This is a genomic window from Sphingobium indicum B90A (assembly GCF_000264945.2).
GTDB classification, from domain to species: Bacteria; Pseudomonadota; Alphaproteobacteria; order Sphingomonadales; family Sphingomonadaceae; genus Sphingobium; species Sphingobium indicum.
In genome coordinates this window covers 111,970-167,060 of the sequence record NZ_CP013070.1, presented here as the reverse complement: position 1 = coordinate 167,060, position 55,091 = coordinate 111,970, and the positions used below count along the sequence as shown (strand labels likewise).

57 protein-coding genes and 1 riboswitch (2 of these 58 only partly in view) are annotated in these 55,091 nt (G+C 67.0%); of the genes, 13 read left to right on the top strand and 44 right to left on the bottom strand.

The annotated features are described in order from the left end of the window. The 7 genes from SIDU_RS00880 to SIDU_RS00850 form a co-directional block, all read right to left on the bottom strand. Positions 1-1,544: the 5' portion of a peptidoglycan D,D-transpeptidase FtsI family protein gene (locus SIDU_RS00880; protein WP_007685581.1), read on the bottom strand. It extends 157 nt beyond the left edge of the window; 1,544 of the gene's 1,701 nt are visible here — the first part of the coding sequence; the start codon lies at positions 1,542-1,544; its stop codon lies off the left edge, out of view. Beyond that, on the bottom strand, positions 1,545-2,198 hold the full coding sequence (locus SIDU_RS00875; RefSeq protein WP_007685579.1) for a hypothetical protein: 654 nt from the start codon (positions 2,196-2,198) through the stop codon (positions 1,545-1,547). After that, complete coding sequence (gene rsmH / locus SIDU_RS00870) at positions 2,195-3,175, bottom strand: 16S rRNA (cytosine(1402)-N(4))-methyltransferase RsmH (RefSeq protein WP_007685577.1); 981 nt, start codon at positions 3,173-3,175, stop codon at positions 2,195-2,197. The genes SIDU_RS00875 and rsmH overlap by 4 nt, the downstream gene beginning before the upstream one ends. Continuing rightward, entirely contained in the window at positions 3,172-3,669 is a 498-nt protein-coding gene (locus SIDU_RS00865; RefSeq protein WP_007685575.1) for a division/cell wall cluster transcriptional repressor MraZ, read from the bottom strand. The genes rsmH and SIDU_RS00865 overlap by 4 nt, the downstream gene beginning before the upstream one ends. Positions 3,670-3,854: 185 nt before the next feature. Then, the gene (locus tag SIDU_RS00860; RefSeq protein ID WP_233431857.1) at positions 3,855-5,114 is read right to left on the bottom strand and encodes a Gldg family protein; all 1,260 of its coding nucleotides are present in this window, start codon (positions 5,112-5,114) and stop codon (positions 3,855-3,857) included. Positions 5,115-5,156: 42 nt separating this feature from the next. After that, positions 5,157-5,462, bottom strand: a complete 306-nt coding sequence (locus tag SIDU_RS00855) for a hypothetical protein (protein WP_020821203.1) — start codon at positions 5,460-5,462, stop codon at positions 5,157-5,159. Between the two features lie 42 nt (positions 5,463-5,504). Then, positions 5,505-6,500, bottom strand: a complete 996-nt coding sequence (locus SIDU_RS00850; protein ID WP_025160742.1) for a cysteine synthase A — start codon at positions 6,498-6,500, stop codon at positions 5,505-5,507. A gap of 174 nt (positions 6,501-6,674) precedes the next feature. On the opposite strand from SIDU_RS00850, the gene SIDU_RS00845 reads away from it, so the two are divergent. Both SIDU_RS00845 and SIDU_RS00840 read left to right on the top strand, forming a co-directional pair. Further along, positions 6,675-7,643 carry a cell wall hydrolase gene (locus SIDU_RS00845; RefSeq protein ID WP_007685568.1) on the top strand — a complete coding sequence of 323 codons (969 nt, stop codon included), beginning with the start codon at positions 6,675-6,677 and terminating at the stop codon, positions 7,641-7,643. A gap of 391 nt (positions 7,644-8,034) precedes the next feature. Then, positions 8,035-8,163: an entericidin A/B family lipoprotein gene (locus SIDU_RS00840; protein WP_025160740.1), complete on the top strand. Its 129-nt coding sequence runs from the start codon at positions 8,035-8,037 to the stop codon at positions 8,161-8,163. Between the two features lie 40 nt (positions 8,164-8,203). On the opposite strand, the gene tatC is transcribed toward SIDU_RS00840, so the two are convergent. The 9 genes from tatC to SIDU_RS00795 form a co-directional block, all read right to left on the bottom strand. Further along, positions 8,204-8,989, bottom strand: coding sequence for a twin-arginine translocase subunit TatC (gene tatC / locus SIDU_RS00835; RefSeq protein ID WP_007685566.1), 786 nt, complete (start codon positions 8,987-8,989; stop codon positions 8,204-8,206). Continuing rightward, entirely contained in the window at positions 8,986-9,420 is a 435-nt protein-coding gene (gene tatB / locus SIDU_RS00830; RefSeq protein WP_007685565.1) for a Sec-independent protein translocase protein TatB, read from the bottom strand. Before tatB ends, tatC begins: the two co-directional genes overlap by 4 nt. Positions 9,421-9,449: 29 nt before the next feature. Further along, entirely contained in the window at positions 9,450-9,680 is a 231-nt protein-coding gene (locus SIDU_RS00825; RefSeq protein WP_007685564.1) for a twin-arginine translocase TatA/TatE family subunit, read from the bottom strand. Positions 9,681-9,709: 29 nt separating this feature from the next. Then, positions 9,710-10,303, bottom strand: a complete 594-nt coding sequence (scpB, locus tag SIDU_RS00820; protein ID WP_013040963.1) for an SMC-Scp complex subunit ScpB — start codon at positions 10,301-10,303, stop codon at positions 9,710-9,712. Beyond that, entirely contained in the window at positions 10,300-11,082 is a 783-nt protein-coding gene (locus SIDU_RS00815; RefSeq protein ID WP_007685561.1) for a segregation and condensation protein A, read from the bottom strand. The genes scpB and SIDU_RS00815 overlap by 4 nt, the downstream gene beginning before the upstream one ends. Before the next feature lie 37 nt (positions 11,083-11,119). Continuing rightward, complete coding sequence (nagZ, locus tag SIDU_RS00810; RefSeq protein WP_007685559.1) at positions 11,120-12,133, bottom strand: beta-N-acetylhexosaminidase; 1,014 nt, start codon at positions 12,131-12,133, stop codon at positions 11,120-11,122. Between the two features lie 257 nt (positions 12,134-12,390). Continuing rightward, a complete protein-coding gene (locus SIDU_RS00805; protein WP_013040965.1) occupies positions 12,391-13,107 on the bottom strand; it encodes an SPOR domain-containing protein in 717 nt (238 codons plus the stop codon). Between the two features lie 19 nt (positions 13,108-13,126). Beyond that, positions 13,127-14,854: an arginine--tRNA ligase gene (gene argS / locus SIDU_RS00800; RefSeq protein WP_007685555.1), complete on the bottom strand. Its 1,728-nt coding sequence runs from the start codon at positions 14,852-14,854 to the stop codon at positions 13,127-13,129. A gap of 115 nt (positions 14,855-14,969) precedes the next feature. Further along, the gene (locus SIDU_RS00795; protein WP_025161076.1) at positions 14,970-15,578 is read right to left on the bottom strand and encodes a hypothetical protein; all 609 of its coding nucleotides are present in this window, start codon (positions 15,576-15,578) and stop codon (positions 14,970-14,972) included. 154 nt (positions 15,579-15,732) lie between these two features. On the opposite strand from SIDU_RS00795, the gene ispH reads away from it, so the two are divergent. From ispH to rnhA, 3 genes are read left to right on the top strand one after another with little or no spacing between them, the layout of a single operon-like run. After that, positions 15,733-16,680 (top strand): 4-hydroxy-3-methylbut-2-enyl diphosphate reductase, encoded by a 948-nt coding sequence (ispH, locus tag SIDU_RS00790; RefSeq protein WP_007685548.1) that lies wholly within the window; start codon positions 15,733-15,735, stop codon positions 16,678-16,680. Positions 16,681-16,684: 4 nt separating this feature from the next. Further along, positions 16,685-17,677 carry a homoserine kinase gene (gene thrB, locus SIDU_RS00785; RefSeq protein WP_007685547.1) on the top strand — a complete coding sequence of 331 codons (993 nt, stop codon included), beginning with the start codon at positions 16,685-16,687 and terminating at the stop codon, positions 17,675-17,677. Further along, positions 17,674-18,120, top strand: a complete 447-nt coding sequence (rnhA, locus tag SIDU_RS00780; protein WP_007685546.1) for a ribonuclease HI — start codon at positions 17,674-17,676, stop codon at positions 18,118-18,120. The genes thrB and rnhA overlap by 4 nt, the downstream gene beginning before the upstream one ends. Positions 18,121-18,132: 12 nt before the next feature. Here rnhA and SIDU_RS00775 read toward each other — a convergent pair whose 3' ends face one another. Continuing rightward, on the bottom strand, positions 18,133-18,768 hold the full coding sequence (locus SIDU_RS00775) for a CAP domain-containing protein (RefSeq protein ID WP_013040969.1): 636 nt from the start codon (positions 18,766-18,768) through the stop codon (positions 18,133-18,135). Here SIDU_RS00775 and hemW point away from each other — a divergent pair. Beyond that, positions 18,767-19,942, top strand: a complete 1,176-nt coding sequence (gene hemW / locus SIDU_RS00770; RefSeq protein WP_007685544.1) for a radical SAM family heme chaperone HemW — start codon at positions 18,767-18,769, stop codon at positions 19,940-19,942. The two genes, SIDU_RS00775 and hemW, sit on opposite strands and share 2 nt — an antisense overlap. Positions 19,943-20,010: 68 nt before the next feature. On the opposite strand, the gene SIDU_RS00765 is transcribed toward hemW, so the two are convergent. The 9 genes from SIDU_RS00765 to SIDU_RS00725 all read right to left on the bottom strand — a co-directional run bounded on the left by SIDU_RS00765 (position 20,011) and on the right by SIDU_RS00725 (position 28,043). Further along, the gene (locus SIDU_RS00765; protein WP_007685541.1) at positions 20,011-21,516 is read right to left on the bottom strand and encodes a M56 family metallopeptidase; all 1,506 of its coding nucleotides are present in this window, start codon (positions 21,514-21,516) and stop codon (positions 20,011-20,013) included. Beyond that, positions 21,513-21,890, bottom strand: coding sequence for a BlaI/MecI/CopY family transcriptional regulator (locus SIDU_RS00760; protein WP_007685539.1), 378 nt, complete (start codon positions 21,888-21,890; stop codon positions 21,513-21,515). The genes SIDU_RS00765 and SIDU_RS00760 overlap by 4 nt, the downstream gene beginning before the upstream one ends. 368 nt (positions 21,891-22,258) lie before the next feature. After that, complete coding sequence (gene grxD / locus SIDU_RS00755; RefSeq protein ID WP_007685536.1) at positions 22,259-22,591, bottom strand: Grx4 family monothiol glutaredoxin; 333 nt, start codon at positions 22,589-22,591, stop codon at positions 22,259-22,261. 55 nt (positions 22,592-22,646) lie between these two features. Then, positions 22,647-22,880, bottom strand: a complete 234-nt coding sequence (locus SIDU_RS00750; RefSeq protein ID WP_007685534.1) for a BolA/IbaG family iron-sulfur metabolism protein — start codon at positions 22,878-22,880, stop codon at positions 22,647-22,649. A 19-nt stretch (positions 22,881-22,899) separates the two neighbouring features. After that, positions 22,900-23,223: a DUF1476 domain-containing protein gene (locus SIDU_RS00745; protein WP_007685532.1), complete on the bottom strand. Its 324-nt coding sequence runs from the start codon at positions 23,221-23,223 to the stop codon at positions 22,900-22,902. 60 nt (positions 23,224-23,283) lie between these two features. Next, positions 23,284-23,877, bottom strand: a complete 594-nt coding sequence (gene leuD / locus SIDU_RS00740; protein ID WP_007685530.1) for a 3-isopropylmalate dehydratase small subunit — start codon at positions 23,875-23,877, stop codon at positions 23,284-23,286. A 109-nt stretch (positions 23,878-23,986) separates the two neighbouring features. Further along, on the bottom strand, positions 23,987-25,441 hold the full coding sequence (gene leuC, locus SIDU_RS00735; protein WP_007685526.1) for a 3-isopropylmalate dehydratase large subunit: 1,455 nt from the start codon (positions 25,439-25,441) through the stop codon (positions 23,987-23,989). A 102-nt stretch (positions 25,442-25,543) separates the two neighbouring features. Further along, positions 25,544-26,230 (bottom strand): glutathione S-transferase family protein, encoded by a 687-nt coding sequence (locus tag SIDU_RS00730; RefSeq protein WP_007685524.1) that lies wholly within the window; start codon positions 26,228-26,230, stop codon positions 25,544-25,546. 220 nt (positions 26,231-26,450) lie between these two features. After that, positions 26,451-28,043, bottom strand: coding sequence for an isocitrate lyase (locus SIDU_RS00725; RefSeq protein ID WP_007685522.1), 1,593 nt, complete (start codon positions 28,041-28,043; stop codon positions 26,451-26,453). Positions 28,044-28,193: 150 nt separating this feature from the next. On the opposite strand from SIDU_RS00725, the gene SIDU_RS00720 reads away from it, so the two are divergent. Then, on the top strand, positions 28,194-29,591 hold the full coding sequence (locus SIDU_RS00720) for a helix-turn-helix domain-containing protein (protein ID WP_007685520.1): 1,398 nt from the start codon (positions 28,194-28,196) through the stop codon (positions 29,589-29,591). 247 nt (positions 29,592-29,838) lie between these two features. On the opposite strand, the gene SIDU_RS00715 is transcribed toward SIDU_RS00720, so the two are convergent. Together SIDU_RS00715 and SIDU_RS00710 are read right to left on the bottom strand one after the other, a co-directional pair. Continuing rightward, the gene (locus SIDU_RS00715) at positions 29,839-30,042 is read right to left on the bottom strand and encodes a hypothetical protein (protein ID WP_013040978.1); all 204 of its coding nucleotides are present in this window, start codon (positions 30,040-30,042) and stop codon (positions 29,839-29,841) included. A gap of 99 nt (positions 30,043-30,141) precedes the next feature. Next, complete coding sequence (locus SIDU_RS00710; RefSeq protein ID WP_007685516.1) at positions 30,142-31,080, bottom strand: right-handed parallel beta-helix repeat-containing protein; 939 nt, start codon at positions 31,078-31,080, stop codon at positions 30,142-30,144. A gap of 201 nt (positions 31,081-31,281) precedes the next feature. Here SIDU_RS00710 and SIDU_RS00705 point away from each other — a divergent pair, with 201 nt between their 5' ends. Further along, complete coding sequence (locus tag SIDU_RS00705) at positions 31,282-32,796, top strand: ABC transporter substrate-binding protein (protein ID WP_020821201.1); 1,515 nt, start codon at positions 31,282-31,284, stop codon at positions 32,794-32,796. A 32-nt stretch (positions 32,797-32,828) separates the two neighbouring features. Further along, positions 32,829-33,251: a DUF4112 domain-containing protein gene (locus tag SIDU_RS00700; RefSeq protein ID WP_007685512.1), complete on the top strand. Its 423-nt coding sequence runs from the start codon at positions 32,829-32,831 to the stop codon at positions 33,249-33,251. 75 nt (positions 33,252-33,326) lie between these two features. Here SIDU_RS00700 and nadC read toward each other — a convergent pair whose 3' ends face one another. The 4 genes from nadC to SIDU_RS00680 form a co-directional block, all read right to left on the bottom strand. After that, positions 33,327-34,175, bottom strand: coding sequence for a carboxylating nicotinate-nucleotide diphosphorylase (nadC, locus tag SIDU_RS00695; RefSeq protein ID WP_007685510.1), 849 nt, complete (start codon positions 34,173-34,175; stop codon positions 33,327-33,329). Next, complete coding sequence (locus SIDU_RS00690; protein WP_020821199.1) at positions 34,172-34,357, bottom strand: hypothetical protein; 186 nt, start codon at positions 34,355-34,357, stop codon at positions 34,172-34,174. The genes nadC and SIDU_RS00690 overlap by 4 nt, the downstream gene beginning before the upstream one ends. Further along, the gene (gene nadA, locus SIDU_RS00685) at positions 34,357-35,343 is read right to left on the bottom strand and encodes a quinolinate synthase NadA (RefSeq protein ID WP_007685507.1); all 987 of its coding nucleotides are present in this window, start codon (positions 35,341-35,343) and stop codon (positions 34,357-34,359) included. Before nadA ends, SIDU_RS00690 begins: the two co-directional genes overlap by 1 nt. Positions 35,344-35,461: 118 nt before the next feature. Beyond that, positions 35,462-36,340 carry an MBL fold metallo-hydrolase gene (locus tag SIDU_RS00680; RefSeq protein ID WP_037445172.1) on the bottom strand — a complete coding sequence of 293 codons (879 nt, stop codon included), beginning with the start codon at positions 36,338-36,340 and terminating at the stop codon, positions 35,462-35,464. Between the two features lie 65 nt (positions 36,341-36,405). Between SIDU_RS00680 and SIDU_RS00675 the strand changes: the two genes are divergently transcribed. Beyond that, the gene (locus SIDU_RS00675) at positions 36,406-37,299 is read left to right on the top strand and encodes a tyrosine recombinase XerC (RefSeq protein WP_007685505.1); all 894 of its coding nucleotides are present in this window, start codon (positions 36,406-36,408) and stop codon (positions 37,297-37,299) included. A gap of 60 nt (positions 37,300-37,359) precedes the next feature. Here the strand turns inward: SIDU_RS00675 and SIDU_RS00670 are convergent, their stop codons facing one another. From SIDU_RS00670 to rsmI, 4 genes are all read right to left on the bottom strand, one after another. Then, the gene (locus SIDU_RS00670) at positions 37,360-37,959 is read right to left on the bottom strand and encodes a DedA family protein (protein ID WP_007685504.1); all 600 of its coding nucleotides are present in this window, start codon (positions 37,957-37,959) and stop codon (positions 37,360-37,362) included. Positions 37,960-37,972: 13 nt separating this feature from the next. Beyond that, complete coding sequence (gene gshB, locus SIDU_RS00665; protein WP_007685503.1) at positions 37,973-38,956, bottom strand: glutathione synthase; 984 nt, start codon at positions 38,954-38,956, stop codon at positions 37,973-37,975. 132 nt (positions 38,957-39,088) lie between these two features. Next, a complete protein-coding gene (locus SIDU_RS00660; RefSeq protein ID WP_007685502.1) occupies positions 39,089-39,442 on the bottom strand; it encodes a YraN family protein in 354 nt (117 codons plus the stop codon). After that, a complete protein-coding gene (gene rsmI, locus SIDU_RS00655) occupies positions 39,439-40,296 on the bottom strand; it encodes a 16S rRNA (cytidine(1402)-2'-O)-methyltransferase (protein ID WP_007685501.1) in 858 nt (285 codons plus the stop codon). The genes SIDU_RS00660 and rsmI overlap by 4 nt, the downstream gene beginning before the upstream one ends. 11 nt (positions 40,297-40,307) lie before the next feature. Here rsmI and SIDU_RS00650 point away from each other — a divergent pair, with 11 nt between their 5' ends. Then, on the top strand, positions 40,308-41,507 hold the full coding sequence (locus SIDU_RS00650; RefSeq protein ID WP_007685500.1) for a penicillin-binding protein activator: 1,200 nt from the start codon (positions 40,308-40,310) through the stop codon (positions 41,505-41,507). Between the two features lie 37 nt (positions 41,508-41,544). On the opposite strand, the gene SIDU_RS00645 is transcribed toward SIDU_RS00650, so the two are convergent. After that, complete coding sequence (locus SIDU_RS00645) at positions 41,545-42,324, bottom strand: ABC transporter ATP-binding protein (protein WP_020821198.1); 780 nt, start codon at positions 42,322-42,324, stop codon at positions 41,545-41,547. After that, on the bottom strand, positions 42,318-43,313 hold the full coding sequence (locus SIDU_RS00640; protein ID WP_007685495.1) for a FecCD family ABC transporter permease: 996 nt from the start codon (positions 43,311-43,313) through the stop codon (positions 42,318-42,320). The genes SIDU_RS00645 and SIDU_RS00640 overlap by 7 nt, the downstream gene beginning before the upstream one ends. 95 nt (positions 43,314-43,408) lie before the next feature. On the opposite strand from SIDU_RS00640, the gene SIDU_RS00635 reads away from it, so the two are divergent. Further along, positions 43,409-44,284, top strand: a complete 876-nt coding sequence (locus tag SIDU_RS00635; protein ID WP_007685493.1) for an ABC transporter substrate-binding protein — start codon at positions 43,409-43,411, stop codon at positions 44,282-44,284. A 7-nt stretch (positions 44,285-44,291) separates the two neighbouring features. Here the strand turns inward: SIDU_RS00635 and SIDU_RS00630 are convergent, their stop codons facing one another. Continuing rightward, positions 44,292-46,112: a TonB-dependent receptor plug domain-containing protein gene (locus SIDU_RS00630; protein ID WP_007685491.1), complete on the bottom strand. Its 1,821-nt coding sequence runs from the start codon at positions 46,110-46,112 to the stop codon at positions 44,292-44,294. A 172-nt stretch (positions 46,113-46,284) separates the two neighbouring features. After that, a riboswitch (cobalamin riboswitch) is annotated at positions 46,285-46,498 on the bottom strand. A gap of 79 nt (positions 46,499-46,577) precedes the next feature. Between SIDU_RS00630 and mobA the strand changes: the two genes are divergently transcribed. After that, on the top strand, positions 46,578-47,117 hold the full coding sequence (gene mobA, locus SIDU_RS00625) for a molybdenum cofactor guanylyltransferase (protein ID WP_007685488.1): 540 nt from the start codon (positions 46,578-46,580) through the stop codon (positions 47,115-47,117). 78 nt (positions 47,118-47,195) lie between these two features. On the opposite strand, the gene cobA is transcribed toward mobA, so the two are convergent. From cobA to SIDU_RS00600, 5 genes are all read right to left on the bottom strand, one after another. Then, the gene (gene cobA, locus SIDU_RS00620; RefSeq protein WP_007687604.1) at positions 47,196-47,978 is read right to left on the bottom strand and encodes a uroporphyrinogen-III C-methyltransferase; all 783 of its coding nucleotides are present in this window, start codon (positions 47,976-47,978) and stop codon (positions 47,196-47,198) included. Continuing rightward, a complete protein-coding gene (locus tag SIDU_RS00615) occupies positions 47,965-50,571 on the bottom strand; it encodes a nitrate reductase (RefSeq protein ID WP_007687602.1) in 2,607 nt (868 codons plus the stop codon). The genes cobA and SIDU_RS00615 overlap by 14 nt, the downstream gene beginning before the upstream one ends. 130 nt (positions 50,572-50,701) lie before the next feature. After that, entirely contained in the window at positions 50,702-51,037 is a 336-nt protein-coding gene (gene nirD, locus SIDU_RS00610; RefSeq protein WP_007687600.1) for a nitrite reductase small subunit NirD, read from the bottom strand. A 5-nt stretch (positions 51,038-51,042) separates the two neighbouring features. After that, entirely contained in the window at positions 51,043-53,574 is a 2,532-nt protein-coding gene (gene nirB / locus SIDU_RS00605) for a nitrite reductase large subunit NirB (RefSeq protein WP_007687598.1), read from the bottom strand. A gap of 292 nt (positions 53,575-53,866) precedes the next feature. After that, positions 53,867-55,091, bottom strand: the 3' portion of a protein-coding gene (locus SIDU_RS00600; protein WP_007687596.1) for a nitrate/nitrite transporter. Its footprint extends 32 nt past the window's final position; only the last 1,225 of its 1,257 coding nucleotides appear in the window; its start codon lies beyond the right edge, outside the window — the gene reads right to left on this strand; its stop codon occupies positions 53,867-53,869.

Here is a 55,091-nt window from a genome sequence, read left to right as displayed (position 1 = left end):
TGGCCCGTCGCCTCGTCCATGGTGACGAGGACCACATAGCGCGGATTGTCCATCGGGAAGGCAGAAGCGAAAGTCGTCACCAGCGAAGTCTTGTTGTACCGGCCCTCTTGGGGCTTTTCGGCGGAACCCGTCTTGCCGCCCACCCGGTATCCCTTGGCGTCGGCGCTGCGACCTGTACCCGCCGCCACGATCATGCGCAACAGTTGGCGCATGCGCGCGCTGGTCGCGGCGGAAAAGACGCGGCGGCCCTCCGGCACCTCTTCCGCCTTCAATTTGCGCAGCGTGGCAGGCCGCCACAGCCCGCCGTTCACCAGCGCCGCATAAGCCGAAGCGAGATGCAAAGGCGTCACGGCGATGCCATGGCCGTAGGAAACAGTGAGCGTCGTGATGCGCCCCCAATTGGCCGGCCACAGCGTGCCCGCCCGTTCGTTGAGTTCGATCGGCGCGCGCTGGTCGAAGTGCAACTCCCGGAAAAGATGCTGCAACGGCTCCGCGCCCATCTGGTCGGCGATCCGCGCCGTGCCGATGTTGGAACTGTGCACCAGTATCTCCGGCACGTTGATCCAGCGGCCGAGCGGATGGTCGTCCTTGATCCGGAAACCCGCAATGCCCAGCGGCGCCGTCGCGTCATAGGTTTTCGACATGGAGGTGACGACGCCGCGATCCATCGCCGCGGCAATCGACAGCGGCTTGAACGCCGATCCCAGTTCATAGCGCGCCTGCACCATATGGTTGCAGAGCGGCGATTCGCTGCACGACTTGCCCGCATAATTTTGCAGCTTGTTGGGATCGAAGACGGGAATCGACGCCATGGCGATCACTTCGCCGCTATTGGCGTCCAATATCACGCCGCCCGCGCCCTTGGCGCGGGTCTGGACGAGCTGCGCGTATAATTCGCTCTCCAGCGCGCCCTGCACCCGGCTGTCGATGGACATGGCGAAGGGCTGACCGCGCATCGCCGCGTCGGTCAGCCGGTCGTTGAACGCCGCTTCCACGCCCATGCCGCCCTTGCCGTCCGCATTGGGCGCAAAGCCCATGACATGGGCCGCCAGGGTGCGCTGCGGGTAGAGCCGTTCCTTCTCCCGCGGGAATTCGATGCCGATCTCGCCCAGGGCGTTCACGGCCGCCACCTCTTCCGGCAGCGCGCGACGGCGCAGATAGGCCCAGCCGCGCCCGGTCAGCTTCTTGTAGAAGGTTGCCGCCGGTTCGTCGGGGAATATCTCGTGCAGCTTGCGCGCCAGCTCGGACGGATCACCGATCAGCTTGGACGGCCGCACCGCAATCGAATAGGCGTCCATGGTGCGCGCCAGCGGCACGCCGTTGCGGTCGACGATGTCCGCCCGCGCTGGAAGGCCGCCCATCGCGTCGCCGCCGCGCCCGTTGCCGGCGAAGACCCCTACCCAGGTCAGGCGCAGGATCAACACCGCCGTGATCGCCATGAACAGGATCAGCAGCAGCATCAGGCGGTTATGCGCGATCGCCGTCAGGTCGACGCGCTGCTTGCCCGCCCTCGCGCCGCCCGGCTGAACGATGATCGTCGCCATCTAGCGCTCCCCCCTGGCGCGCTCGCGCTTCGCCTTGGCGCTGATGTCGCCCAGCGTGCTGTCGTCCAGCAGCTTCGCGTCCAGCATCGCCATCCGCTCCGCGCGGCGGGCGACGGGGTTGGGCTTCGTCGTGTCGGCGTCGTCCTTCGCCTTTTCCTTGGCCGTCTTGACCGGCGCGGCCTTGGTGATCTTGTCGACATTGTCCGCCGCATGCGCTTCCCTGATGACGGCGATGTCGCTGCGAATCTGCGTCGGCGCCGGGCTGGCGGGGGCGGCCTGCGGCGCGGACGGCAGGTCGGCGGGGGTCTGCACCATCGCCACCATCACCGGCGGCGCGACATAGTCCGGCCCGTTGGGCTGCACCCCGTCCAGATGCGCGAGCGCCCGCTCGCCCGCCAGATATTGCTGGGCGGTGGGCGTCGCATACAGGAAATCGTCCTGGTTCCAGCGCTCAAGCTGCCGCATGTTCGCCCTGGCGCCGAACTCCGTCTCCAGATAGCGGATGTCGGCCTTCGCCCGCGCGATCTGCGCCCGCACCTTCATCAATTCGTTGCGCTCGGTCGCGACCTTCAGCGACACCATATAGGCGCCGAGCGCGCCCAGCGCGACGAGCAGGATCCAGATCAGGCTCTGCAATCTCTTGACCGCGATCATGAGCGGAGATTCCTGGTTGAGATCGGGAGGGACGAAACAGGGGCGGACGTGCGAACGGCGCTGCGCAGCGTGGCGGATCGGGAGCGGGGGTTGCGCGCCAGTTCCACCATGCCGGGCCGCACCGCCTTGGCGGGCCTTTCGAAGGTCGGCGCGGGACCGGACTGGCGCTGGGGCAGGTGACGCGAACCGCTCGCCTCGCTGCCGCTGCGGTTGCGCAGGAACTGCTTGACGATGCGGTCCTCCAGGCTGTGGAAGGTGACGACCGCCAACCGGCCTCCCTCCTCCAGAATCGCCTCGGCCGCCTCCAGCCCGCGCTCCAGTTCCTCCAGTTCGCGATTCACATGGATGCGGATCGCCTGGAAGGTGCGGGTGGCCGGATCCTTCTTGTCATGCGGCTTGTGGCCCAGCGCCTTGCGCACGACGTTCGCCAACTGTCCGGTACGTTCCAGCGGGCGCGCTTCGACAATCGCCTTCGCCACGCGGCGCGAGCGCGGTTCCTCGCCATAGCGATAGAGGATGTCGGCAATCTCCTGCTCAGGGGCATTGTTCAGGAAATCGGCGGCGCTCATCCCGCTCCGGCTCATCGTCATGTCGAGCGGCCCGTCGCCCTGGAAGGAAAAGCCCCGCTCCGGCCGGTCGAGCTGCATGGACGACACGCCGATGTCCAGCGTGACGCCGGAAACCGATGTCACGCCCCGTTCCGCCAGCAATTGCTCCATCCGCGAAAATTCGCCAGCGATCAGCGTGACGCCCTTTTCCTCGGCCAGCGCCTGTCCTTCGCGAATCGCATCGGGATCGCGGTCGAAGGCGAAGACCCTCGCCCCCCTGTCCGCCATCGCGCCCGAATAGCCGCCCGCGCCGAACGTGCCGTCGACATGGACCTCGCCGGGGTTGATGGCGAGGGCGTCGAGCACTTCGTCGATGAGCACCGGAATGTGGCGCTCAGGGCTTTGGGCATGGTCGGGGGAAGCGCTCATTTGCCCTCTCCCGCCGCCCGCTGGTCCAGCCAGCGGCGGACCTTGTTGCGGATCAGTTCCGGCCGGTCCTTGCTGTCGACCAGCGTTTCGGGCTTCCAGATCTGGATGTAGCGACCCACGCCATAGAAGAAGACGGCGTCGGCGATGCCATACTCATCCTTGATGTCGGGGTGCATGGCGAAACGGCCGCCTTCGTCGAAATTCACTTCCTCGATAGTGCCGAGCCGCCGTTCCAGTTCCAGATCGGCATCGTAATCGCGGCCAGCGGCGCGCGCTTCGCGGGCCAGTTCCTCGACCTCGGTGAACAGGTGGCGGCGGTGCGATTCGCCAAAGGCCGTGGCGCAGGGGTTGCCGCCATGGACCGAAAGGAAAAGCCGCGTTTCATTGCCGCTGGACAGCTTGACCTGCCGGCGCATCTCCAGGGGCAGCACGAAACGGCCCTTGCCGTCCGCGACGCTGAACGCGTTGCCCGTGTAGAGAATGACGTCCGACACTTTTCGACTGCTGCCCCTCTGTTCCCAGGGCGCAGGCCGTCGCCAGCCGGATTCGCGCAGAGGCGAACCGGCTCACAGGACTAGCAAAGCCTGACAAACCCCTATGGCTTTCAAATACCAAGCCGCGGGGTTCAAGAAAAGGGATATTTTGGGAAAAGCCGGGAAATCCTGTTTTGTTCTGGTAATTAACCTTCTTTAACAGGCTCTGGCCGGTCGGGCCGTGGCGGAGAAAGGCCGGAAGGAGCCGCCGCGCGCCGCCGGAAAAGCACCGTTCCCAAGGCTGCCCAGAAAATCCCGACGACCACCGCCCAGCGGAGGGCGTTGACCAGCGCCTCGCCCGACCGCACCCAGCGCCGTCCTGCCGGAAGCAGCGCGCCCAGCGCTTCCGCCACGAATTGCGGCGTATCGGCGGTCCATTGCGCCGGCTCCAGCGGCGCGGCGGGATCCGCCAGCCAGAGCCGGTCATCGATCAGGTCGGCATCCGCGACGATGGTCACGCTGCCCTTCCCCACCATGCACCGCGCCGCCAGCCCGCGCCCGACGATGCGGCAATCCGGCCCCGCATTCTCGAAAACGGCGGCGGAATAAATGGTCAGCACCCGCCCATCGCCCAGGAAATGGCGCTGTTCGCCGGAAGAAGGCGGCGTCATCCGCACGCCCCAATATTCGATCATCGCGGCGAGCAGGGTCACCGCCGGCGGCCTGCGCCGGTCCCCCAACGGCCAGTCCATCGGCCAACGCAATTGCGGGTCGGCCAGGATCAGCGCCTTGCCGCCCTTGCCGATCCAGGCGTCGAGAGCAACCTGCTCGTCCAGGGAAAAAGCGCGTGGCTGGGCAAGCAGCAGCATTCCGGCGCCGCCCTTTTCGAGAGCCAGCGGACTGTCGACAGGCCGCACATCGAAGCGCTGGCGCAGGACCGTGATGATCGGCGCGTCAGCTTTTACGCCATTTTCCCGCCAGAATAACGGCAGGCCGCTGATGACCTCCAGCTCTGCTCGCTTCCCCGGCGAGGGTTCAATGCGATGCTCTCGCGCAAACCAGCTAATCGCCAAGGCGAGAAGCGCGAACCCCAGTCCCGCCATCTGCCGTGTTCCTGCGAAGGCAGGAACCCAGTCCGACCATTTGAACTGGGTTCCTGCCTTCGCAGGAACACGGAACATCAATCCCGCAACTGTCGCCGCCAGAACCCCAGCGAGCAGCCAAGCCACCGATACCAATCCCGGCACTCGCCACGTTGCCAGAAATGCACAGGACAGCACTGTCCCGACCGTTCCCACCCCTACCCACCAGGCCGCCCCCTCACCCCGCCGCGCCCGCAGCAGAGCCGTCGCCGGCACCAGCAGCAACGCCGGAACCATCCACCCACGCGGATCCACCTGTCCCGTGCGCAACAGCGCGGGCAACCCGCCGAACAGCACCAGCAGGATCGGCGCCAACAGAAGCAAAAATGTCCGAAACGCAGCCCTCAAGGCCAAAGCCGCCGCCAATCAGCGCGAAGCCGGCGGAATCTCGCGGTCCATGGGTTTCTTGAGATTAGGGTCCGGTTGCAGGTCCGGCACGATCGGCGCCTGTTCCGGCGCGGGCTGCACGCCCAGTTCCGCCAGCGGCTCCTTGGGCGACACGGCATTGACGTCCAGCGTCGGCACTGTCGGCGGCGGGACCGCCGGATCGTCGATCCGCGCCTTGTCGATCACGATATTCGCCAGACCCACGAGCAGCACCACGCCCGCCAGCCCGGTGAGGCCGATCTGGACACGCTGCAACCCTTCCTGTTGGCGGGGTGTTTCAGCCATGAAGCGCTCTTTTTCTTTTACCGCCGAGACCCGTATCGGCAGTCAACGAGTGTGCGCGAGCCAGGGGAAGACAGTCAAGCCCTTCGATTCCAGCCATTCGCGATTGTAGAGCGTTGAAAGATAACGGAATCCGGTATCGCACAAGATCGTGGCGATCCGCTTGCCCGGCCCAAGCTGCTTCGCCAGCGCCACCGCGCCCGCGACATTGATGCCCGACGACAGGCCCAGGCACAGCCCTTCCTCCGCCAGCAGACGCCGCACCCAGAGCAGCCCCTCCTCATCGGAAATGCGGAACTGGGTATCGATCGGCGCGCCCTCCAGATTGGCGGTGACGCGCCCCTGCCCGATGCCCTCGGCCACCGAAGACCCTTCCGCCTTCAACTCGCCATGGGCATAATAATTATAGAGCGCCGCGCCATGCGGATCGCTCAAGGCGATGGTGATATTCTCATCATGCGCCTTCAGCCCCAGGCCGACGCCCGCAATCGTCCCGCCGGTCCCCGCCGCGCAGGTGAAGCCGTCGATCTGCCCGTCCATCTGGGTCCAGATCTCTTCGGCCGTGCCGATGATATGCGCCTTGCGGTTGGCGATATTGTCGAACTGGTTGGCCCAGATCGCGCCCTCCGTCTCCTCGGCCAGGCGGCGGGACGTGTGCACGAAATGGCCGGGGTTGGAATAGGGCGCCGCCGGCACCGTCACCAGTTCCGCCCCCAGGGCGCGCAGCGTGTCCATCTTCTCCCGGCTCTGCGTCTCGGGCATGACGATGATCGTCCGGTACCCCTTGGCATTGGCCACCAGCGCCAAGCCGATGCCGGTATTGCCCGCCGTCCCCTCGACAATGGTGCCGCCGGGCTTCAACAGCCCCTTTTCCTCGGCATCGTTGACGATGAACAGCGCCGCGCGATCCTTCACCGAAGCGCCGGGATTGGCGAATTCGCACTTGGCGTAAATGTCGCAACCCGATTCCGCCGAAGGGCCGGCAAGGCGCACCAACGGCGTGTTGCCAATCAGGGCGAGGCTATCTTTCTGAACCAGCATGGCCACCGCATAGCGGACCAGATACGCGCTTGCCAAGCAACGGATTGATGGGCGCGCGAAAGCCGGGATTGTCGTCAGGCTCGTTAAGCATTGCCTTGCCCACCGTCTCAAAGCGGGACAGGCCGGATTCCGCAGGGGAACCGGCAAGGCTTTTCCCCTATGAGGAGCGGCAACATGCGGATTTTCGGCGCAAATGGGGCTTTTAAGGGCCAGCGGGCGGGAGCGAGGCACGGCGCCGTCGCGGCGTTGGCGCTGATCGCGCTCGCCGCGCCGCGCCTGATCACGGCGGCGCCGCTCGACATGCTGGCCGCCGCCCAGGCGCAGGATGACCCCGCCGAGAAGCCGGGCGAGAATTTCCCCGGATCGGCCTTTTTCTTCGCGCAGGGCGCCTTCGATCCAGCGCCCGGCGCCGCGACGCTGCAAAGCAAGCATGTGCTGGGACTCGACGCCGTGGAGGCCGCCCCCGCCATGGCCTTCCGCGGCCTGACCGCGCTGGACAGCTATCGGGCGCTCAACTGCCTGACGTCCGCCATCTATTATGAGGCGGGGAACGAGCCGGAGGACGGCCAGCGCGCCGTCGCGCAGGTGGTGCTGAACCGCGTCCGCAACCCCGCCTGGCCCAGGAGCGTCTGCGGCGTCATCTATCAGGGGTCTGAACGCACCGACTATCGCTGCCAGTTCACCTTCAGTTGCGACGGCGCCATGGCGCGCATGGCGAGCGCGGAAGGATGGGCGCGCGCCCGCCGCATCGCCGCCCAGGCGCTGTCCGGCTTGGTCTACCGGCCCGTGGGCCTCGCCACCTATTACCATACGCTGGCGGTGCGGCCGGAATGGGCCGGGGCGATGCGGCCGGTGGCGGTGATCGGTGCGCATATCTTCTACCGTCCAGCCGGGGCAGGCGGCACGGCCGCCGCTTTCCGCATTGCCTATTCGGGGCGGGAAACGCAGTCGGGGCCTGCCCGGTCGGCATGGCCCGCGAAGCCCCCCATGTTCGATCCGGCCGTGGCGACGCCCATTATCGCGCCGCCCTCCGCGGCTCTGCCCCTTGCCGGAACCGCCGGCGCTCCGCCCGCCGACGCGCCGGGCCTTCCCCAGTCGGCGGTCCGCCCCGAATATCGCAACAGCGGTCGCCCGCTGATCTGACGAGCCGTTTTTTTTCGGGAAAATGCCGAATATTTTACGGTTTCCGCCTCGTAAATCATTCAACCCATTGAAAATGAACAAAATATATTTCTGATCATTTTTTCGGGCATGGGGAACCTAATCCTTCCTTCGGCAGTTCTGCACTGCGGATAGCAAATCTTTTGCCCCCCGCTCTTGCTATCCAAAAAAACATGAGCCCGGAACGCATCTCCCCCCCCCCGACGCGTTCCGGGCTCAGAATTTTTTGGGCTATCCCACGGAAATCCAGGATATTTTCGCTCTAGGAACGCTTTTCCAGGCGGCGGGTTGTTCCCTGGTCGCCGGCATGAGGTTCGGTTGAGGCATCCCGCCAAGGGATGCGGGACACAGGCTCTGAAAAAAGGAGACGATGATGACCAGGAAGATATTAGCCGCCCTTCTGCTGACAGGTTCGCTGATGGTCGCGGCCTGCAACACGGTCGAGGGCGCGGGCAAGGACGTGCAGAGCGCCGGCCAGGCGGTCGAGAACGCCGCCGACTGATCCCAATGGAAAAGGCTCGCTTCCCGGCGAGCCTTTTTCTTCACCCCGCGGCGTCCGCCGCTTCGCTGGTGGCCAGATCCTTCGACTGCTTCCGGTCGGTGAACCAGATGGCGACGATGGTGATTTCATAAAGCGCGAGCAGCGGGATCGCGAGCATGAGCTGCGACACAACATCCGGCGGCGTCAGCACCGCCGCCAGCACGAAGGCGGCCACGATCATGTAGCGGCGCAGGCCGATCAGCTGCGCCCGGCTCACGAAACCCGCGCGATTGAGCAGCATCAGCAGCACCGGCATCAGGAAACTGATGCCGAAGGCCAGGATGAACTGCATCACCAGCCCCAGATAGCTGTCCGCGCTCGGCAGCGCCTCCACCTGCAATCCGCTGCTGTTCCCCTGGAATTCCAGGAAGAAGTGGAAGGCCGTCGGCATCACCACGAAATAGGCGAGCGACGCGCCCATGGCGAAGAGGAAGGGCGTGGCGATCAGGAAGGGCAGCAGCGCCTTCTTTTCCTTCGCGTAAAGCCCCGGCGCGACAAAGGCCCATAGCTGGTTCGCGATGATCGGGAAGGACAGGCAGAAAGCGCCGAAGACCGCAATCTTCACCTGAACGAAAAAGGCTTCATAGAGCTTGGTGTAGACCAGCCGCCCGCCGGCATCGCCAAAGGCTTCCTTGAGCGGATGGACCAGGATCGCGAACAACTGTTCGGAAAAATAGAAGCAGATCGCGCCCGTGATGAACAGCGCATAGACGCATTTGAGCAGCCGTCCGCGCAACTCGATCAGATGGTCGAGCAAAGGCGCCTTGCTGTCGTCGATGTCCTTCATGCCGCAGCGCCGCCCTTCCGCGCGGGTTCCTGCGCGACATAGGGCGGCCCTTCCGCGGCGGGCCGAGCGATAGGGGGCGGCTCCTCGCCTGCCGGCTCCGGTTCCGCGAGGAAGGGCGCCTCCCCGGCTGCCGACCCGGCGGCGGGGGCAGGCAATGCGACGGCTTCGCCGACGCTTTCAGCCGCGGCGGTTTCCGGGGGATGCTCCTCCATGATCCGCTTGTTCTGCGCGGCCCATTTCTTCTCCAGCTCCTCCAGCTCGACCTCGCGCACCATCGCGTCGATGCCGGTGCGGAAATGGCGCGCCATGCCCTGCGCCTTGCCCACGATCTGCCCGATCTTGTAGAGCGCGCGGGGCAAATCCTTCGGGCCGATGACGATCACCGCGATGATGACGATCACCAGAAGTTCAGACGAATCGATGCCAAACATGCGTGCCTACCGCCCCGGCCGAAGGAAAATCAGGCCTTGGTCTTTTCTTCCGTCGCGGTGGGCGCGTCCTGTTCGGGCACGCGATGGCCCTCTATGCGCGTGGCGGGCTTGGTGGGAACGTCGTCGTCCTCCATGCCCTTCTTGAAGCTCTTGATGCCCTTGGCTACGTCACCCATCAGCCCGGAAATGCGGCCGCCGCCGAACAGCAGCATGACCACCAGGAGAACGATGACCCAGTGCATCAGCGAAAAGGAACCCATTTTAACTTTCTCCTGAAACTCAGCCTTATCTAGGCGTCTTCCTCGTCATTTTCCACAACGGATTGGGCTCCCAGACCCTCAAGCGCCAAATCGACCGGATCGAGCAGGCCGGCAGCCCGCAGATCGTCGATACCCGGCAGGTCGCGGCGGCTGCCAAGGCCGAAATGGGACAGAAATTCCACCGTGGTGGCGTAGATCAGCGGCCTTCCCGGCACCTCCCGGCGCCCGGCGGGCCTGATCCAGCCCGCCTCCATCAGCACGTCCAGCGTGCCTTTCGCCACCTGGACGCCGCGAATGGCCTCTATCTCCGCGCGGCTGACGGGTTCGTGATAGGCAATGATCGCCAGCGTCTCCATGGCGGCGCGGGACAGCTTGCGCGTCTCGTCCTTTTCCCGGCGAAGGATATGGGAAAGGTCGCCCGCCGTCTGGAAATGCCAGCGCCCGCCCCGCTCGACCAGATTGACGCCGCGCCCCGCATAATGGGCGCTCAATGCCGCAAGCGCGGCAGCCAGGTCGCCCGCCTCCCCCACGTGGAGCTTCAATTCGCCCGGCGTCAGCGGCTGTTCCGACACGAACAGCACCGCCTCCACCGCGCGAAGGAAATCATCCTGTTCCTCGATCACAATAGGCGCCCCGCAGTCGTTTCGGGCACGGCGGCGCGCAGGAATATGGGTTCGAAAATCCCGTCCTGCTGGATTTCCAGCCGTCCCTGCCGCGCCAGTTCCAGCGCGGCGACGAAACTGCTGGCCAGCGCCGACCGTGCCATCGGCCCATCCTGCCCGCTCGGCAGGAAGGCTTCAAGCGCGGTCCAATCGATCGCCGCCCCCACCAGCGCGCCGACGCGCTGGATCGCCTCGTCCAGGGTCATGACCGGCCGCACCGCGACCATGTGCACCACCGGCTGAGTCCGCGCGCGGACCTGGCCATAGGACTGGATGAGGTCGAACAGGCCGGCCGCCCATTTCGCCTTGCGGACGAGCCGCAACCCCTCGGGCTTTTCGCGGACGAACACGTCGCGGCCGATGCGGTCGCGCGCCATCAGCCGGGCGCCCGCCTCCCGCATCGCCTGAAGCCGCTGGAGCCGCAATTGCAGCCGCAGCGCCAGTTCCTCCGGGCTGGGTTCGGGCTGCGCCTCCCTGGGCAGCAGCAGCGAGGATTTGAGATAGGCCAGCCACGCCGCCATCACCAGATAGTCGGCCGCCAGTTCCAGCTTCAGCTTCCGCGCGCCCTCGATATAGGCGAGATATTGTTCGACCAGCGCAAGGATGGAGATTTCGCGCAGGTCGACCTTCTGCGTCCGCGCCAGCGCCAGCAACAGGTCGAGCGGCCCCTCCCAGCTTTCGAAGCTGACGGTCAGCATGTCGGGCCGGGATGCCGCGGGAGGAGTGAAGAAGTCCTCCATCGCTAAAGCGGCGCCTTCCGGCAATCGGCGCGCCCCCTCATGCCGGCGCCATCGCCAGCAGGGCGTCGCGGGTGGCGATCAGTTCCTCCAGCGGTGGGCCGTCCGGCAGGGCGCGTCTCGACGCCATCGCCCGGTCCAGCCGTGCCTTCGCCGCCGCCCCGATGTCCGGCAGAAGGCCGGCAATGCCGGCCATGTCATCCATCCGTCCCCAGCAGTTGAGCGCCAGGTCGCAACCCGCCGCGACCGTCGCCGCCGCCAGTTCGGGGATGCTGCCCTTGAGCGCCTTCATGTCGAGGTCGTCGGACATCAGCAGCCCGTCGAAACCGATCCGCCCGCGAATGATCGTCTCGATCACGGAAGGGGATAGGCTGGCCGGCAGGTCGGGATCCCAGGCGGTATAGACGACATGCGCGGTCATCCCCATGGGCGCGTCCTTCAACGCCTGGAACGGCGCGAGGTCGATCGCCAGCGCATCCTCGTCGGCGGTGACGATGGGCAGTTCATGATGGCTGTCGACCATCGCCCGGCCATGGCCCGGCATATGCTTGACGATGCCGACCACGCCGCCGTCGGCCAGCCCTTCGATCACGGCACGCCCCAAGGCCGCGACCCGCATCGGCTCCGCGCCCAGCGTCCGGTCTCCCATGATGTCGCTCGCCCCTTCCTGCCGCACGTCCAGCAGCGGAAGCGCGTCCACGGTGATGCCGACTTCCGCCAATGTCGCGGCAATGGCCCGCGCATTGGCGCGGGCGGCCGCGATGGCGCTGGACGGGGCGATTCCATAGAGCCGGTCGAACGCCGCGCCGGGGGGAAAGCTGGGCCAGACCGGCGCCTGCATCCGCGCCACCCGGCCGCCTTCCTGGTCGATCATGATGAGCAGATCGTCGCGGCCATGCAAGGCGCGCAGATCGTCGGTCAGGGCGCGAAGCTGCGCCCGATCCACGATATTGCGCCGGAAGAGGATGTAACCCGCCGGATCGGCGTCCGCGAAGAAGGCGCGTTCGTCGGAAGTCAGGGTCTCGCCGGAAAGGCCGAAGATAACGGGTTTCATGCGGGGCGATGGTAGCGGCTGAAAGAGGCCCTGTCGAAGGGGTTATTCCGGCATTGACGGGATTTGCGGGATTTTGGCCAAGGGACGCAAAGGGGTGGAGAGCGGACGTTCCCCATTTCGTCACCCCGGGCTTGACCCGGGGTCCCGCTTTCCTTCTAGGTCCGCGCCCAGCCCAAGGCAGCGGGACCCCGGATCAAGTCCGGGGTGACGGGAAACTAATGACCGCAATTGGCCATCTCAGGCCAAATCCCTTCCCCCTAATTCACCACCATGCAGCTTTCGCCCGCGACCTTGAGCTTGCCGCATAGCGTGCTGGCCTGCCCGCCGGCCGCGGCGCGCAGGCGATAGACGGTGCTGCCGCCCACCTCGGCCTGCTCGATCGACATCGGCAAAGGCTCCAGATAGGTGAAGCGCTTGGACAGCCGCTTCCACGCATCCTTGGCGAAAGCCTGGTTGCCATAGGCGCCGAGCTGGATCATGCCGCCGCCCGCAGGCCGCGCAGCCGCCGTCGCCGGCCTGGCGCTGGTCTCGTCCGCCACTCGCGCCGTGACGCTCTGCGACGGCTTGCCCTTTACGGCGGGGCGCGCATTGTCCGCCGTCCCGGTCGGCGTGATCGGCGCCTCCGGTACGCGGGTCGGATCGATTCGCCCGTCGCGCGCCACGCCCTCGCTCGCGGCATAGCTGGCGTCGCCCTCGCCATCGAACTTCCTGGCGTCGGCTTCCTGGGCCGGAATCTTATAGTCGCCGGCAGGCGCGGCGATCAGCTTGCCCTCGCCCCCGGCGCCGCCCGTCCGGTTCTGGATCAGCCAGACCCCGGCGACAACCGCCCCGATCAGCACCAGGCCAAAGAGGATGAAGCCCAGCAGCCGCAACGGCGACAACCCCGGCTCCTCCTCATCCTCGATGGCGGGTTCCAGCCAGGGCAGACGTTCCTCGTCGTCCAGGTCCAGCCTTCCCCGCGCATAATCGCCCATCTCGATCAAACTCCGCCGGTCATTGCATCTCTGTCAGGGCCGCAACGCCCATCAGCGCCAACCCGTTGCGGATGATCTGCCCGATTCCACGGCTCAAGAAAAGCCGCGCAGAGGTGGTGGCCGGATCGTCCGTCAGTATGACCCGCGCCCGCGGGTTGTCATTGCCCAGATTCCACCAGCCATGGAAGGCCGAAGCCAAGTCGTTGAGATAAAAGGCAATACGATGCGGTTCGCGGGCCAGGGCAGCCCCCTCCACCACGCGGGGGAACTGCGCGGCCAGCTTCACCAGCCCCAATTCCTCCGTCCCAAGGCGGGACAGGTCGGGCGCCGGCAGGGCGATCCCCGCCTCCTCCGCCCGCCGTCCGAGCGAGCTAATCCGCGCATGGGCATATTGCACATAGAAGACGGGATTGTCCTTCGACGCCTCCACCACCTTGGCGAAGTCGAAGTCCATCTGCGCGTCGGCCTTGCGCGTCAGCATGGTGAAGCGGACCACATCCTTGCCCACTTCGCGCACCACATCGGCCAAAGTCACGAAATTGCCCGCGCGCTTGGACATCTTCACCGGCTCGCCGTCGCGCAGCAGGCGGACCATCTGGATCAGCTTGACGTCGAACCGCGCCTTTCCTTCCGTCAGCGCGGCGACGGCGGCCTGGATGCGCTTCACCGTGCCGCCATGGTCCGCGCCCCAGATGTCGATCAACTGGTCGGCCGTCTGCGCCTTCTGGTAATGATAGGCCATGTCGGCGCCGAAATAGGTCCAGCTTCCGTTGGACTTCCTGATCGGGCGGTCCTGATCGTCGCCGAACCTGGTCGAGCGGAACAGCGGCAGCTCGACCGGCTCCCAATCCTCCGGCGTTTCGCCCTTGGGCGCTTCCAGCACGCCGTCATAGACCAGGTCATGCTCGCGCAGCCATTTTTCGGCCGCCTCCGGCTTTCCCGCCGCCTGCAATTCCGCCTCGGAGGAGAAGATGTCGTGATGGATGCCCAGCAGCGCTAGGTCGCTGCGGATCATCTCCATCATCGCGGCGACCGCCTTTGTGCGGAAGAGGACCAGCCATTCGCTCTCCGGCGCGCCCACATATCTGTCGCCATATTCGGCGGCCAGCGCCTGCCCCACCGGCACCAGATAATCGCCGGGATAGAGGCCTTCGGGAATCTCTCCCACGGTCTCGCCCAATGCCTCGCGATAGCGGACATGCGCAGACCGGGCGAGCACGTCCACCTGCCCGCCCGCGTCGTTGATATAATATTCGCGGATCACCTTGTGCCCGACATGCTCCAGCAGCGTGGCGAGCGCGTCGCCCACCACCGCGCCCCGGCAATGACCCATATGCATGGGTCCGGTCGGGTTGGCGGAGACATATTCGACGTTCACCGTCACGCCCGCGCCTGTCGAGGAGCGGCCATAATCCTCCGCCTCGGCATGGATGGCGGCCAGTTCGGCGCGCCAGGTGGCGTCGGTCAGCCTGAGGTTGATGAAGCCGGGTCCGGCGATGGACGCGCCCTCCACCTCGTCCAGCCTCTCCAGGCCCGCGGCGATCTTCTCCGCCAGCGCGCGCGGATTGCTGCCGGCGGGCTTGGCCAGCACCATGGCGGCGTTGGTGGCCAGGTCGCCATGGCTGGCATCGCGCGGCGGCTCGACCGTCACCGGCTTGCGGTTGAGGCCGGCGGGCAGCGTGCCGTCGGCCTCCAGCGCGTCGAGCACGGCGTCGAGATGGGCGGTGAAGCGGTTGTAAAGAGACACTGGGGCGAACTTTCTAACAGGACCCGTTCACCCTGAGCCTGTCGAAGGGCCGCCCTTTTTCTTCAAGAAACAAGGGCTTCGACAAGCTCGGCCCGAACGGGGGAATGAACTGAGCTTAGCGGGTCGCGTTGTAACGGAACTGATCCTGGGTCAGGTTGAAACCCACAAGCAGCTCGAAGCTGGTTCGCTGCAAGGCCGCCTTGACGTCCGGCTGCGCGAAGGGGTCGATCGCCGCATCGGCATCCCCCGCCTTGCGCTTCTCGGTGATCTTGCGCTGGATGTCGGCTGGCAGCGTCGCGGCGGCCCGGTTCACATAGGAACCCGCCTTGGCGGTCGTGGTGGCGCGATATTGCCCGGCCGGGAAGTCGAGAACCACCTGGCCCACGCGCTTGGCGACGACGGCGTTGCCGCCCCGCACCACGGCGGAATAATAAGGCAGCGTCACCTGCCGCGCCGCGCCCGCGTCGCTGCGGCGGGCGTTCACGGTGAAGGTCGCCTCCGTGTAAAGCTGGTCCCCTTCCGAACAGGTGGAACGCAGGTTGGTGATCTCCGCCACCACGTCGATCGCGCGGGCATCCGTGCTGCCCGCCGGATTGAACAGGGTGATGTCGCCGGTCTGCGCCGGGATCGCCGCGACGGGACAGGCCGATCGCACGGCCACGATGCCGCCCGTAGGATCGATTTCGCCCCGCTGGGAACAGCCCGCAAGGGCCATGGCGATCATTCCGGTCAACGCAAATCGAGAAAAGGTCACAGGCAATCCCTTGGGAACAGGCGTTGGGCTTCTTATCCATAGCCCGTCCACCACGCAACTCAAACTGCACAGGGCCGCAAGGAAGCGGCTTTCCTCCAGGGCCACATTGGCCTAAGCGGCAGGGATGACCGCCCTTCCGCCCATGAAGCTGCTGATCGCCGCCCCGCGCGGCTTTTGCGCCGGTGTCGACCGCGCCATCGTGATCGTCGAAAGGGCGATCGAGAAATATGGCGCGCCGGTCTATGTCCGGCATGAGATCGTCCACAACAAATATGTGGTCGACGGGCTGAAGGCGAAGGGCGCGATCTTCGTGGAGGAACTGGACCAGGTTCCCGACGGCGTGCCCGTGGTCTTTTCCGCCCATGGCGTGCCCAAGACGGTGCCGGCCCAGGCGGAGCAGCGCGGGCTCGACTATCTGGACGCCACCTGCCCGCTGGTCAGCAAGGTTCACCGCCAGGCCGAACGGCAGGTGGAGGCGGGACGCCATATCCTTTTCATCGGGCACCGGGGCCATCCGGAGGTGATCGGCACCTTCGGTCAGGTCGAGCCGGGGCATATGACCCTTATCGAAACGGTGGAGGATGCGGAGGCCTTCACCCCTGCCGATCCCGACAATCTCGCCTTCCTGACGCAGACGACGCTGTCGGTCGACGACACCGCCGCCATCGTCGCCGCGCTCCAGCGCCGCTTCCCGGCCATCCAAGCGCCCAAGGGGGAGGACATCTGCTACGCCACCTCCAACCGGCAGGCGGCGGTGAAGGCCATCGCCGCCCGATGCGACGCCGTCTATGTGATCGGCGCGCCCAACAGCTCCAATTCGCTGCGGCTGGTCGAGGTGGCGGAGCGCGAAGGCACGCCGGCCCGCCTGATCCAGCGGGCTGACGAGATCGACTTCGCCTGGCTGGAGGGCGTCGGCACGCTGGGCCTCACAGCCGGGGCATCCGCACCCGAAGTGCTGGTGCGCGAGGTGGTGGGCCGGATCGGCGAGCGATTCCGCGTGGCCGAGGAACAGGTCGAAACCGCCCGCGAAAGCATTGCCTTCAAGCTCCCCCGCGGACTGGAGGCGGCGTAGCTCCATGGCCGTCTATACCCAGGTTCCCGCCGAAGAGATCGACGCTTTCCTCACTCGCTACGACGCCGGACGCCTCGTTTCCGCCAAGGGCATCGCGGAGGGGGTGGAGAACAGCAACTACCTGCTCGAAACCACCGGCCATGACGGCGCCTTGGGTTCCGGGGGAGGCCACCGCTATATCCTGACCCTCTATGAAAAGCGGGTGGACGAGGCGGACCTGCCCTTCTTCATGGACCTGCTCGACCATCTGGGCGCGCGCGGCTGCCTGGTCCCGCGCTTCATCGCGGATCGGGAGGGGAAGCGGCTTCAGCAGCTCGCCGGCCGCCCCGCCTGCCTGATCGAATTCCTGACCGGCATCTCCGTGACCGAGCCGACCGTGGGCCAGGCCCGCGCAGCGGGCGCCGCGCTGGGCGAGATGCATCGCGCGGCGGAGGGCTTCACCGGCGAGCGACGCAATGCCCTCGACCTGCCCGGCTGGCATGAACTGGCGGCGAAATGCGGCGAGGATTTCGACCGGATCGCCCCCGGCCTGGGTGCGCGGGTGGCGGACGAACTGGCCTTCCTCGACGCGCATTGGCCCGCCGACCTGCCCCGGTCGGTGATCCATGCCGATCTCTTCCCCGACAATGTGCTGATGCTGGGCGATGAAGTGACGGGCCTCATCGACTTCTATTTCAGTTGCACCGACATCCGCGCCTACGACCTGGCCGTCACGCACAGCGCCTGGTCGTTCAGCCATGACGGCGCGACCTGCCATGGGGATCGGGCGGCGGCGCTCTGCGCCGGCTATCGGGAAACGCATGGGCTGACCGAAGCGGAACGCGCCGCCTTTCCCGTCCTCTGCCGGGGCGCGGCGCTCCGCTTCCTGTTGACCCGCGCCTATGACTGGATCAACACGCCCGCCGACGCGCTGGTGACGCGCAAGGATCCGCTCGCCTATCTGCGCCGCCTGGAATTCTACGCCAGCGCCGATCCGGCCGTGCTGCTCGGCGCATGAGCGACCTTCCGCAGGTCGAAATCTTCACCGACGGCGCGTGCAAGGGCAATCCCGGCCCCGGCGGCTGGGGCGCGGTGCTGCGCTTCGGAGAGAAGGAGAAGGAAATCTCCGGCGGGGAAGCGCAGACGACCAACAACCGCATGGAGATGATGGCGGCCGTGCAGGCGCTGGAGACGTTGAAGCGCCCCTGCCGGGTGACGCTCCATACCGACAGCAAATATGTGATGGACGGCATCACGAAATGGGTCTTCGGCTGGCAGAAGAATGGCTGGAAGACCGCCGACAGGAAGCCGGTGAAGAATGCGGAGCTCTGGCAGGAACTGGTCAGGGCCGCGGCGCGCCACAAGGTGACGTGGCAGTGGGTGAAGGGCCATGCCGGCCACCCCGAAAATGAGCGGGCCGACCAACTCGCCTGCGCGGCGGCGGAGCAATTTCGGAAATAGGCCGCCGTCCCGTCAGGATTGGGCGCCATCCTCCCCATCCAGCGGATTGCGGCCGAAGACATTGCCCGCCGGATAATATCGGCAGACGAGATAATCGTAGCTCTGTCCTTCCGCCAGGGCGCAGCCGACCTTGCGGGTGCCGCGCCAGATGATCTGGGTGTAATGGCCGACATCCTCCCATCGGCCGGTGACGCTGAGGTCGGGCAGCTTGCCGCTCCGCCGGAACAGCCGCTTCTCATCGAGGAAGGAGCCGACCATCACCTCATAATCGTACAGGCCACGCGATCCCATCCACAGATTCTCGCCGCTGGGAACGGCGCGGCTGGCGCGGGCGGAATGGCGGAAGATGTTGGTCTGCGCCATCTGCCGCGCATAGCGGGCCGCATCGGCGGCCAGGGCGCTGTCCCAGGCCAATGGCGAAAGCCCCAGCGATTCGCGCTCCTCATTGTGCATGCCCAGCACGACGTCGCGCATCAGCCCCTCGTCCCGGTCCGCTTCCTCAAGGCCGTAATAGGAAGCGGGCATGGCGGGCGGCAACGGCCTCGCCCCAGGCGACGGCTCCGCGCCGCCCTGCCCTGCCGCTGCCGCCAATATCCCCAGCAGCGCTAGCCGCGCAGGCCAAAGCCGTTTAAGAACGCCCCCACTCATGTCGCCCGACCCCTTTATCTCCGCTGCCGCGCCCGATGAACCCCTGGCCTTATATGTGCATTGGCCATTTTGCGTTTCCAAATGTCCTTATTGCGATTTTAACAGCCATGTCCGGGCGGAGATCGACAACGCCGCCTGGCGCGCGGCGCTGCTGAGCGACCTTGCCCATGAAGCGACGCTGAGCGGCGGCCGGCCGCTCTCCTCGATCTTCTTCGGCGGGGGCACGCCGTCGCTGATGCCGCCCGACATCGTGGAGGCGCTGATCGACGCGGCCACGCGCCACTGGCGGCCGACACGCGACATCGAGATCACGCTGGAGGCCAATCCCAGTTCGGTGGAGGCCGCCCGCTTCGCGGACCTGGCGGCGGCCGGGGTGAACCGGGTATCGCTGGGCCTTCAGGCGCTGGAGGATGAGGCGCTGCATTTCCTCGGCCGCGCCCATGACGTGCGGGAGGGGTTGGCGGCGCTGGACGTGGCGCAATCAGCGTTCGGCCGGGTGAATTTCGACCTGATCTATGCCCGCCCCGGCCAGAGCCTGGCGGATTGGGAGAGCGAACTGGCGCGGGGGCTGTCCTTCGGCACCGGCCATCTCTCCCTCTACCAGCTCACCATCGAACCGGGCACCCGCTTCGCGACGCTGGCGGCGCAGGGCGGGCTGAAGCCGGCCGATCCGGACCATGCCGCCGATCTCTATGAAGCCACGCAGGCGATGACCGCGGCCGCCGGCCTGCCCGCCTATGAGATCAGCAACCACGCCCGGCCGGGGCAGGAAAGCCGGCATAACCTCACCTACTGGCGCTATGGCGACTATGTCGGCGTAGGCCCCGGCGCGCATGGCCGCCGCGATGGGCTGGCGACGCTGCGCCACAGGAAGCCGGAAAACTGGATGAACGCCGTGGCGCGCAATGGCCATGGCCTGCAAGGCGAGGAGCCGCTCGACGGGCGCGACCGGGCCAGGGAAGCGCTGTTGATGGGGCTGCGGCTTGCCGAAGGCGTGGAGTTGGAGAGGATCGCGCGGCTGTCGAGCCTGCCGGTGGAGGATTTGGTCGATGCGGAGGCGGTAGCGCGGCTGGCCGGCCATGGCCTGGTGCGGCAGGAAGGTCGGCGGCTTTGCGTCGAGCCTGCCGGGATGCTGCTGCTCGACGCCATCCTGCCGGAGATCGTGGCGGTCTGAACCATGGGCGCGGCAGCCGCGCCAAAGCCGTCATGGGGCAGGTGGCGGCGCGCCTTGGGCCTGGGCCGTCAATCCTCTCCGTCCATATGCGCGATCTCCCGGTCCAGATCGCGCAACACCTCGGCCCGGACCTTGTCCGACATCCGGGCGGCCGCGGCGATCTGGGCGCGGGCCGCGATCAATCCGGCGCGGGCGGCGCGATGGGCCTGCGCCTCGATCTCCTCCTGGCAGATGCGGGCGCGGATATGGCGGCGGCCATCGGCGTCCACCGTCTCCCGCTGGCTCACGCCCTTGCCGTTCTCGCAGCCATTGGCGACGTCGACATGCGGCACCATGCGGCGGATTTCCGCTTCGTTCGGCACGGCGTGGGATAGGGCGCGGTCGCCCCGGTCGCGCAGGCCTGCGGGCGGCGCCGGGGGAACCGGCGGGACAGGCGGGACCATGTCGGCCACGGGCGCCGGAGGAGCAGGCGGCGCGGGAGGAGCAGGCGGTAGGGCGGCCATCTCCCCGGCGTCCTTCGGATCGGACGGGGAGGGCGTCGGAACGGCGACTTCCGGCGCTTCGGGCAGCGCGATCTCGCTGGCGGAGGCGGGCTGCGCGACCAGATCGGCCAGCCTGCCGAAGTTCATCGAATCCACCTTGTCGGTGATCGCGGCGACCTGCTGCGCCGCCCGGCTGCCGGACGCGGTCAGCGCCAGGCCGGATGCCGTCACCAGGGCGACGGCCGCCATGCCCCAACTGATGCGGCGCAGCGACATTTCATGGGCAGACAGCATTTTCAGCCTCCCTTTGAGCGCGGTTATGCGATTGAGATGACAGGCGCCGGCAAACTGGCGGCCACCGGCGGCCTTCAGGATGGCCCGGCCATAGACATGCGCCTGATCCCGGCCGTGGAGCGACAAGACCCGCGCATCGCAGGCCTGCTCCTGATCCGCCCGGTAGGCGCGATAGGCGATCCAGGCGACCGGATTGCACCAGTGCAGGCCCAGCAGCAGCAGCGCGACCATATTGGCGGCCAGGTCGCCGCCCTGATGATGGGCGCGCTCATGGGCGATCGCCATGGCTTGTTCCTGCGGGTCGAAGCGCAGCGCGAAGTCGACGGGCAGGACGATGACGGGGCGGAACACCCCGCAGGCGAGCGGTCCGCCCGCCTGCGGGCTGCTGACGATGCGTATCCGGCCCTCTTCCCCGATCGGCGTCGCGCCCTTCAGGATGAAGCGGCGGAAGCGGACATAGCCGATCGCCTGCACCGCCAGGAAAAGGACGACACCCAGAAGCCAGAGCGAGGCCGCGATCTCCAGCCAGGGAATGCTCCATTCCGACCGGACCGGGAGCCCCGCCGGCGCCGCATCCAGCAAGCGGGGCAGGCCCGCCTGGTCGACCGCCCGCTGCAGGGGCGAGGGGCTGGCGACATCCCGCGGCAGGGCGGGCAACGCCATGCGGGCGAGCGGCAGCAGCCACAGCCAATAGGCCGCCCCCGCCCCCAACCAGCGCGCCACCGGACGCCGCAGCAGCATGACCAGCGCCATCAGCAGGGTCGTCGCGATCAGTGTTTCGGCGATCCACACGCTCATGATCTCAACCCCTTCAGGATTTCCTCAAGTTCGGCGATGTCCTCCGCCGTCAACTGGTCCTGGCTGGCGAGCTGGGCCACCAGAGGCGACACCCGCCCGCCGAACAGCCGGTTCACCAGGCGCCCCGACTCGCTGGCAACATACTCCTCCCGCGCGACGAGCGGGCGATATAAAAAGCGGCGGCCGTCCTGGTCGGCGGCGATGACATCCTTGGCCATCAGCCGGGACAGCAGCGTCTTGACGGTCTGGACGCTCCAGTCGCGCCCGGCGGCGACCCGGTCCGCCACATCGGCGGCGGTCTGCGGCGCGCGCTCCCACAGCGCCTCCATCACCACCAGTTCCGCCTCGCTGATCTTCTCGCCCACGACCATCATCCGCACCAGAATCGACTACACACGTAATCGCATTGATTACATCTGTAGTCAAGCGTGCGGTCACGGACCGTCGGCGGGGTTTACAGCCTGGCGACCGGCTCCGGCGGCGTTAACCTTTCCGCGACGCCGATAGGGCTGATTCCCGACGGCTGGCACGGGCTTTGCGTTGCCTTTGCCATACCCATCGTTTGACTGCCCGGGAGGATGCGGCGCCAGTCTCCGCCGCATCCTCCCACCCGGTCTTCCTTAGGTCGAGCGAGCGCCAAACCAGACCGGCGACGCAAAAGGGCGCCCTCAATGACAGGAGGACATGAAAAAGGCGGCCCGGATGACCCGGACCGCCTGCCACATTCGTTTCGTTCAGCCGTTCAGTTGGCTGCGGCGACGCCCTGGTCGGCCATCAACTGCTGCAATTCGCCGGCCTCGTACATCTCCATCATGATGTCGCTGCCGCCGACGAATTCGCCCTTCACATAAAGCTGGGGAATGGTCGGCCAGTCGGAAAAGGCCTTGATCCCCTGACGGATCGCCTGATCCTGCAAGACGTCCACGCTGTCATAGGCGACGCCCAGATGCTCCAGGATCGCGATGGCGCGGCTGGAAAAGCCGCATTGCGGAAAGAGCGGCGTGCCCTTCATGAAAAGCACGACATCATTGCCGTTCACGATGTCGGCGATCCGCTGCTGCACGGCGTCGGTCATTATCTGGTCCATTCCTGTCAGGCGCCAAAACGGCGCGGGCTTTGTCCAATGGCGGTTAATTGGGGACGGCGGTTGTCAGTTGCAAGGCGTGGAGCACCCCGCCCATGCGCCCGTCCAGCGCGGCATAGACCGCCCGCTGCTGCGCGATGCGGCTCATGCCCCGGAAACTCTCCGCCACGACGCGCGCCGCATAATGGTCGCCGTCGCCGGCAAGGTCGGTGATCTCGACCTGCGCATCGGGGATCGCGGCGCGGATCATGTCCGCTATTTCTTCGGCAGCCATCGGCATGGCGGAACGGTCCTGACGCTTATTGGGCTTCGATGAACATGCGGCGGGCGATGACCTGCTGCTCGTCCAGCGCGGCGCGGACGCCTGCTTCGTCGATGTCGATTCCGGCCTGGGTCATGTCGCCCATCAGCTTGCGGATGACATCCTCGTCGCCTGCTTCCTCGAAATCGGCCTGCACGACCGCCTTGGCGTAGGCGTCCGTTTCTTCGGGCGTCAGGCCCATCTTCGCCGCAGCCCATTCGCCGAGCAGCCGGTTGCGCCGCGCCTGGATGCGGAACTGCATCTCCTGGTCGTGCGCGAACATGTTTTCAAAGGCCTTTTCGCGGTCGTCGAAAGTGGTCATGCCTGTGCCCCGTAAAAGGTGAAACGGATCGTCCGATCCGAAATAGGAAGATCGCGACGCTTACGCAACGGCGGGCGCCAGCCAGGGACGCGCGCCGGCGTCCTTCGCCTCGAACGCACCGATCGCGTCCGCCTGCCCCAGCGTCAGTCCGATCTCGTCCAGACCGCCGAGCAGGCAATGCTTGCGGAAGGGATCGATCTCGAACTGGAAGCGGTCCTGGAACCGGGTCGTGACCGTCTGATGCTCCAGATCGACATGGATCGGGTCCGTCCGGGCGACCTCCATCAGCCGGTCGATGGCCTCCTGCGGCAGGACCACCGTCAATATGCCGTTCTTGAACGCGTTGCCGGAGAATATGTCGGAAAAGCTGGGCGCGATCACCACCTTGATGCCCAGGTCGGCCAGCGCCCAGGCGGCATGCTCGCGGCTGGACCCGCAGCCGAAATTGTCGCCCGCGATCAGGATCGGGCTGCCCGCATATTCCGGATCGTCAAAGACATTGCCCGGCTCCTTGCGCAGCACTTCGAAGGCGCCCCGGCCCAGACCGGCGCGGCTGATGGTCTTCAGCCAATGCGCCGGGATGACGATGTCGGTGTCGACATTCTTCATCCCGAACGGATAGGCGCGGCCTTCGACGATATTCAGCTTGTCCATCAATGCGCCTGCTTGCTCTCCGGGCGCGGCGTGTCTTCCGCGCGCCCCAGGGTCGCCGCCATGGCGGCACTTGCCAGCGCGCCCAGCGCCAGCAGCCAGAATACCTTTTTCATGCGACCGCCTCTCCCCTTTTTTCACCCATCAATTCGCGCACGTCGGTCAGATGTCCGGTGATGGCGGCCGCCGCCGCCATGACGGGCGAGACAAGATGCGTCCGCGACCCCGGCCCCTGCCGACCCATGAAATTGCGGTTGCTGGTGGAGGCGCAGCGCTCGCCCGCAGGCACCTTGTCCGGATTCATGCCCAGGCAGGCGGAACAGCCCGGCTCGCGCCATTCGAAACCGGCCTCCACGAAGATGCGGTCCAGCCCTTCGGCTTCCGCCTGGCGCTTGACCAGCCCGGAACCGGGCACGACCATGGCATGCTTGATGCCGCTGGCGATATGGCGGCCCTTGAGCAGGGCGGCGGCGGCGCGCAGATCCTCTATCCGGCTGTTGGTGCAACTGCCGATGAAGACATGTTCGATGACCACATCCTCCATCCGCTGCCCGGCGGAAAGCCCCATATAGTCGAGCGATTTCTGCGCGGCCGCCCGCTTGGAGGCGTCGGCGAAGCTCTCTGGATCGGGCACCGCACCCGTCACCGGCACGACATCCTCCGGGCTGGTGCCCCATGTGACGTTCGGGACGATGTCGGCGGCGTCGATGACGACGCTCTTGTCGAACACCGCGCCTTCGTCCGTCGCAAGCGTCTTCCAATAGGCGACGGCCGCCTCCCATTCCGCGCCCTTGGGGGCCATGGGGCGGCCTTCCAGATAGGCGAAGGTCTTTTCGTCGGGCGCGAACAGGCCGGATCGCGCGCCCGCCTCGATCGACATGTTGGCGACGGTCAGTCGACCCTCGATCGACATGTCGCGGAAGACGGAACCGCGATATTCCATAACATAGCCGGTGCCGCCCGCCGTGCCGATGCGGCCGCAGATCGCCAGCGCGACATCCTTGGGCGTGACGCCGAAACCCAGCTCGCCCTCGACCACGACCTCCATCGTCTTCGACTGTTTCAGGAGCAGCGTCTGGGTGGCCAGCACATGTTCCACCTCCGACGTGCCGATGCCGAAGGCCAGCGCGCCCAGCGCGCCGTGCGAGCTGGTATGGCTGTCGCCGCAGACCAAAGTCGTGCCCGGCAGGGTGAAGCCCTGTTCCGGCCCCACGACATGGACGATGCCCTGTTCCGGGTCCGCGTCCCCGATCAGGCGGACGCCGAATTCCGGCGCGTTCCGTTCCAGCGCCGCAAGCTGCTGCGCGCTTTCCGGATCGGCGATGGGAATGCGCTTGCCCGCCGCATCGCGGCGCGCCGTGGTCGGCAGGTTATGATCGGGCACCGCCAGCGTCAGATCGGGGCGACGCACCTTGCGGCCCGCAAGGCGCAGTCCTTCGAACGCCTGGGGACTCGTCACCTCATGCACGAGATGGCGATCGATATAGATCAGGCAGGTGCCATCGGGACGGCGTTCGACGACATGCGCGTCCCAAATCTTTTCATAGAGCGTGCGAGGCTTGACCATAATGATTTCCCCCTAGACCCAGACAGGACAGGGGAAAAGGGGAAAAGCGGCCAAATTTCCGCTTTTCGCGGATGGCCCCGGCGTGGGGGCAAGGTCAGGCGGTCAGGCGGCGCGATGGTCCTCCACGATGCGCCCGGCCGCGCCGACTTCCGCTTCATGGCTTTCCTCCCGCCATGTTTCGGCAAGGGCGGCGCTTTCCCATTCGCGCATCGCGGGGATCGCCAGCATATGATCGACCCAGGCCTGCGCCGCCGGCCCGACATTCAGCCCATAGGTGCGCACCCGGAAAGCGACCGGCGCGTAAAAGGCGTCGACGGCGGTGAAGGCAGCCCCGGCCAGGAACGGCCCGCCGAAGCGGGAAAGCCCCTCCCCCCACAGTTCCGCGAGCCGGGCGATATTCCGGTTGAGCGCGGGCGAAGGCAGATGCGGCTCCACCCGCACGCCGACATTCATCGGGCAATCGTTGCGCAGGGCGGCGAAACCGCTGTGCATTTCCGCCACGGCCGATTGCGCCCACGCCCGCGCCGCCTCTTCCTGCGGCCAGACGCCCGGATGGCGGTCCGCCAGATAAAGCGCGATGCCCAGCGAATCCCAGACCGTCCTCTCGCCGTCGATCAGCACAGGCACCTGGCCGGTGGGCGAAAAGGCGCGGAAGGCGGCGTAATTCTCGGCGGTGGCGAACGGCTCCATCCGGTCGGTGAAAGCGATGCCCAGCGCCTTCATCAGCACCCAGGGGCGCAGCGACCAGCTAGAATAATTCCGGTTAGCGGTGATGAGGGTGTAGGACATCGGCTTTTCCCCTTTGCTGGACGGCGCAAAGGATAATCGCCTTCGCTTCCCGGCAAAAGCTGGAACGGGCGGAGCGTTCACAAGCTGCGCTTATGAAAAAAACGGCCCGGAGCGCGAAGCTCCGGGCCGTCAAGTCCTTCCACCCTGATTGCGGGGCTTGCACCCCCGCAATCCGGACCGTTTAGCGGCTTCAGGCCGCAAACTGATTCCTCTGCGGCTGTCAGGCCGCAAACTGATTCATCGTGTTGTGGATGCCGCCCGCCTTCAGCGCCGCTTCACCCGCGAAATATTCCTTGTGATCATCGCCAATGTCCGAACCGGACATGTTCTGGTGCTTGACGCAGGCGATGCCCTGGCGGATTTCCTTGCGCTGGACGCCCGCGACATAGCCGAGCATGCCCGCCTCGCCGAAATATTCCTTGGCGAGGTTGTCGGTCGACAGGGCGGCCGTGTGGTAGGTCGGCAGGGTGATGAGGTGATGGAAGATGCCGGCCCGCGCCGCCGCATCCTTCTGGAAGGTGCGGATCTTCTCATCGGCCTCAAGGCCCAGTTCGGTCGCGTCGTAATCGGCGCTCATCAGCTTCGCCCGGTCATAGGCGCTGACATCCTTGCCCTCGGCGGTCCAGCGGTCGAACACCTGCTGGCGGAAGTTCAGCGTCCAGTTGAAGCTGGGCGAGTTGTTGTAGACCAGCTTCGCATTGGGAACGACTTCGCGGATGCGGTCGACCATGCCCGCGATCTGCTCGACATGCGGCTTTTCCGTCTCGATCCACAGCAGGTCCGCGCCGTTCTGGAGCGAGGTGATGCAGTCGAGGACGACACGGTCTTCGCCGGTTCCAGCGCGGAACTGGAACAGGTTGGACGGCAGGCGCTTGGGACGAAACAGCTTGCCGTCGCGGGCCAGAACGACATCGCCGCGCAGGGTGGTGATGTCGGTGACCTCCTCGACGTCGAGGAAGCTGTTATACTGGTCGCCCAGGTCGCCCTCTTCCTTGCTGTAGGCGATCTGCTTGGTGAGGCCAGCGCCCAGCGAGTCGGTGCGGGCGACGATGATGCCGTCGTCGACGCCCAGTTCCAGGAAGGCGTAGCGGACGGCGCGGATCTTCGCGAGGAAGTCCTCATGCGGGACGGTGACCTTGCCGTCCTGGTGGCCGCACTGCTTTTCGTCCGAGACCTGGTTTTCGATCTGGATGCAGCAGGCGCCCGCTTCGATGAACTTCTTGGCGAGCAGGTAGGTCGCCTCGGCATTGCCGAAGCCCGCGTCGATGTCCGCGACGATGGGGACGACATGGGTTTCATAGGTGTCGATGTCGTGCTGGATCTTCTGCGCCTTGACTTCGTCGCCGGCTTCGCGGGCGGCGTCGAGGTCGCGGAACATCATGCCCAGTTCGCGGGCGTCGGCCTGCTTCAGGAAGGTGTAGAGTTCCTCGATCAGCGCGGGGACGCTGGTCTTTTCATGCATCGACTGGTCGGGCAGCGGGCCGAATTCGCTGCGCAGGGCGGCGACCATCCAGCCGGACAGGTAGAGATAACGGCCCTTGGTCGTGCCGAAATGCTTTTTGATGCTGATCATCTTCTGCTGGCCGATGAAGCCGTGCCAGCAGCCCAGCGACTGGGTGTAGTTGGCCGGGTCGGCATCATAGGCGGCCATGTCGCGGCGCATGATGCCGGCGGTGTAGCGGGCGATGTCAAGCCCGGTGTGAAAACGGTTCTGGAGGCGCATGCGGGCGACCGATTCGGCGGCGATGCCATCCCAATGGCCTTGCCCGCCGATGGTGGCGCCCGCTTTCGTGATTTCCTGGCTGTAGGTCATGATGGCTCGATTCCATGAACGAAGTGGAGAAGTGATGACGGTTTTCTAAAGGGGGTTTCGCGGGTGCGGCAGGGGCTGCGAAGTTCAGTTGTAGAAGTTTACAAGATTTGCGTGTAAAGTTGTAAAGCCTGCACAGGAGCGCTTTACGACATGGCCAAGGATCGTCCGGTTTACATGGGGCCGCGCCTGCGCAGGCTGCGGCGGGAACTGGGGCTGACCCAGGCGGACATGGCGGCGGACCTGGAGATTTCCGCCAGCTATGTGGCGCTGCTGGAGCGCAACCAGCGGCCGCTGACCGCCGACATGCTGTTGCGGCTGGCGCGCACCTACAAGATGGACATGAGCGAGCTGGCGGGCGACGGCGGCGCGGAGCAGACGGCGCGGTTGCAGGCGGTGCTGAAAGACCCGATGTTCGCGGACATCGACCTGCCCGCGCTGGCGACCGGGGACGTGGCGGTCAATTACCCCGGAATCACCGAGGCCTTGCTGCGGCTGCACACAGCCTATCGCGAGGAGCAACTGGCGCTGGCGGACCGGGGGGTGGAGCGGGATGACGCCGCCGAAGCGCCCGATCCGGTCGCTGAATCGCGGCGCTTCCTGGGGGCGCGGCGCAACAGCTTTCCGCTGCTGGACGACGCCGGGGAGAAGCTGGCGCAGGAAGTGGAGGCGGCGGGCGGCCTGGCCGGATGGCTGAAGGCGAAGCATAACCTGCGGGTACGGCGCCTGCCGTCCGACGTGATGGCGGGGTCGATGCGGCGGCTGGACCGGCATCGCGACGCGGTGCTGCTGGACGACGCGCTGGATGGGGCGAGCACCCAGTTCCAGCTAGCCTTGCAGATCGCCTATCTGGAGATGCGGCGCGATTTCGACGCGCTGCTGAAGGACGGCCAGTTCGCCAGCGAGAGCGGGCGGCGGCTGACGCGGCGGGCGCTGGCCAGCTATGGCGCGGCGGCGATAGTGATGCCCTATACTGTCTTCGCCAGGGCGGTGGAGGCGCGGCGTTACGATGTGGAGGCGCTGGCCCGGCAGTTCGGCGCGAGTTTCGAGCAGACCGCGCATCGGCTGACCACGCTGCAGAAGCCGGGGCAGGAACGCATCCCCTTCTTCTTCCTGCGGGTCGACCATGCGGGCAATGTCAGCAAGCGGCTGGACGGCGCGGGCTTTCCCTTTGCGCGTCATGGCGGTTCCTGTCCGCTCTGGTCGGTGCATCATGCGTTCGAGCGGCCCCGCGAGGTGCTGACGCAATGGCTGGAACTGCCGGACGGGCAGCGATTCTTCTCCATCGCGCGGACGGTGACGGCGGGCGGCGGCGGTTGGGGCGCGCCGAAGATCGAGCGGGCGATTGCGCTGTGCTGCGCGGCGGAGCATGCGCATCGGCTGATCTATGCGGCGGGGGAAGCGCCGCCGGAGCCTACGCCGATCGGGGTGACGTGCCGCCTGTGCCATCGCAGCCAGTGCATGGCGCGATCCGCGCCGCCGATCGGGCGGGATATGCTGCCGGAGGATTTCCGGCGGACCCACGCGCCGTTCGGGTTTGCGGACGGTTGAAGCGGCGGGGCCAGGCAATGCGGACAAATTTGGAGATGTCGGGAATGGTCATGAGCGGTCATCAGTTTTTCGTCACCCCGGACTTGATCCGGGGTCCCGCTTTTGCCTCTACACCGCGCCCAGCCCAAGGCAGCGGGACCCCGGATCAAGTCCGGGGTGACGAATAGGGGGGAGGGGTGACGAATAGGGGAACGTCCGCTCCCACCCAAATCGCCCGGTCCGGCGGATCCTGAGTCTTCCACGCCGCCTATCCCTCGATCAGGTCGAGATAGGCGACGACATCATTGTCGGTGGCAAGGAACAGGCCGTCCTGCATGTCCTGCGGCTGCCGCTCCGCGATGCGCAAGGCTTCGCTCAGGGGACCGTAGAACAGCGTCGTCGCACCGCCGCCGCCATCGGCGTCGCTGAGGTGGTAGAGGCGGACGGTGGCTGAGCCATAGGTGGTGCGCATGGGACGATTATCGGCGCCGCGGCGCGGGCATGCAAGCGGGATGCGTCGGGCCGGGGCGGACATGCCTTCCCGATCGCCTGGAAATCGATCCAGGAACCGTCAGCGCCGGTCCGTCACCTTGATCCCGCTCGCCAGGCGGTTCGGGCCGATCTTCACCGCATCGTCGGTGAAATTGGCGACGAAGCTGCTGTTGCGCTGCAGTCCCGGCACGAAGGAGGCGCTGTTGTTCGCGATGGAAAGGTTCGTGCTGTCCTGTTCCCGCCCCTCCGGCGCCACGGTGATGAAGGCGCTGTAATTGTCCTTGTCGCGCCCCTGCACCATCTCGTTGCCGCTGATCGTGCCGCTCGCCCCGTTGGACAGGTCGATCATATAGTTGGTGAGCCGCCCCCCGCTGTCGTCGAAGCTGTTGTCGGTGATGGTGACGCGGGGCGTGCGGGTTTTCAGATAATGGCCGCCATCGCCCTGGTCGAAGCGCGAGCGCGTGACCGACAGGCTGCCATAGCGGCCCGCATAGATGCCGTGGGCGCAGGCGAGGTCGCGGTCGCAGCGCCCCAGATGGCGGAAGGTCGACCTGTCGATGCTGATCGCGTTGCCCGGCGCGTCGCCCGTCAGAATGCCTTCCTCGCTGTTGCGGAACAGGCTGTTGGCGACGGTCAGGTTGCCGCTTTCCAGCCGGATGCCCGCACCATTGCCATCGGGCACGCGCAGATTCTGGAAGATGAGGCCGTCTATGGTGCTCGACCGGCCGCGCAGCACCAGCGCCGCCTTCTGCTCGCAGGCCACGCCGTCGAGGATGGCGGTGCCCGGCTTCTGCGCGCGGATGGTGACATCGCCGCCCTGCTGCACCGCGCATTGCGCATAGCTGCCCGGCGCCACCAGCACCGTGCCGCGGCCATTGCCGATCGCCCTGATCGCGTCCCCCAGCGTCGCATAGCTTCGCCCGCTTTCCGCCACGGTGAAGGGCGACGTCACCCCCTGCGCCAGCGCGGTTGCCGTCACGGCGGCGGATACAAGCAGGAGAGTCGAAAAAAGGCGCATATCCAAGGATATAGAGGAGCGCCTTTCTGCGGCCAATGCGGAGTCATGGTTAATGAAATATTGTTCCGCTATGGGACAGCGGGGAAAGGCCCCCTTGCGCCCGGCTGGGTTCCCGCGATTCCGCGACTTTGAGCAGTCCCCGCACATGCCGCATCATGACGGTTGGCGCGGGCGCGGTTGCGGGTTAAGCCTTGTCCGGACATGGTTTCCGCCCCTTCCCGTCCCTTTCCCGCCTGGCTGACCCTTTGCGGAGCCGCCCTGATGGCGGCGATGACGGGCGGCTGCTCTGACGAGGGGAGCGGACCGGTGACGGTCAGCGTGATCGGCAGCCCCGCCGATTTCGCCACGCCCCTGGAGAATCTGCCGGACCCCGGATCGAAGCTGTTCCTGGAAACCACCGCGCAGGGGCTGGTGGCGTTCGATGCCGGCGGCGAGATCCTGCCCGCCCTCGCCCAGCGCTGGATCGTGGAGGACGATGGCCGCAGCTATATCTTCCGCCTGCGCCGCGCCTTCTGGCCCGATGGGAGCAAGGTGCTGGCGAAGGATGTCGGGCGGCTGTTGACCGCGCGGATAGAGGCGCTGCGCCGGCTGGACCCCGCCGGGCCGCTGGACGCGGTGCAGGACGTGGTGGCGATGACGGGCGAGGTGATCGAGATCAGGCTGGCGGCGCCGCGCCCCTATGTGTTGCAGATGCTGGCCCAGCCGCAGATGGCGATCCTGTCGCGGGAGGGGGGAACCGGCCCCTATCGGCGGGAGAAGCGGGGCGGCGTTCCGGGGAAGGCGCTGGTGCTGACGCCGGTGGAGCGGGCCACGAACGAATCCGGCGACGAACTGCCGGTGCCCGCCTGGCAGACCCGGATCGTCCGGGCGGAGCGGGCGGCGCTCGCCATCACCCGTTTCCAGCAGGGCAAGGCCGCGCTCGTGCTGGGCGGGCGCTTTTCCGACCTGCCGCTGCTGGTGCCGGCGGGGGTCGACCGCGACGATGTGCGGATCGATCCGGTGCAGGGGCTGCTGGGACTGGCGGTGACGGGCCGGAGCGGGGCGAGCGGCAAGCTGCTGGAGGATGACGGCGTGCGGCGGGCGATCAACATGGCGATCGACCGCAGCCGCCTGCCGGTGATGTTCCCCGTCGGCGGCTGGGCCACGACAGAGCAGATCGTGCCGGGCCAGCTCGACCTGCCCGCGCCGCCCGCCGTGCCGGATTGGTCCCGCCTGTCGCAGGATGAACGCTGGGCGCAGGGACAGGCGGTCATGAAACGCTGGCGCAGCGAGCATGGCGATCCGCCGGCGTTGCGCGTGGCGCTGCCCAGGGGGCCGGGCTCCACCCTGCTGTTCGGGCTGGTGCGGCATGACCTGGGCATGATCGGCCTGGCTGTCGAGCGGGTCGACATGGCGGCCGATGCCGATCTGCGGCTGGTCGACGAGGTTGCGGCCTATGACAGCGCGCTCTGGTATCTGGGGCGGATCGGCTGCGCGCGGAAGGTGCATTGCTCGGCGGAGGCGGAGGCGCAATTGCAGGCGGCGAGCCTTTCCGCCAGCCTGGACGAGCGCATGGCCCGCGTGGCGCGGGCGGAGGCGCTGATGCAGGCGCATAACGGCTTCATCGCGCTGGGCGCGCCGGTGCGCTGGTCGCTGGTGGCGCGGCGGCTGACCGGCTTCATGGCTTCGCCCCGGGCGCGGCACCCATTGAACCATCTGTTCAGGAGCACCAACTAGAGCAACGAAAGCCGATGCTTGGAGGACGGATGATGGCGATTTCGCAGGACCAGTTCGACCGGATCGTGCGCGACATGCCCGGATTCGGCCGCGATCCGGCTTCGGTGCGCAGGCGGATCGAGATGATGGAGGCGATGCTGGAGGGGCTGTTCGTCCTTCCCGGCACCAACCGGCGGGTCGGGCTGGACAGTCTGGTGGGGCTGATCCCCGTGGTGGGCGATTTCGCCACGGCCGCCATGGGGGCGTGGATCGTGTGGGAAGCGCGGAACCTGGGCATGTCGAAATGGCAGCTCACGCGCATGGCGGCCAATGTCGGCTTCGACACGCTGATCGGCGCCATTCCCTTTGCCGGGGACGTTTTCGATTTCTTCTACAAGTCCAACAGCAAGAATCTGCGCATCATCCGCAGGCATCTGGACCGGCATCATCCTTCGACGGTGATCGTCGAGGGTTAGGCTGTATCGACATTCAGCCCTGGCGGCCTGCAAATGCGCCTAGCGGCGGGCAAGGGCCGCGGCGCATGCGCGACTTCAGGCAAAGGCGAAATCGAGGCCGATGTCGGCGGCCGGGGCCGACTGGGTGAGGCGGCCGACGCTGATATAGGTGACGCCGGTTTCCGCCTTGGCGCGGATGCTGTCCAGCGTGACGCCGCCCGACGCTTCGGTGGGGACGCGCCCGCCGACCAGCGTCACCGCCCCGCGCAGGGTGGGCGCGTCCATATTGTCGAGCAGGAGGTGCGTGGCCCCGGCGGCAAGCGCGGGTTCGATCTGGTCGACGCGGTCGACCTCCACGATGATGCTGGCGATCCCGGCGGCGGCGGCGCGGCGGACGGCTTCCTCGACCGATCCGGCGACGGCGACATGATTGTCCTTGATCATCGCCGCGTCCCAAAGCCCCATGCGGTGATTGGTCGCGCCGCCCATGCGGGTCGCATATTTTTCCAGCACGCGAAGGCCCGGAATGGTCTTGCGCGTGTCCAGCAGCGTCGCGCCGGTGCCCAGGATCGCGTCGACATAGGCGCGGGCCATGGTGGCGATGCCGGTCAGGTGCTGGACGGTGTTGAGCGCGGACCGCTCGGCCGTCAGCATGGCGCGGGCCTTGCCCCGGATGCGCATGATGTCGGTGCCCGCCGCCACGCGGTCGCCATCCTGCCGGAGCAGTTCGATCTCCACATCCGGGTCGAGCGCGCGGAAGAAGGCGGCGGCGATGGGCAGGCCCGCCAGCGTCACGGCGTCGCGGCTGTCCATCACGCCGTCGAACATCGCGTCGGCGGGAATCACCGCCTCGCTGGTGACGTCGCGGCCGTCCGGGCCAAGATCCTCCGCCAGGGTGGAGGCGACAAAGGCGTCGAGATCGAAGCCGGGGAGAGCGAAGGTCATGCTGCCGCCAGCCTTTTTGCGATCATCTCCATCATCGCCGCCTGCTCGCTGCCCGCCGGAAAGGTCCAGAAGTCGTGCTTGCGCCGCGGCCATGGCCAGTCGCGGCGCAGAATGCCGCGCAACCGCTTGTCCGATATGTGGTGGCGGCGCGCGATTTCCACGGCCGTGACCATGCGTTCCATCAGCGCGCGCCCAGATCACCCTGCCCGACCGTGCCGCTCGCCATTTCGAGCATGCGGTCGAGGCTTTTCTTCGCGGCGAGGCGCAGCCCCTCCTCCATCTCGATGCGCGGCTGGAGGTCGCGCAGCGCCAGATAGAGCTTCTCCATCGTGTTGAGCGCCATGTACGGGCAGATGTTGCAGTTGCAGTTGCCGTCCGCGCCGGGGGCGCCGATGAAGGTCTTTTCCGGCACCGCCTTCTGCATCTGGTGGATGATGTGCGGTTCAGTCGCGACGATCAGCGTGTCGCCGGGCATGGTCTTGGAAAATTCCAATATGCCGCTGGTCGAGCCGATATAGTCCGCGTGGTCGACGATGTGCGGCGGGCATTCCGGATGCGCGGCGATGGGCGCTTGCGGGTGCTGGGCCTTCAGCTTCAGCAGTTCGGTCTCGCTGAACGCCTCATGCACGATGCAGACGCCCGGCCAGAGCAGCATGTCGCGGCCGAGCTTGCGCTTCAGATAGCCGCCCAGATGCTTGTCGGGGCCGAAGATGATCTTCTGCTCCTTGGGAATCTGCGCCAGGATCTTTTCCGCCGAGGAGGAGGTGACGATGATGTCGGAAAGCGCCTTCACCTCCGCCGAGCAGTTGATGTAGCTGAGCGCGATATGGTCGGGATGCGCCTCGCGAAAGGCCTTGAACTGGGCGGGCGGGCAACTGTCCTCCAGGCTGCATCCCGCGTCCATGTCGGGCAGCACCACGATCTTTTCCGGCGAGAGGATCTTCGCCGTTTCCGCCATGAAGCGCACGCCGCAAAAGGCGATGACGTCCGCGTCCGTCTCCGCCGCCTTGCGCGAGAGTTCCAGGGAATCGCCCACGAAATCGGACAGGTCCTGGATTTCCGGCTTCTGGTAATAATGGCCGAGGATGACGGCGTTGCGTTCCTTGCGCAGCCGGTCGATCTCCGCGCGCAGGTCGATCCCCTGCGGGATTCCGGTGATGGCGTTCATGTCCCTACCCTGCTCCTTGAAGGGCCTTCATCCAGCGCCCCCTAACGGGCGTTCCGCCTGTTGACCAGTACCTCGTTGACAGGGACGATCCCTATTGCGATCGACCCGGCGAAGCGCCTCAGCGCAGCCGCCATCGCCCGTCCCCCGTCGCGGCGGCGATGCCGCGCCCGTCGAGGTCGATGAGATGCGCCAGCACCGAACGCCCCGCCGCGCTGTGCAGGCGCGGGTCGACGCCCTTGTACATTTCCACGACCATGTCGGGGATTTCCGACGCGCCGTTGCGTTCCAGGAAGCGCAGTATCTGGCCCTCCCGCTGCTTGCGATGGCCCATCATGCCGCGCACCAGCCGCTGCGGATTGTCGACCGGGTCGCCATGCGCCGGATAATAGACGGTGTCGGTCCGGTCGAGCAGCCGCTGCATCGAGGCCATATAGGCCGCCATGTCGCCGTCGGGTGGGGAAACGATGCTGGTGGACCAGCCCATCACATGATCGCCGGTGAACAGGGCCTTTTCCTCCAGCAGCGCGAAGCAGAGATGGTTGGAGGTGTGGCCGGGCGTGGCCACGGCGGCGAGCGTCCAGCCCCGGCCGCCGATCCGTTCGCCGTCCGCCAGCACGCGGTCCGGGCGATAGGCCGCGTCGAAGGCGGCGTCGGCGCGGGGGCCATCATCCTCCAGCGTCAGCGGCGCGCAACCGATGACCGGCGCGCCGGTCCGCTCGCCCAGCGGCGCGGCGGCGGGGCTGTGGTCGCGATGGGTGTGGGTGCAGAGGATCGCCGTCACCGGACGCCCCCCTATCGCCTCGATCAGCGCGGCCAGATGCGCCGGATCGTCCGGACCGGGATCGATCACCGCCACATCCTCCGCGCCCACCAGATAGGTCTGCGTGCCCGTATAGGTGAAGGGCGACGGATTGGGCGCCAGCACGCGCCCCACCAGCGGGGAAAGCCGCATCAGCGCGCCGGTCGGAAGGTCGGCCAGGTCGAAGGGAGTTGCCATGTCCCATCCCATGTGCCCATTTCCGGGCGGTTTTCAAGGGCGATCCCCTGCCCTATCATGGCGCCATGGCGGCGGACGATCTTTGCGAACAGTGGCGGCGGCATCTGGCGCTAGACCGGCGGCGCTCGATGCATACGGTGCGCGCCTATGTGGCGACCGCCGAGCGATTGCTGGCCTTTCTGGAGGAGCATCGCGGCGAAGCGGCGACGGCGGCGATGCTGGCGGGGATCGAACAGGCCGACCTGCGCGCCTTCCTGACGGTGCGGCGGATGGACGGGATCGGCAATGTCTCGGCGGCGCGGGAATTGTCGGCGGTGCGGGGTTTCCTGCGCTTCGTCGGCGGGGAGGATGCGCGGGTGCCGATGCTGAAGGGGCCTCGCGTGAAGCGCGGCCTGCCCCGCCCGGTCTCGCCCGACGAGGCGGTGGCGCTGGCCGGGGACATCGCCGAAACGGCGCGGGAGGAATGGATCGGCGCCAGGGATTGGGCGGTGCTGCTGCTGCTTTACGGGGCAGGGCTGCGCATCGGGGAGGCGATGGCGCTGACCGGCGCGGTGCTGCCCCTGGGAGAGACTTTGCGCGTCACCGGCAAGCGGGGCAAGACGCGGATCGTGCCGCTGCTGCCCCAGGTGCGGAAAGCGATGGAGGCCTATGTGGCGCTCTGCCCCTTCGGGCAGGAGAAGGACGCGCCGCTGTTCCGGGGGGTCCGGGGCGGGCCGCTGTCGCCTGCGCTGATCCGCCGGGCCGTGCAGGGCGCGCGAGGGCGGCTGGGGCTGTCCGACCGGACGACGCCCCATGCCTTGCGGCACAGCTTCGCGACGCACCTGCTGGGGCGCGGGGCGGATTTGCGGTCGTTGCAGGAGTTGCTGGGCCATGCCAGCCTGTCCTCCACGCAAATCTATACGCAGGTGGATGCGGCGCATCTGCTTGATGTTTACCGGAACGCGCATCCGCGGGCGTGAAGTCCATTCCCTCGTCTGAACTGGGTTCCTGCCTTCGCAGGAACACGGCATATCCCCGGATCAGCCCCTGGGTTTCCAGGTCGCCAGCCGCCAGAGGTAGAAGAGGACCGCCCCCACCACGCAGGCCGTCGCCACCGGCCCCACATATTTGTCGATGTCGCGGAAATTCTGCCCCAAAATATAGCCCGCATAGGCGAGAATGATATTCCACACCAGCGCCCCGCCGCTGGTCCACAGCAGGAAGCGGACATGCCCCATGCGGAACAGCCCGGCGGGCAGCGAGATCATCGTGCGGAAGGCGGGCATGAAGCGGAAGACGAACACCACGATCTGCCCATATTTGCCGAAGATATGGTCGAGCGCCTCGACATCCTTCCACTCCAGCGTCGCCCAGCGGCCATAGCGGTCGACGAGCGGCTTCAACCGGCCGAAGCCCAATATATGGCCGACCAGATACCAGAAATAATTGCCGACGGTGGTGCCGACGGTGCCCGCGAACAGCAGCCATCCCATCTCCATCCGGCCCTGGCCGACGCGGATGCCGCCGATGCCCATGATGAGCTCGGACGGGATCGGCGGAAATATGTTCTCGATCACCATCAGGGCGAAAATGCCCCAATAGCCGCCCGCGTCGATCAGGCGGAGAACCCAGTCGGTCATGATGCGACGTGGCTCAGGCGGCCGCCCGCGCCGCCAGCCGGGCGTCGATCGCGTCCCAGATCATGCCGCCCGTGTCGGTGCCGTTGAAGGCGTCGATGGAAACGATGCCGGTGGGCGAGGTCACGTTGATTTCCGTCAGCCATTCACCGCCGATCACGTCGATCCCGACGAAAAGAAGCCCGCGCCGCTTGAGTTCCGGGCCAAGGGCTTCGCAGATTTCCAGTTCGCGTTCGGTGAGGACGGTCTTGGCCGCCGATCCGCCGACGGCGAGGTTGGATCGGATTTCCCCCGCGCCGGGAATGCGGTTGACCGCGCCCGCGACTTCGCCGTCGACCAGCACGATGCGCTTGTCGCCCTCCGCGACGCCGGGAATGAAGGCCTGGACCATGAAGGGTTCGACCCAGGATGCGTTGAACAGTTCCACCAGCGCGGACAGATTCGCGCCGGACCGCCCGACATGGAAGACGGCGTTGCCCGCATTGCCGTAAAGCGGCTTCACCACGATCTCGCCATGCTGGGCGAGAAAGGACTTCACCTGCTCCAGGTCGCGGGTGATCATGGTGGGCGGCATGAAGCGCGCATAATCCAGCACGAACAGCTTTTCCGGCGCGTTGCGGACGGAGGCGGGGTCGTTCACCACCAGCGTCTCCTCCTGCACCCGCTCCAGAAGATGGGTGGCGGTGATGTAGCTGAGGTCGAAGGGCGGATCCTGCCGCATCAGCACCACGTCGACGTCGCGGCCGAGGTCCAGCATCTCCGGCTCGCCGAAGACGAAATGGTCGCCTTCGACCTTCTGCACCTTCACCGGGCGGGCCTTGGCCAGCACGCGACCGTCGCGATAGGTGAGGTCGGGGGCGAGATAATGATAGAGCCGGTGCCCCCGCGCCTGCCCCGCCAGCATGATGTGGAAGGTCGAATCGCCGCCGATCCTGATCCCCTCCATCGGGTCCATCTGCACGGCGACGGTGAGCGGGTTGAGCTGGGTCACTGCAATCATTTCCTCTTCTTCCGTTCGTGCTGAGTAGGGCTGAGCTTGTCGAAGTCCCGTATCGAAGCACCGTCCCGCACCCGCCCTTCGATACGCCCCTTCGACAAGCTCAGGGGCTACTCAGGGCGAACGGAGGTCGAGTCAGCCCCCATGCCAGACATTCGCCAGATGGCGCGGCGGGCGGCCCGGTGCAAGGAGCATCACGTCGATTCGCATGTCGTCGCCCGGTTTCGCGAGGTCGTGGAACAGGATTTCCGCCGCCGCGGCGACCCGCGAAAGGCGGCGTTCGTCGATGGCGAGGTCGAGATCGGCGCCGGTGGCGCGGGCCTTCACCTCGACAAAGGCGAGCATCCCGCCGCGCCGGGCGACCAGGTCGACCTCTCCGGCGGGCGTGCGCATACGGCGGCCGACGATCTGCCAGCCCTTCAGGCGCAGCCACCAGCCGGCGATCCGTTCCGCCTGCCGCCCGCGTTTTTCGGCGGCCTGACGCCTCACGCCTTGAGTTCCAGCGCCCGGTCGTAGAGGGCGCGGCGGTCGAGGCCCAGTTTCTTCGCCACCTCCCCCGCCGCCTTGGAGACGGGGAGGCGTTCCATGGCTTCGAGCAGGGCGGCGTCGGCATCCTCCGCGCTGGCGGGCGGGGCTTCGCCGGGCTGGCCGACGATGACGACGATCTCCCCCTTGGGCGGGGCGTCGGCATAGCGGGCGGACAGTTGGGTAAGGGTCCCGGTGGCGGTTTCCTCGAACGCCTTGCTGATCTCGCGGGAGACGGCGGCTTCGCGGTCGCCCAGATGCTCGGCCATGGCGGCCAGGCTTTCCGACAGGCGCGGGCCGCTTTCGTAGAAGACCAGCGTGGCGCGCAGCGCGGCGACCTCAGCCAGCGCGTCGCCGCGCGCCTTCCGCTTGGACGGCAGGAAGCCCATGAACAGGAAACGGTCGGTCGGCAGGCCCGACAAAGTGAGCGCGGCGATGGCGGCGCTCGGCCCCGGCAGCGTCGTGATCCGGCGGCCGGCGGCGCGGGCGTCGCGCACCAGCTTGTACCCCGGATCGGAGATCAGCGGAGTTCCCGCGTCGGACAGCAGCGCGACCGATTCGCTCGCCATCCGCTCGATCAGGCGGGCGCGCACCCCTTCGGCGCTATGGTCGTGATAGGGGACCATCGGCCGGTCCGACCCGGCATGGCGCAGCAGGCGTGCGCTGACCCGTGTATCTTCCACGGCGATCACGTCGGCAAGGCGCAGGACTTCGGCCGCGCGGGGGGTAAGGTCTCCAAGGTTGCCGATCGGCCCTGCAACGATGTAAAGCCCAGCCTCAAGCCCAGAACCATCAAGATCAACAATATCAGTTTCCATAAGGATGCCAGATGACAGAGACGGATGCCCCCCGGCAAGCGGACTTGTTCGCTGCCATGAAACGCGCCGGGCGGATTTTGTTCGCAGCCACCGCGCTGCTGGTCGCCGCCTGTCAATCCATCGTGCCCAAAGGCCCCGGCCCGGCCCAGACCGGCCCGACGCAGACCGGCCCCGAAGTGACCGAGGGCCTGCCCACCGACACGCTGCGCCACCGCGTCGCGCTGCTGGTGCCGATGAGCGGTCCCAATGCGGGCGTCGGCCAGTCCATCGCCAATGCGACCACGCTGGCGCTGCTGGACACCAAGGCCGACAAGGTGCGCATCACCACCTACGACACCGGCGTCGGCGCGGCGGCGGCGGCGAACAAGGCGCTGGCGGACGGCAACAAGCTGATCCTGGGGCCGTTGCTGGCGGAGGATGCGCGGATCGTCGGACCCATCGCTGCGCGGGCGAACGTGCCGGTGATCAGCTTCTCCAACGACACCAGCGTCGCCGGAAACGGCGTCTACATCATGGGCTACAACCCCAACCAGTCGATCGAGCGGGTGGTGGAATTCGCCAGGGGCAAGGGCCTGTCCAAATTCGCCGCGCTGGTGCCCAAGGGAACCTATGGCGAGCGGTCGGGCACGGCCCTGCTGCGCGCGGTCGAGGGCGCGGGCGCAACCGTGGTGTCGATGCAGACATTCGACCGCAGCGCCGCCTCCATCACGGCGGCGGTCAGGAAATTGCAGGCGTCCTCCAGCTATGACGCGCTGCTGATCGCGGACAGCGGCCGCGTGGCGATGCAGGTCGCGCCGATCGTGCGGAAGAATGGCGGCGCGACGGCGCGGCTGCTGGGCACCGAATTGTGGAATACGGACAGCGGCCTGGCGTCCAGCCGGGTGCTGCGCGGCGCATGGTTCGCCAGCGTTTCGGATGGGCTCTACAGCCAGCTCGCGACCAAATATCGGGCGCGCTACGGCAATGCGCCGTTCCGGCTGTCGGCTTTGGGTTATGATTCGGTGCTGCTGACGGTGCGGATTGCCCGCGACTGGAAGCCGGGCACGACCTTCCCGGCGGCGCGGCTGCGCGATGCGGGGGGTTTTGCCGGGATCGACGGGGCGTTCCGCTTCGGCCGCGACGGCATTGCGGAACGGGCGCTGGAAGTGTCGGAGATCGGCGCGGGAGCGTTCACGGTGGTGGCTCCGGCGCCCCGGTCTTTTGCGGAGTAAGGGCGCCTCCCCGCTTCTCGCGGGAACGACAGGGAGTTCAGCTTTTGACTCGCCCCACGGGCAGGATCAGCGGCCACTTTCCGTCTGCCTCGATGCGCGCTGCAATGCCGTACACTTGGGCGAGATTCCGCTCCGTCAGCACCTCCAGCGGCGCGCCGTCGGCCACCGGCGAGCCGTGGTCCATCAGCACCAGCCGGTCGCAATAGCGGGCCGCCATGCCCAGGTCGTGCAGCACGGCGACGACCAGCGATCCCGCCCGCGCCTCCGCCTTCAGCAGGTCCATGACGTCGATCTGATGCCCCGGATCGAGCGCGGCCAGAGGCTCGTCCACGATCAGCGCGGGGGCGCCGACCGCCAGCGCCCGGGCCAGCAGCACGCGGGCGCGCTCGCCGCCGGACAGTTCGGTCGCGACCCGCCCCTTCAGATGCAGCGCATCGGCGCGCATCAGGGCGGCGTCGATCAGCGCCTCATCCTCCGCGGAAAGGCGGGACAGCGGCCCCAGATGCGGCAGGCGGCCCAGCGCCACCAGCCGCTCCACCGCCAGCGGCCAGTGCAGCGCCTGCCCCTGCGGCAGATAGGCGATGCGCCGGGCGATCTCCTGCCGGCTGAGCCGGCCGCTATCGACGCCGTCGATGAGGACCGTGCCGCCCGCCCGCGGCACCAGCCCCAGCAGCGCCCGGATCAGGGTCGACTTGCCGGCGCCGTTCGGCCCGATAATGCCCAACAGGCATCCCGGCTCCAGCAGCAGGTCGACGCCGTTCACCGCCGGATGCCGGCCCAGCCTGATGGAAAGCGCCTGCGCGCGGATCGTCACCATAGCCGCCGCTCCCGCATCAGGTGGATCAGGAAGACGGGCACGCCCAGCAAGGCCGTCAGCACCCCCAGCTTGAGTTCGCTGCTGGTCGGGATCAGCCTGACGCCGATGTCCGCCAGCGTCAGCAGCGCCGCCCCGCCCAGCATGGAGGGCAGCAGGATAGCGGAGGGCGAACGGTCGGTCAGCGGCCGCACCAGATGCGGCACGATCAGCCCGACGAAGCCGATGGCCCCGGACACCGCCACCGCGCCGCCCACGCCTATGGCGACGCCCAGCATCAGGCGGATGCGCGCCCGGCGAAGGTCGATGCCCAGCGCCTGCGCCCCATCCTCCCCCAGCGTCAGCGCGTCCAGCGTCCGCCCGTCCGCGATCAGCAGCGCCGCGCCGACGGCAACGCAGGGCAGCGCGATCCAGACATGGCTGTAGGCGCGGTTTTCCAGACTGCCCATCAGCCAGCTCATGATCTCCATCGCCGCGAAGGGATTGGGCGAGAGATTCAGGGACAGGCTGATCCCCGCCCCGCTCAGCGTGGCGATGGCGATCCCCGCGAGGATCAGGGTAAGGGGGCTTTCGGCAGGGCCGGCCAGCAGGAACAGCGCGCCGATGCCGATCAGGCTGGTGAGGATGGCGAGTGCCGGAAGCGCCAGCGGATGCACCTGCGCCAGCCCGAAATACAGCGCGCAGACGGCGCCGAGGGCCGCAGCATTGGACACCCCCAAGACCGAAGGTTCGGCCAGCGGGTTGCGCAGATAGCCCTGAAGCGCGGCGCCGGCGAGGCCCAGCATCGCCCCGACGATCAGGCCGAGCAGCATGCGCGGCAGGCGCAGGTCGATCAGGATGGCGCGGGCGACATCGTCGCCGCCGCCGGTCAGGACGGCAAGGATGCGCTCCGGAGAGAGCGGCACGGCCCCCAGCGTGACAGAGCCGAGGGCGGCGATCAGCATCAACAGGATCAGCGCGGGGATCAGCAGCGGGTGACGGCGGACGCTCATGGCTTGCGCGGCCTTCGTTGCTTGCTACAGCGTGCCGTGCTCCTGCGAAGGCAGGAGCATGGTGGTTTGTTGAGGCACAATCCGGGAGCAGCAGCGTGCGGCGCAGAATAATCTTTACAGCGTTCTGCGCCCTGGTCCTGACCGGCGCGGCGCCCACCCAACCCCGGCGCATCGTGTCGCTCAACACCTGCGCCGATCAATATGTGCTCGCTCTGGCCGACCCGGCGCAGATCGCGGCGCTCAGCCCCTATGGGCACGACCCGGAACTGTCGGCGGCGGTCGGCAAGGCCCGCGCCTTCCGCACGCTCAAGCGCCCGGCGGAGGAAGTGCTGGCGCTGCGGCCCGACCTGCTGATCGGCTTTCCCGAAAACGACGGCGTCGTCGGCGCGCCTCCGGGCCGATGGCGGACTTTGGGGCTGGCGAGCGCGGACGGCTATCCCATGATCCTGGCGCAGATCCGTCAGGTTGCAGCGGCGGTCGGCCATACCGAACGGGGCGAAGCGCTGATCCGGGCCATGAATCGCGACCTCGCCGCCCTGCCCCGCCCGAAGCGTCGCGGGGTTGCCGCCTATTATCAGCGGCGCGGCTATATGACCGGCACCGGCACGCTGGTCGACGACCTGATGCGGCGCGTGGGGCTGGTCAATCTGGCGGGCAGGCTGGGCAAGCCGGCGCTGTCGCAACTGTCGCTGGAGGAGATGATCGCCGCCCGCCCCGACTGGCTGATCGTGGAGAGCGGCAGCGAAGAGGTGGTCGATCAGGGGACGGAGATGCTGCGCCATCCCATATTGCGCGCCATTCCGCGCATCCGCCTGCCGCAGGCGTGGACGGTGTGCGGCGGCCCCGCCTATGTCGATGCGGCGCGGAGCATCGCTGCGCAGCTTGACGGCGCTGCGCACAAGGGCATGGCGCAGCTTGACGGAGCCGTGCGCAAGGGCGCGGCGCGGGTGAACGCCGCGCCGCGCCATTAGGCTATTTTCAGAAGCGCACACGCACGCCGCCGAAGGCCGAGCGGCCATATGTGCCATAGCCATAGACAGTGGCATATTTCTCATCGGTCAGATTGTCGATGCGGCCGTAGATCTCCAGATTCTCCCGGATCGGGAAGGATGCCCGCACGTCCGTCACGGCATAGCCGTCCAGCCGGATCGCGTTGGTCGCATCGTTGAAGCTGTCGCCCACCATCGTCACGGTCGCGCCGGTCGACAGGCCGAAGGGCCAGACATAGTCCGCCGAAACGCTGACCGCATCGGCGGCGCGGCGCGGCAGCCGGGCGTCGGTATTGCGGTCGCGCGCATCGACATGGCTGTAGGCGGCCGTGACCGTCAGCGCATCGACAGGCTTCAGGGCCAGCATCGCCTCCACGCCCTTGGCGCGGGTGCGGTCCAGATTATTGTACCCGCCGTAAAGGCCGATCGAATAATCATAGTTGATCTGGTCTTTGGTGTCGCGGCGGAACGCCGTGACAGAGAGGATCGCCCGGTCGCCATCCAGCCTTTGGTCGAAGCCGATGTCGTAGCTTTTCGACCGCTCCGGACGCAGGCCCGCATTGCCGACATCGGCGCCGTAAAGCTGATAAAGGGACGGGGCCTTGAACCCTTCGCCATAGCTCATGCGGATATTGGTCGCGCCGGCGTTGGGCGTGTAGTTGGCATTGGCGCCGAAGGTGGTCGCGCCGCCGAACTGGCTGTGATCGTCATGCCGCGCGCCGGCGGTCAGCGACAGGCCGGCGACCGGCTTCACGATGGCCAGCGCATAGACGCTGTCGACATCGGCCTTGTGGCTTTCCACCGAGCCGAAGCCGGAGAAGTCATAGTCGGGCCGTTCATGTTCATAGCCGAAGACCAGCTTCGCCTGATCGACCGGCTGATAGACGCCCTCATATTCGAAGCGCAGATTGGTGCCCGAATAGCCATAGGGGCCGAATGCGGATGTATAGTCGCGGTCCATGCGGAACCAGGTCACGGCCGCCCGGTTGGTGAGCCTGCCGTCGAACAGCTCCAGGTTCAGCCCGGCATAGCCGACATATTGATCCGATTTGGAAGTGTCCGCTGTGCTGTCCAACACGCCGTTGTCGGTATCCAGATCGGCATGGATATAATAGCCGCGCAGGTCGAGGCTGAGCGTATCGGTGAAGGCCAGCTTCAGCTTGGCGTTGGCGGCGATATTCTCATAGCCGTCCTTTTCCGTGCCATTGGCGGCGGAGGAAATGCCGTCGGTGTTGAAATAGGCGATGCCAACGCCGCCCGATGCGATGCCGCTGCCGCCCGAAACGTCCGCCTTGGCGTTCAGCGTGTCGCTATAGCCGTAATCGACCGATGCATTGCCCGCGAAACCGGCGGCAGGCGTGCCGGTCATGACGTTGACGACGCCGCCGACCGCCTGGCTGCCATAGGCGATGGAGTTGGACCCCCGCAAAATTTCGATCCGCCGGATATTGCCGGTCAGCAGATTGCCGAAATCGTACATGTCGCCAATGCCGCTGGTGTCGTTGACCTTGACCCCGTCGATCAGCACCAGCGTCTGCGTCGTTTCAGCGCCGCGCAGCGAAACGCCGGTCACCCCGCCCAAGCTGCCGCTGCGGTTGAAGCGCACGCCCGGCGTGGTCGCCAGCAGGTCCACGACGCTGACGCTCTGGCGGGTGCGGATGGTGTCGGCGTCGATGACGGTGACGGCCTGGCCGACCTCGTCGCGGGGCTGCTCGATGCCCAATGCGGTGACGATGATCTCGTCATCATCGGCGGCGAGGGCGGGCGCGGCCGCGAGCAAAGCGGCAAGAGAGAGGGTGGCTTTCAACATTATATCTGTTTCCCTGAGCGTCGCTGCGACTTCATGGCTCAGGGCATCCGCTCATCGCGGTCGGCGCAGGGGGAAGTCGACGCCAGTGCCCTCCCCCGCACCGATGCGGCCCTGCGCCGCTTCGTCGCTCAGACGGAAAACACCGTGCCATGGCCAACACCTGGGCCAGGGCAAGAGCGACCGTGCGCCGGCAGGTCTCCTGGCTCGCGGGTCAACGCAGCGATGCATGCCTTCCCGGACTTGCGTCCAGTGGCCGGTCCATGGACCGAAGTGCATCGCGCTCACCGCTTACAGTTGCAGGGACAGCCGCGGAATAGGACGGTTTCCCGCCCGCACCGCATTCCCGTTTTCAGCCCTTTGGGGGCACCGGCGCGATCTTCTTTGCGCGCGAGGGTTTGTCCCCGCCCGCGCCGCGCGCCATAAGGGAAAGCGAGGACAATGCCAAGCGGCATGAGGAGGGACGGAATGCGATTGCTGGGCGCGGTTCTGGCCGGGGGACGATCCAGCCGCTTCGGCAGCGACAAGGCCTTGGCGATGCTCGATGGGCGGACATTGCTGGATCATGCGGCGGCGGCGCTGGGCGCGCATGTCGAGACGGTGGTGATTTGCGGGCGGCACGTTCCGGGAATGACCGGGCTGGCGGACCGGCCGGCGGCGGACATGGGACCGTTAGGGGGGCTGAACGCCGCGCTGCATCATGCGGCGGCGCAGGGTTATGACGCGGTGCTGACGACGGGGTGCGACGTTCCGGTCTATCCGGACGGGTTGGCGCAGGCCTTGATCGGGGATGGCGCGGCGATCCTGAAGGGGCAGCAACTGGCCGGCTTCTGGCCCGCTTCATTGGCGGGAGAGCTGGATGCGCATCTGGCCGAGGAGAATAGCCGGGCGATCCATGGCTGGCTGGAGCGGGTCGGGGCGCGGATCGTGGAGCGGCCGGAGTTCGTGCTGCCCAATATCAACCGGCCGGAGGATCTGGAGCGGTTCACTTTTCCCCGATTGGGCTGAGCCTGTCGAAGGGTTCGGCTTCTCTTGAGGAGAAAAGGGCTTCGACAGGCTCAGCCCGAACGGAGGTAGGGTTGGTCGTCAGGCCCGGACGGTAGCACTCTCAACCACTTCCACCGGCAAATGGGTTCCCGCCACTGCTTCCCCGATCAGCAGCAGGGTTGGGTCTTCGTCGCTGATCGTCGCCACCAGGAAGGCCAGCGCCGACAGCTTGCCCCGGATCAGCCGTTCATTGGGGAGCGAGACATTGACCGCCACCATCACCGGCGTTTCGGGATCGCGCCCGGCGGCGATCAGCGAGCGGCTGATTTCTCCGGCAGCGGCGCGGCCCATATAGATGCCGAGCGTGCCGCCCGGCCGGGCCAGCGCTTCCCAGTCGAGCTTCAGCGGCTCGCCTGCCTTCAGATGCGCCGTCACCAGCGTCAGTCCCCGCGCCACGCCGCGCAGGGTGAGCGAGGCATGGCCGTTCGCCGCCGCCGCGCTGGCGGTGGTGATGCCGGGGCAGATGCGCACGGCGACGCCCGCCTCCGCCAGATGCTCCATCTCCTCCGCCGAGCGGCCGAAGACCGAGGGGTCGCCCCCCTTCAGCCGCACGACGCGCTTGCCCGCCTTCGCCGCCGCCAGCAGCAGGTCGTTGATGCTTTCCTGCGCCTTGCTGTGGCGGCCGGAGCGTTTGCCGACGCTGACCCGCTCGACGCCCTGCGGGATCAGGTCCAGCACCCCCGGCCCCACCAGCGCGTCGTGGAAGACGATCTCCGCCGCAGCGATCAGCTTTTCGGCCTTGCGGGTCAGCAGGTCCGGGTCGCCGGGGCCTGCGCCCACCAGCCAGACCTCGCCGGGGGCGATAAGCTCATTCGGCTGCATGAAGCGTCTCCTGCAATGTCTGGGTGAGGATATTGGCGAGCGCGGGGCGGCACGATCCGCAATTGGTCCCCGCCCCCAGCGCCTTGCCGACGGCGGCGACGTCGACCAGATCCTGCTCGCGGATGGCGGCGACGATCTGGTTCAACCCGATGTCGAAGCAGACGCAGACGGTCGCGCCCTTTTCCGGCTGGCTGCCCGGTCCCCGCGCCGCGAGGACGGAGCCGCCGACTCCCTCTGCCTGCAACTGGCCGATCAGCCAGTCGCGCGAGGGCAACAGGCCGGTGCGCGTCACGAACAGCACGCCGTTCAGCCTGCCTTCGCTGATGGTCGCGACGCGCCGGGTGCCGCGGGAGGCGTCCATGGCCTCGACCCGGTCGCCCTTCGGAAGAAAGGCGTCGAGGCGGGCCGGGTCGCCATTGCCGGCGATCTCGTACAGCGCGCCGCCCGGAACGGTGATCCGGGTGGACCAGAGGCAGGGCAGCTTCACCGGCTCATCGCCGCGCAGGATGAGGAAACCGCTCCACTCGGTCGCGACCTTCTCGACGCTGGCCGGGGTGGATTTGAAGCCGGGCTGGCCCGAATGCGGATCGACCAGCGGACGAGGGAGCAGGCCGGTGCGGCCGCCGCTCGACATCTGGTCGGTCCAGTGGATCGGCGTGAAGATCTCGCCGGGGCGCTGGCCTTCGCTCAGGCTGACGCGGAAGATGCTGTTGCCCTGCGCCGTCTGGACGCGGGCAAGGTCGCGGTCGACGATGCCCAGCGCCTCGGCATCCTTCGGATGGATTTCGACCTGCGGCTCCTCGCGATGGCGCGCGAGTTTCGGGGACAGGCCGGTGCGGCTCATCGTGTGCCACTGGTCGCGGTAACGCCCGGTGTTGAGCGTCATCGGCCAATCCCGCAGCGGCTCCTGAACCTCCATCTGCCTGGTCAGGACCAGTCGCGCCTTGCCGTCCGGCGTCGGGAAGCGGCCGTCGGCGAAGGGCGTGCCGCCCCAGCGGAACGGCTCCATGGCGTCATAGGCGTCGTTGCCGATGGTCGCATGGGAGCGCAGGTTGAGCAGCCGCTCTCCGTCATTCCGATAGGCGGTCAGGCGGGCATGTTCGCGCCAGATGTCGGCGGGCCGATCATAGGCGAAGGCGCTGCGCCATCCCATGCGGCGGGCGACTTCCTTGACGATCCACCAGTCCGGCTTCGCCTCTCCCGGCAGCGGCAGGAAGGGTCGCTGGCGGCTGATCGTGCGGTCCGAATTGGTGACGGTGCCGTCCTTTTCCCCCCATCCGGCGGCGGGCAGGCGGACATGGGCATGCGTGCTGCTGTCGGTGTCGGCCATGATGTCCGACACGACGAGGAAGGGGATCGCCTCCAGCGCCTCCCGCACGCGGCCCGCGTCGGGCATGGAGACGGCGGGGTTGGTCGCCATGATCCAGAGCGCCTTGATCCGGCCTTCGTTGATGGCGCGGAACAGGTCGACCGCTTTCAGGCCCGGCTTGGTGGCCATGGCGGGGGCGGCCCAGAAGCGGCCCACCCGCTCCACATTTTCCGGCGCGAAATCCATATGGGCGGCAAGGCTGGAGGCAAGGCCGCCGACTTCGCGGCCGCCCATGGCGTTGGGCTGGCCGGTGATCGAGAAGGGCGCCGCGCCCGGCTTGCCGATGCGGCCGGTGGCGAGGTGGACGTTGATGATCGCGTTCACCTGGTCGGTGCCGCGGATCGACTGGTTGATGCCCTGGCTGAACAGCGTGACGGTGCGCGGCGTGGCGGCGAACAGCTTGTAGAATTGTTCCAGCAGCGCGGGCGCGACGTCGCAGGTCTTCGCCGTCGTCCAGAGGTCGTGCCCGGCGCGGACATGATCCCAGAAATCTTCGGGCGCGCTGACATGATCGGCGAGGAAGGCGGGGTCGGTGGCGCCCTCCGCCGCTACCCAAGCGAGCAGGCCGTTCATCAGGGCGACGTCGGTGCCGGGCTTCACCGGCAGATGCAGGTCCGCGCCTTCGCAGCTTTCGGTGCGGCGCGGATCGATGACGACGAGCTTCGTCCCGCGCGCGGCGCGGGCCGCCTGGATGCGCTGGTAGACGATCGGGTGGCACCATGCGGTGTTGGAGCCGACCAGCACGATCAGGTCCGCTTCGTCCAGATCGTCATAGCTGGCGGGCACCACATCCTCGCCAAAGGCGCGATTGTGCCCGGCGACCGCGCTCGACATGCAGAGGCGGCTGTTGGTGTCGATGTTCGCCGAGCCGATAAAGCCCTTCATCAGCTTGTTGGCGACATAATAATCCTCGGTCATCAATTGACCGGAGACGTAGAAGGCCACGCTGTCGGGACCGTGGCGGTCGATGGTTTCGCGGAATTTCCGCGCCACCAGGTCCAGCGCCTTGTCCCAGCTTGCGCGCCTGTTGCCGATCATCGGGTGCAGCAGGCGCCCCGTCAGGCCCACCGTTTCGCCCAGATGCGTGCCCTTGGAGCAGAGGCGGCCGGCATTGGCGGGATGCGCCTCATCGCCCTTGATGTCGGCCGAGCGCGGCCCGGTCGGCGTGGCCGAAATGCCGCAGCCGACGCCGCAATAGGCGCAGGTGGTGCGGACACTTGTCATAGCCCCTCCCTTTCAAGGGAGGGGTTGGGGTGGGTGGGAGCCTGCAGCACTACCGTCGCGGGCGCCGCGGGCGCGGCGCACCCACCCCCGGCTCCTCCCTTGAAAGGGAGGGGAGAAAGGAGACTGACCTTCATGCAGCCGCCTTGAGCGAGGCCGGGCGGGCGATCAGGATGCGGCCGCCCTCCTGCTTGACCGCGACGGTCGGGGTGCAGCCCTCGTCATTGCCCTGCGCTTCGCCCGTCTTGAGCGCGATGTTCCAGTTGTGCAGCGGGCAGGCGACGCTGTGGCCGTGGACGATGCCCTGGCTCAGCGGGCCTTTCTTGTGCGGGCATTCGTTGACCAGCGCGAAGACATGGTCGTCGCCGGTGCGGAAGACGGCGATTTCCTTCTGTCCGGCAATCCGCACCGTGCGGGCGCCGCGCTGGGGAATGTCGGCCAGCGTTCCGATGTCGATCCAGTCGGTCATGTGGTTCACTCCGCGGCGATGGCGCCAAAGGGCATTGGGGGTTCGAGGTGCTGGTGCAGTTCGCTGTCCGCACCGGCCGCGCGCTGCGCCCAGGGGTCTTCCTGGGAGAAGCTCTGCGAATAGAGGAAGCGGCTGCGCAGCGCCTCGCGGCCCGCTTCGTCCTCGACGATCCGCCGCTTCACATAGTCGACGCCGACGCGCTCGATCCAGGGCGCGGTGCGCTCCAGATAGCGGGCTTCCTCGCGGTAGAGCTGGATGAAGGCGGCGCAATAATCCAGCGCCTCCTGCTCGGTCGAGACCTTGCACAGCAGGTCGGTGGCGCGGACATGGATGCCGCCATTGCCGCCGACATGCAGTTCATAGCCCGAATCCACGCAGACCACGCCGAAGTCCTTGATCGTCGCTTCCGCGCAGTTGCGGGGGCAACCGGAGGCAGCGATCTTGAACTTGTGGGGCATCCACGATCCCCAGGTCATCCGCTCTATCTTGACGCCGAGGCCGGTCGAATCCTGCGTGCCGAAGCGGCACCATTCGGACCCGACGCAGGTCTTCACCGTGCGCAGCGACTTGCCATAGGCATGGCCCGAAACCATGCCCGCGGCGTTGAGGTCCGCCCAGACGGCGGGCAGGTCTTCCTTCCTGATGCCGAAAATGTCGAGGCGCTGGCCGCCCGTCACCTTCACCATCGGGGCGTTATATTTCTCGACCACATCGGCGATGGCGCGCAGTTCGCGCGGGTTGGTGAGGCCGCCCCACATGCGCGGCACCACCGAATAGGTGCCGTCCTTCTGGATGTTGGCGTGCATGCGCTCATTGACGAAGCGGCTCTGCTGGTCGTCCTGATATTCGCCGGGCAGCGCGCAGAGCAGATAATAGTTGAGCGCGGGGCGGCAGGAGGAGCAGCCGTCCGGCGTCGACCAATGCAGCAACTGCATCACCTCCGGGATGGAGCGCATATTCTGCGCCACGATCTCCCGACGGACATCGTCATGGGTGAAGCTGGTGCATTTGCATAGGGTCTTGGGGCCGGACTGGACGTCCTCGCCCAGCACGACGCTCAGCAGGTTTTCGACAAGGCCGGTGCAGCTTCCGCAGCTTGCCGACGCCTTGCAGGTGGCGCGCACCGCGTCCAGGCTGCATGCGCCCTTTTCGATGCAGGCGACGACCTGGCCCTTGGCTACGCCGTTGCAGCCGCAAATCTCGGCATCGTCCGAGAGCGCCGCAACGGCCGCCTTAGGGTCCAGCGCGCCCCCTCCGGAGGCGAAGGCCTGGCCGAAGATCAGCAGGTCGCGGATTTCGCTGACATCCTCCTCGCGCTTCAGCAGGTCGAAATACCAGCCGCCGTCCGCCGTGTCGCCATAGAGCACGGCGCCCACGATCCTGTCGTCCCTGACGACGACGCGCTTGTAGACGCCGCGAGACGCATCGCGCAGGACGATGTCCTCGCACCCCTCGCCGCCCGAAAAATCGCCGGCGGAGAAGACGTCCAGACCCGCGACCTTGAGCTTGGTGGAGGTGACCGACCCCCTGTAGCCGCTATGCCGGTCGGTCAGCCCGTCCGCCAGGCTGCGGCACATGTCCCACAGCGGCGCGACCAGGCCATAGACATTGCCGTCATGCTCGACGCATTCGCCGACCGCCAGCACGTCCGGGTCGCTGGTCACCATATGATCGTCGACCTTGATGCCGCGATTGACCTCCAGCCCGGCTTCGCGGGCGAGAGCGGTCGAGGGGCGGATGCCCACCGCCATGACCACAAGGCTGGCCGGGATTTCGCGGCCGTCCTTCAGGCGAACGCCCTCGACCTTGCCGTCGCCGTAGATTTCTGCGGTGTTGGCGCCGGTCAGGATGGTCTGGCCGCGCCCTTCCAGCGCCGATTTCAACAGCCAGCCCGCCGCCTCGTCGAGCTGCCGTTCCATCAGCGTGTCCATGAGGTGGATGACCGTGACCTTCATGCCGCGCAGGGTGAGGCCATGCGCGGCCTCCAGCCCCAGCAGGCCGCCGCCGATCACGACTGCGTTGCCGCCCCCCAAAGCCTTGCCGGCTTCGGCGGCGGCCAGCATGGTGTCGACATCCTTCATGTCGCGGAAGCTGATCACGCCGGGCAGATCCTTCCCCGGAACCGGGATGATGAAGGGGTCCGAACCCGTCGCGATCAGCAGCTTGTCATAGCCGACGGTGCGACCCGATTGGCTCGTGACGGTCCTGGCGGCGCGGTCGATGGCCGTCACGGGGTCGCCCGCGATCAGTTCGATACCATTGTCTTTGTACCAGTCGCGGCCGTTGATGATGATGTCGTCGAAGCTCTTTTCCCCGGCCAGCACCGGGGAGAGCATGATGCGGTTATAGTTCACATAGGGTTCCGCGCCGAAGATGGTGACGCGATAGCGGTCCTTGTCCCGCGCCAGCAGTTCCTCGACGGCGCGGCAGCCGGCCATGCCGTTGCCCACGACCACCAGATGTTCCCGAACATCTTGGGACGGCGCGAAGCGTTGTTCTTCGCTGGCCATTTCCGGTCCGTTGTTCTGAAAATCCATCCCTCGACTCCAGAAAAGAAAAAGGCCGCCATCCGGACCCTCGGTCTTTGAAACCGGAGGGTCTGGATGGCGGCCTTGCCATCATAAGCGCCTTGATCGTCCGTCCCTGGACCATCGCGGCTATGGAAGAAGGACAACCCTGTCCTTTGCATTGCAGCATAGGCTTTTGGCGATTCGCGTCAAGCGATTCCTCGCAGAACGATGTATTTTCGTTTCGCCGTCCATGCGCCCTATCGCAGGCGCGAAAAGGGCGGCGGCCTGCGCGGGCCGCCGCCTCCCTCTCCTTGACCGATCAGATGCGCGCCGCGCTGGTCCAGGTGGCGCGCCAGCGGGCGCGGACCAGCGAGATGCCGAGAAACGCGACCAGCGCCAGGCCCGCGAAGATCAGGAAGCCGGGCGCGAAGCTGCCGGTGAACTGCTTGGCGATGCCCAGCGACGAGGCGAGATAGAAGCCGCCAATGCCGCCCGCCATGCCGACCAGGCCGGTCATGACCCCGATTTCCGCCTGGAACCGCTGGGGCACGAGTTGGAAGACCGCGCCGTTGCCGACGCCCAGCGCCAGCATCGCCGCGACGAACAGGCCAAGGGCGGAGAACAGCGTCGGCGCATAGGCGACCCCCGCCAGGGCCAGGGCGGCGGCGACATAGACCATCATCAGCGCTTTGACGCCGCCGATCCGGTCCGCCAGCGCCCCGCCCATCGGGCGCACCAGCGACCCGGCGAAGACGCAGCCCGCCGTGCAATAGCCCGCGACCACCGGGGTCAGGCCGAACTGGTCGGTGAAATAGATGGGCAGCGAGGCGGCAAGCCCCACGAAGCCGCCGAAGGTCACCGAATAAAAGCCCATCAGCCACCAGGCGTCGGCGCTTTTCAGCGGGTGGAAATAATCGACCAGCTTCTTGGGCGCGGGCGCGTCCGGCGCGTTCTTCGCCATGATCATGTACAGGATGAAGACGATGGTCAGCGGAATGCAGGCCAGGCCCAGCACCGCGTTCCAGCCGAACAGCTTGGCCAGCATCGGCGCGAACAGCGACGCCAGCACCGTGCCCGAATTGCCCATGCCGGCGAGGCCCATCGCCTTGCCCTGATGTTCGGCGGGATACCAGCGGCTGGCGAGCGGCAGCGCGATCGCGAAACTGGCCCCCGCAAAGCCCAGGATGACGCCCAGCGCCAGCGTGCCCGCGAAGCTGTCGACGCCCATGGACCAGGCGGTGAAGAGGCCAAGGATGACGATCGCCTGGCTGATCGCGCCCGCCTGCTTGCAGCCGATCCGGTCGACCAGCAGGCCGTTGACGACGCGCAGCACGGCGCCCGCCAGCGTGGGAACGGCGACCATCAGGCCCTTTTCCGCCGGAGTCAGGCCCAGCGTCTTGGAGATGGAGGGCGCCAGCGGCCCCAGCAGCACCCACACCATGAAAGCCAGGTCGAAATAGAGGAAGGCGGCGACAAGAGTGGGCGTGTGCCCGGCCTTCCAGAAACTGGTCTGGCCGGTTTCCCCCTCAGCCTCCGGAGCCTGG

Excerpts from the sequence above, each read along its gene's own strand:
- SIDU_RS00875 (WP_007685579.1), bottom strand. The coding sequence starts at position 2,198 with ATGATCGCGGTCAAGAGATTGCAGAGCCTGATCTGGATCCTGCTCGTC.
- rsmH (WP_007685577.1), bottom strand. The coding sequence starts at position 3,175 with ATGAGCGCTTCCCCCGACCATGCCCAAAGCCCTGAGCGCCACATTCCG.
- SIDU_RS00855 (WP_020821203.1), bottom strand. The coding sequence starts at position 5,462 with ATGGCTGAAACACCCCGCCAACAGGAAGGGTTGCAGCGTGTCCAGATC.
- SIDU_RS00850 (WP_025160742.1), bottom strand. The coding sequence starts at position 6,500 with ATGCTGGTTCAGAAAGATAGCCTCGCCCTGATTGGCAACACGCCGTTG.
- SIDU_RS00845 (WP_007685568.1), top strand. The coding sequence starts at position 6,675 with ATGCGGATTTTCGGCGCAAATGGGGCTTTTAAGGGCCAGCGGGCGGGA.
- SIDU_RS00840 (WP_025160740.1), top strand. The coding sequence starts at position 8,035 with ATGACCAGGAAGATATTAGCCGCCCTTCTGCTGACAGGTTCGCTGATG.
- tatC (WP_007685566.1), bottom strand. The coding sequence starts at position 8,989 with ATGAAGGACATCGACGACAGCAAGGCGCCTTTGCTCGACCATCTGATC.
- tatB (WP_007685565.1), bottom strand. The coding sequence starts at position 9,420 with ATGTTTGGCATCGATTCGTCTGAACTTCTGGTGATCGTCATCATCGCG.
- SIDU_RS00825 (WP_007685564.1), bottom strand. The coding sequence starts at position 9,680 with ATGGGTTCCTTTTCGCTGATGCACTGGGTCATCGTTCTCCTGGTGGTC.
- SIDU_RS00815 (WP_007685561.1), bottom strand. The coding sequence starts at position 11,082 with ATGGAGGACTTCTTCACTCCTCCCGCGGCATCCCGGCCCGACATGCTG.
- nagZ (WP_007685559.1), bottom strand. The coding sequence starts at position 12,133 with ATGAAACCCGTTATCTTCGGCCTTTCCGGCGAGACCCTGACTTCCGAC.
- SIDU_RS00805 (WP_013040965.1), bottom strand. The coding sequence starts at position 13,107 with ATGGGCGATTATGCGCGGGGAAGGCTGGACCTGGACGACGAGGAACGT.
- SIDU_RS00795 (WP_025161076.1), bottom strand. The coding sequence starts at position 15,578 with ATGATCGCCATGGCCCTTGCGGGCTGTTCCCAGCGGGGCGAAATCGAT.
- ispH (WP_007685548.1), top strand. The coding sequence starts at position 15,733 with ATGACCGCCCTTCCGCCCATGAAGCTGCTGATCGCCGCCCCGCGCGGC.
- thrB (WP_007685547.1), top strand. The coding sequence starts at position 16,685 with ATGGCCGTCTATACCCAGGTTCCCGCCGAAGAGATCGACGCTTTCCTC.
- rnhA (WP_007685546.1), top strand. The coding sequence starts at position 17,674 with ATGAGCGACCTTCCGCAGGTCGAAATCTTCACCGACGGCGCGTGCAAG.
- hemW (WP_007685544.1), top strand. The coding sequence starts at position 18,767 with ATGTCGCCCGACCCCTTTATCTCCGCTGCCGCGCCCGATGAACCCCTG.
- SIDU_RS00775 (WP_013040969.1), bottom strand. The coding sequence starts at position 18,768 with ATGAGTGGGGGCGTTCTTAAACGGCTTTGGCCTGCGCGGCTAGCGCTG.
- SIDU_RS00765 (WP_007685541.1), bottom strand. The coding sequence starts at position 21,516 with ATGAGCGTGTGGATCGCCGAAACACTGATCGCGACGACCCTGCTGATG.
- SIDU_RS00760 (WP_007685539.1), bottom strand. The coding sequence starts at position 21,890 with ATGATGGTCGTGGGCGAGAAGATCAGCGAGGCGGAACTGGTGGTGATG.
- grxD (WP_007685536.1), bottom strand. The coding sequence starts at position 22,591 with ATGACCGACGCCGTGCAGCAGCGGATCGCCGACATCGTGAACGGCAAT.
- SIDU_RS00750 (WP_007685534.1), bottom strand. The coding sequence starts at position 22,880 with ATGCCGATGGCTGCCGAAGAAATAGCGGACATGATCCGCGCCGCGATC.
- SIDU_RS00745 (WP_007685532.1), bottom strand. The coding sequence starts at position 23,223 with ATGACCACTTTCGACGACCGCGAAAAGGCCTTTGAAAACATGTTCGCG.
- leuD (WP_007685530.1), bottom strand. The coding sequence starts at position 23,877 with ATGGACAAGCTGAATATCGTCGAAGGCCGCGCCTATCCGTTCGGGATG.
- leuC (WP_007685526.1), bottom strand. The coding sequence starts at position 25,441 with ATGGTCAAGCCTCGCACGCTCTATGAAAAGATTTGGGACGCGCATGTC.
- SIDU_RS00730 (WP_007685524.1), bottom strand. The coding sequence starts at position 26,230 with ATGTCCTACACCCTCATCACCGCTAACCGGAATTATTCTAGCTGGTCG.
- SIDU_RS00725 (WP_007685522.1), bottom strand. The coding sequence starts at position 28,043 with ATGACCTACAGCCAGGAAATCACGAAAGCGGGCGCCACCATCGGCGGG.
- SIDU_RS00720 (WP_007685520.1), top strand. The coding sequence starts at position 28,194 with ATGGCCAAGGATCGTCCGGTTTACATGGGGCCGCGCCTGCGCAGGCTG.
- SIDU_RS00715 (WP_013040978.1), bottom strand. The coding sequence starts at position 30,042 with ATGCGCACCACCTATGGCTCAGCCACCGTCCGCCTCTACCACCTCAGC.
- SIDU_RS00710 (WP_007685516.1), bottom strand. The coding sequence starts at position 31,080 with ATGCGCCTTTTTTCGACTCTCCTGCTTGTATCCGCCGCCGTGACGGCA.
- SIDU_RS00705 (WP_020821201.1), top strand. The coding sequence starts at position 31,282 with ATGGTTTCCGCCCCTTCCCGTCCCTTTCCCGCCTGGCTGACCCTTTGC.
- SIDU_RS00700 (WP_007685512.1), top strand. The coding sequence starts at position 32,829 with ATGGCGATTTCGCAGGACCAGTTCGACCGGATCGTGCGCGACATGCCC.
- nadC (WP_007685510.1), bottom strand. The coding sequence starts at position 34,175 with ATGACCTTCGCTCTCCCCGGCTTCGATCTCGACGCCTTTGTCGCCTCC.
- SIDU_RS00690 (WP_020821199.1), bottom strand. The coding sequence starts at position 34,357 with ATGGAACGCATGGTCACGGCCGTGGAAATCGCGCGCCGCCACCACATA.
- nadA (WP_007685507.1), bottom strand. The coding sequence starts at position 35,343 with ATGAACGCCATCACCGGAATCCCGCAGGGGATCGACCTGCGCGCGGAG.
- SIDU_RS00680 (WP_037445172.1), bottom strand. The coding sequence starts at position 36,340 with ATGGCAACTCCCTTCGACCTGGCCGACCTTCCGACCGGCGCGCTGATG.
- SIDU_RS00675 (WP_007685505.1), top strand. The coding sequence starts at position 36,406 with ATGGCGGCGGACGATCTTTGCGAACAGTGGCGGCGGCATCTGGCGCTA.
- SIDU_RS00670 (WP_007685504.1), bottom strand. The coding sequence starts at position 37,959 with ATGACCGACTGGGTTCTCCGCCTGATCGACGCGGGCGGCTATTGGGGC.
- gshB (WP_007685503.1), bottom strand. The coding sequence starts at position 38,956 with ATGATTGCAGTGACCCAGCTCAACCCGCTCACCGTCGCCGTGCAGATG.
- rsmI (WP_007685501.1), bottom strand. The coding sequence starts at position 40,296 with ATGGAAACTGATATTGTTGATCTTGATGGTTCTGGGCTTGAGGCTGGG.
- SIDU_RS00650 (WP_007685500.1), top strand. The coding sequence starts at position 40,308 with ATGACAGAGACGGATGCCCCCCGGCAAGCGGACTTGTTCGCTGCCATG.
- SIDU_RS00645 (WP_020821198.1), bottom strand. The coding sequence starts at position 42,324 with ATGGTGACGATCCGCGCGCAGGCGCTTTCCATCAGGCTGGGCCGGCAT.
- SIDU_RS00640 (WP_007685495.1), bottom strand. The coding sequence starts at position 43,313 with ATGAGCGTCCGCCGTCACCCGCTGCTGATCCCCGCGCTGATCCTGTTG.
- SIDU_RS00630 (WP_007685491.1), bottom strand. The coding sequence starts at position 46,112 with ATGTTGAAAGCCACCCTCTCTCTTGCCGCTTTGCTCGCGGCCGCGCCC.
- mobA (WP_007685488.1), top strand. The coding sequence starts at position 46,578 with ATGCGATTGCTGGGCGCGGTTCTGGCCGGGGGACGATCCAGCCGCTTC.
- cobA (WP_007687604.1), bottom strand. The coding sequence starts at position 47,978 with ATGCAGCCGAATGAGCTTATCGCCCCCGGCGAGGTCTGGCTGGTGGGC.
- SIDU_RS00615 (WP_007687602.1), bottom strand. The coding sequence starts at position 50,571 with ATGACAAGTGTCCGCACCACCTGCGCCTATTGCGGCGTCGGCTGCGGC.
- nirD (WP_007687600.1), bottom strand. The coding sequence starts at position 51,037 with ATGACCGACTGGATCGACATCGGAACGCTGGCCGACATTCCCCAGCGC.
- nirB (WP_007687598.1), bottom strand. The coding sequence starts at position 53,574 with ATGGATTTTCAGAACAACGGACCGGAAATGGCCAGCGAAGAACAACGC.